This window comes from Bacillus sp. RB3, assembly GCF_030164735.1.
GTDB classification, from domain to species: Bacteria; Bacillota; Bacilli; order Bacillales; family Bacillaceae_G; genus Bacillus_A; species Bacillus_A cereus.
In genome coordinates, this window is the sequence record NZ_JASNGE010000015.1 from 57,672 (window position 1) to 115,342 (window position 57,671).

Below are 57,671 nucleotides of genomic sequence, written 5' to 3' on the forward strand. Positions count from 1 at the left end.
GCTCAGCAGAAATATAACGTTAAGCAAGTAAGTGGAAAAGTGCCGTACGGGGGAAATCTCACAAATTGCTTTAATTTAATAGATGAACAAAGTGTAAACTATATTGACGTTCCAGATAGTAATCCAGTTGTAATTGAAATGGATTTTACGAAAAAACCAATACAAATGTTAAATTGTTTTGGAATGTATTTTGGATGGGGAGAGAGCCCAAAGAAAATTAAAATTGAATATGCATTAAGTGCAACTGGAAGTTGGGTTATCGCGTTGGATGTTCCATTAAATGTTGGCGATACAATTATATCGAATATGAAGGCCAGTCAGTTATATAAAGTTAGAATTACATTAAGTGGTTATTCTCAAGATCATAAACGTTTTCGAATTAATCGTATCTTTGCAAGATCTTCTATGGAAAATGGGAGTGCTTGGTTAGCGACGACTGGCGGAAGAATGTTTGGAGATATTGAAATAGAGGCAAGTAAAGGTATAATCATGAAGACTGCTAGTGGAGTGAAATGGAAAGTTACTATTAATGAAGCTGGCCAACTTATTACGACTAAAATAACTTGAGATGGTGTTTAATCGTATATCCTTGGACGAGTTACAACGTAGTGGGATATAGGTAATGAAAAAGAGATTGTAATTTGGTTTCAACCAAACTACAATCTCTTTTTTGTTTCAATTACTTCCACCAAATCCAAGTCCAAAGGTAATTTCGTACATTTCGAGGAGTAATGCGAATGAAGCGTTCACCGTCAAAGAAGCAATTTAAATTTGGAAGTGCTTCATCTGGATTTTCTGGAACAAAGGTGACGATGTTTTCGTTACTTGTAACGGTTACTGTAATTGGTGGGTCGGTAGGCGAGACTTGAAGTTGTAACGAAATATTGGCCGTATTTTTAAAGGGATTATTAACAGGGGGGCTTATCACTTGTACTGTGAATAACACGATAATTGTTTCGTTTGGTTCCAAATTAGTAGCGACTAGGAAACCGATATTCGGATTCGCTAGTGGAGAGCGTTCACCGTTAATAAAGACAGTGCCATTTATAAATTGTAAACCTGCTGGAATAGTATCTTGTAACGAAATATTTGAGAGTGAAATTTCAGAAGTATTTGTAATGCGTACCGTGTAATCAAAATATTGATTTAAATAAGCTGAGCTGACGGAAGCATTTTTCGTGACTGTTGCAGTTATAAATTGAACTGGTATACGAACGATATTTGAATTAACAATGAAAGTAATAATTGGATCCTGTGATGTCAACTGAAAAGCAGCGGTAACTGTTGCAGAATTTATAATTGTACTGTTTGAAGGAATAGAAGTTGCGAGAACTTGAAATGTTATAGTTGCTACTGTACCTGCAGATAAAGAACCAATATTAATACCAGTGTCTGGACGAACATTTGGAACGGGAGTGCCGTTAATGGTTACGCTGTTTTCTATAAATGTTGTACCAGCTGGAATTGTGTCTATAACAGAAGTACTGATTGTAGGAATTGGGGAATGATTGAATACCGCTAATGTGAATGTAATGATATCTCCTATAACGACAATAGATTTGTCAGCTGTTTTTTCAATGCGAACCATCGGATCAATAACTGTCGTTGTAACGGTATTTGTTTGTTTTGTAATTGTAATAGGTGGTTTTGTTGGATCAATGATAACGGTATAGGAAACAGAAGCATCATTATTAATTGTAGATTGAAGAGTAGAAGAAGATATTGTCACTTGGAACGTAATAATAACAAATTCATTAGGAGCAAGATTTCCTAACGTAATACCATTTTCAGGATTCTCATTAGGCTGATTGATTCCGTTAATCGTAACACTACCAGCAACAAAAGTCGTATCTATTGGTACGGCGTCTATGGCAAGAAGGTCTTCAATCGTTACATTACCGCTATTCGTAATCGTAATTGTATACGTTAAAGTTTGACCAGGTAAGGCGTTTGTTACATCAGCAGACTTAAAAGCAATGACATTATCATTTTGGACAGTAGTTTTGACAGTATTTGTTGTAGTCGTATTTGTAACAGGTACGTTATTTGGGTTGACTATATAGTTAAAAGTAGTAATTGCGTTGTTGTTTAGTTCATTTGGTGTTGGAATAGAAGTCACAGTTACTTGGAATGAAACGATAGCATCTCCACCAATAGTTATAGTACCAATTGGTATGCCGCTTACTGGATTCACTCCTGGAAGAGTTTCTCCGTTTACAATGACGCTATTTTCTATAAACGTAGTACCTTGAGGAATAATATCTTGAATGATTACATCATTTACTGCAACATTACCGGTTTGATTTAGTGTAATCGTATACGTTAACGTATCACCAACCGTTGCAAATGCAAGGTCAACAGCTTTATTACTATTCAAATTCGCATGATTAATTTCTGTTAAAGCAGCTGATGAAATAATAGTTTCGGTAATAGGTGGTCGATTTGGTACCGTGTATTCATATTCAATTGTACTCGTGTTAGAGATTGGATTTGTTTGTGGAATCGAAGTAACCCGTACTTGGAATAGAATGGTTGCTGTCGTATTAGGCGGAATGTTATCAATTTGTATACCGTTAAGTGGATTGTCATTTGGCCGAGCGTTGCCATTCACGATAACACTATTCTCTATAAAGCTCGTATTTGCTGGGATGATATCTGTAACAATAATGTTTTCTACTTGTATATTCCCATTGTTTGTAATGGAAATAGTGTAAGGGATAATAGTTTGTAGGTCAGCATATTGGATAGGGGTTGTTTTTGTCGCAATTACATTAGCAGAAATAACTTCAGTGAAGGTAATATTGCTAGTGGATATTTGTTCTTCCACGTTTATTGTATAACGAGAAGTTGATTGATTTTGAACATGGCCGCTAGCAGGAAGAGCTACGACGGTAACAGAAAATGTGACTGGGATAGAAATATTAGGAGCAATCGTTCCTACAAGTATACCTGCACTTGGGTTGGCATTAAGCTGAGGAATGTTATTTACTAAAACGCTACCGTCAATAAAGGTTGTTCCATTAGGAATATTGTCTGTAAATACAACAGCAGTGGCATCCGTATTCCCTGTATTCGTTAAAGTTGTTGTATAAGTTAAAATGTCACCAATCGTTACAGAGGTTAAATCAACAGTTTTAAGTGAAACGATGTCAGCATCATTAATTTGAACAAAAGTAGTATTGGAAGTAGTAGATTTTTGAATTGGTGCAAAGTCAGGATTGAAAATAAAGTCGTAGACGACGTTTGCAGTATTAGGTGTTGGATTTACAGCAGGTAAATTCGTAACGGAAACTTGGAATGTTATTGTAGCCATTTGACCTGCTGCGACATTAGGAATGGAAAAGCCGATATTCGGATCTGCTGCAGGAAGTACAGTATTATTAACTACTACACTTCCTGGAATAAATACTGTTCCATCCGCTATAGTATCTGTAAAAAAGATGGAGTTAGTTGTAGCCGATCCATTATTTTGAATGAATACTGTATATTCAATGGTTTCATCAATGTTAGCTAATACAGTATTAGTGGACTTTGTAGCAATAAGAATAGCATCAATAAATTGTATGTTTGTAGCATTGGAAGAGGTCGTTTCTGAAATTGGTGGTGTGCTTGGGTCTGGTCGATACTCATAGTGAATGACGGCGATATTATTAATGTTATTTTGTGGCGGTATAGAGACTACGCTTACTTGGAACGTAACAATAATCGTATTATTTGGAAGAATTATATCAAGATTGATACCTGTAATTGGATTTTCGTTAAGTCTTGGTACGCCATCTACAAGAATGCTATTTGGAACGAATGTGGTGCCAGAAGCAATTGCGTCAAGTAGGAGAGTATTTGTAATAGGTATTGTACCAGCGTTTGTAACTGCGACTGTATATGTGATGATTTGACCGATACGTGTAATGGATCTGTTAGCGGATTTAATTGCACTAACATTTGCCGTCCGCACTTCAGTATTTACTGCATTTGATAACGATCTACGCTGAATAATTTGAGAACTAGGGTCAATTTGGTATTCGTACGAGGTGTCTGAAATATTAATGACTACATTGCCAACTGGTATATTTGTAAGTTGTACTTGGAATGAAATAGTGACTGTTTCATTTGGTTGTATCGTGCCGAGAGTTACTCCGTTTTCAGGATTAGCGCCAGGCTGAATTACATTATTTATTGCTAAGCTATCTTCAATAAATATAGTACCTTCTGGAATGTTATCAATGAACACGGTATTGTTAGCTGGAACGGTTCCTATATTTTGTAGTGTATTTGTGTAGGTAATAATTTGCCCGATTGATGCGAAAGTTATATCCGCGCTTTTAACAGAAATAATATTTGCGTTTTGAAGTGATGTTGTAACAATGTTAGAATTTGCAGAGCGATTCACTGGTGGGGCTGTAGGGATACTTACATATTGGTAAGTTGCTGAAGATTGATTTACAATTTCGGTTTCAGTAGGTGGATTATTTGTTTGCACTTGAAATAGTATCGTTTTGGAACTGTTAGCTGGAATTGTTCCAATCGGTATTCCGTTTTCAGGATTTACACCTGGCTGAAGGACACCGTTAATTGTGACACTATCGGGAACGAATGTAGTCCCAGCTGGGATAGAATCTGTGAAAACAATATTTATTGCGTCAACATTACCGATATTTTTCACTTCAGAAATATAAAGTATAGTTCCGCCAATATCTACAGTTGTTGGATTGGATGTTTTTGTAATTGTCAATTGAGCTTGCACGAAATTTGTAATGACGATATTACTAGTAGATGTTTCAGTAATAGGCGATTGCCCTGGGTCTGGTTGGATTGTATATGTTGTATTGGATTGATTTGTAATCGATTCTCGCGAGAATGAATCTTTAATAAGAATTTGGAACGAAATAAGGTGAGTAGCGTTTGCTGCTAAGGTAGGTAAAGTAACACCTACATTTGGATTGGCACCAAGTATAGCTGTTCCATTAAGTGTAAAACTATTTTCTACGAATGTAGTATCTTGGGGAATCGTATCTGAAAATATGAGATTCGTAGCTTGAATATTTCCGGTATTTTCTAGTGTTATTGTGTAAGTCAAAATATCACCTGTTGTTGTTTGAGGTGCATTGACTGCTTTTAAAGAAAGGATAGTTGCATCCGAAATTTGTGTGAAAGCAGGATTAGACGTAATTGTTCGAGAGATGATAGGAGCAGTTGGATCGGCGATAAAAGTATAGTCAATACGGGCTGTATTAGAAATTGGGTTCACGCTTGGTATAGATTGAACGATAACCTGGAATGTTACAGTGACGATTTCTGACGGTGTGATGGAGTTTAATGGTATTCCTACGTTAGGATCGGCACCTGGAACAGAAACACCATTAATGGTAACGCTATTCGGAATAAATGCAGTTCCTTCTGGGACCAAATCTGTTAAAGTAACTGTATTTGCAGTAGTATTTCCGTTATTTTGAACGACTACTGTGTAAGTGATTGTACCGTCAGTAGATTGTACGAGAGAATCTGTACTTTTAATTACGGATAACGATGCATCAACAACAGCTGTATTAACCGTATTAGACGAGGATGTTGCTGTAACAGGAGGTTGACTTGGATCGACAATATACGTGTAACTTGTAAGTGCTTGATTTATAATCGCTCCTTGCGGTGGAATAGAACTTGCAAGAAATTGGAACGTAATAGTAGCGGAATCACCTGGTGCGATAATACCAACTGGAATACCGAGAGTTGGACTTGCATCTGGAAGTGAAATCCCGTTGAGCGTAACACTATTTGGAACAAATAATGCTCCTTCAGGAACTCCGTTAATGAGTAATACAGAGTTTGCAGGGAAGTTTCCAGTATTCGTTAATGTTGCTGTATACGTAATTACATCCCCGATAGATACAATTGAACGATTTGCTTGTAAAACAGTTGTAACAGTCGCGTTATTAATTTGTGTTGAAGCGCTATTAGAATTTATCGTGCCTGTAACAGGAGGAGAGGCCGGATCAACGATGAATGCGTATTGAATAGATGCTACGTTTGTAATCGGATTTGAAGGTGGAGTAGATGTAACTATGACTTGGAAAGTAACGGTTAAGGAACTATCTGCGCTAACTGTTCCGATATTCACTCCGTTATTTGGATTTGCGCCTGGAATGGTACTTCCATTTACAGCAAAACTATTTTCAACAAAGGTCGTTCCAGTTGGAACTGGGTCTGAGAAATTTACATTCGTAGCGTTTGTGTTGCCGTTATTTTGAATCGAAACTGTATAAGTGATCGTATCTCCAATATTTGCAAAGGCTGTATTAGCAGTTTTTACAGCTGAAAGTATGGCTGTATTAATAGAAGTAACGAAGACATTCGTTTCCACATTGCCAGGCTGAGCCAGTAATGCATTGCCTACGTTATATTGGAAGTTAACAAATCCTAAGTTTTGGAGTTCAGGTGTGAACGTTGTTGGATTACTTACGATTTGTACTTGGAATATGATTGTAACAGTTTGATTTGGACTGATTGTATTTATGCCAACACCGTTAATAATCGAAGCGGATGGTAATGGAGTGCCATCAACAATAACTGATCCTGCAACAAATTGTGTCCACGATGGTAAAGGGTCTGAGAATATAGCGTTGTTAGCAGGAATATTGCCTGTGTTCGTAATAGTCGTTGTATACGTAATCGTATCACCAATCGTTGCAAAAGTTTTATCTCCTATTTTAATAGTATTTAAAATAGCACTTTCAATTTTTGTTGTAACGTTGTTAGAAATAATATTTTTTGAAACTGGAAGATTAGCTGGATTAACGATATGTTGAAAGCTAACGCTAGCTTGATTAGTAATTGGATTTATAGGCGGAATTTCATTGGCGATAATGTGAAATGCTACGATGACAGATTCGTTTGGCGCGATATCACCGATTGGAACGCCTGTAATGATATCTGCATTTGGGATGCTAGTTCCGTTCAGTGTAAAGCTATTCGGTTCAAAGGAAGTTCCGTCTGGAATAAGGTCGGTAAAAATAACATTCGTTGCACTCACATTTCCGCTATTTGTAATTGTAACGGTGTAGGTAATATCCTGCCCGATATCTACCGTAGATACATTTGAATTTTTTTGTGCAGTAAGGATAGCGCTATTAATTTGTGTTGTCGTTGTATTAGATTGATTGGAAGTTGTAATAGGTGGCTGGCTAGGATCAACGACATAATGATATGTGGTAGAAGCAGAGTTAGAAATGGGATTAAGTGTTGGAAGTGTAATAACAGTTGCTTGGAATGTAACGATTGCCGTATTACCACCATTAATGGAACCAATATTTACACCAGTTGATAAATCGGCGTTTGGAATGGTTTGCCCATTAGCTGTGAAACTATTTGGAACGAAACTTAAATTGCTATCAAGAATATCGATAATAGTTACATCAGTTGCGGTCACATTCCCGGTATTAGGAAGGTTAAGTGTAAATGTTATTGTATTACCAACATCCGCAAAAGTAAGATTTGCTGTTTTGGTGCTAATAATAGTTGCGTTGTTTATTTGAAGGAGTGTAGTGTTGGAAGTAGCTGCACTTGAAACGGGAGGATTAACAGGATCAACAGTAAATTCATACGTCGTTGATGCTGTATTTGGTGCTGGGTTACTAGGGGGAATATTGTTTACTGTAACTTGAAAGACGATGCTATATATTTCATTTGGTGGAAGTGTTGCAAGTAATACACCTGTATTTGGATCCGCGTTAGGTTGTAAAACGCCATCGACAGTTAATGTGTTAGGAACAAATGTGAGTCCACTTGGTAATGCATCTGTGAATACAATATTAGTTGCATCGGTATTGCCTACATTGGTAATAGAAGTAGTATAAAAAGCAGTTTGCCCGATATCTGCAAAGGATACACTTTCATTTTTGGTCATAGATAATATGGCTTCTTTAATTTGGGTTGAAACAGGATTGCTAATTGAAGTTTCTGCTTCAGGTGGTGAGACTAATTGATACGATGTTGATGAGAAATTTACAATTGGGTTTGCGGTTGGTAATGATGTTACAGTAACTTGGAACGAAACTGTTACTGTAGTCCCGGCTGTTATTGTCCCAATATTCACACCGTTCGATGGATCCGCCCCGCTTTGAGGAACTCCATTAATAGAAAATGTGTTTGCAATAAATGTAGTGACGCTTGGTACGGTATCTGTAAATATAACATTTTGTGCGGATGAGTTTCCATTGTTTGTTAAAACGACAGTATAAGTGAGTGTGTCTCCAATACGACTAAAGGATTTATCGACTTGTTTTAATGAAAGAATGTTAGCTGTATTAATCGTAGTAAACACTGTGTTTGAAGTAACGTTTCTTGAAACAATAGGTGCATTGGGATCAGCGATAAATGTGTAAGAAGCAGTAGCGGAATTGGCAATAGGATTTTGAACAGGGGTAGAAGTAGCGGTCACTTGAAATGCTATAGATATTGAGCTGTTAGGGGCAATTGATCCAATCGTTATGCCTGTATTAGGATTCAATCCAATTTGTGTGAGTCCATTTATTGTAACGCTATCAGTAATAAATGTTGTACCATTTGGTATAAGATCCGTGAAAGTAATATTAGTTGCATTTGTATTACCGTTATTCGTTAAAATTGTCGTATAGGTTATGGTATCGCCTAGTGTTACAAGGGTTTGATCGACCGATTTTACCATCGTTATCATAGCATCTAATACAGGATTTGTAGCAATATTCGTTGAAGTAGAGGTAGTAGCAGGAGCGCTGTTTGGATCAACAGTATAAGAATATAAAATTGTGTCATTACCCATAATTGAACTGGAAGGGGAAACGGAAATAACATTTACTTGGAAAGTAACAGTTACCGTTTCACCAGGAGCGATATTTGGTATATTTACTCCAAGTGCTGGTTGCGCACCAGACTGCTGAACGCTATTTATTGTGACTGAATTTGGTATAAAGGTAGTGTTAGCTGGAATAGCGCTTGTGAAAGTAATATTCGTTGCGGCTGTATTTCCGGTATTTCTAATAGTAGTTGTATACGTAATCGTATCTCCAACTGAAACTATAGATTTATCAGCACTCTTTTTTGTTGTTAAAATTGCACTATTAATAGTTGTCGAAACCGTATTAGATACATTCGTTTGCGATACGGCAGGTTGACTAGGATCGACCACATATGCAAATTGTACAGAGCTAGAATTAGAAATTGGATTTATACTTGGAATGTTTGTAACAAGTACGTTAAGAGTAATCACGGCCGTTCCATTTGGGTTTATATTTCCAATCTGAATTCCGTTAGCTGGATTTCCGATTTGCTGTGTACCAGAATCGTTTGTAAGAGTGCCAGATATGAATGTCGTTCCATCAGGTAAAGTATCCGTAAAAATTATATTTTGTGAAGTGACATTTCCAGGGTTACTTAATGTAATTGTATAAGAAATTGTATCGCCAATTGTTGCGAAAGTTTTATTTACAGATTTGATTGCCACAATTTCCCCAGAATTTATTTGTGTCGAAACCGGATTGGACGTCGTACTTCTTGAAACGAGTGGTAAGTTTGGACCTGTCATAAATTGACAATTAATGGAAGCGCTGTTTACAACCGGTGAGTTTGGTCCGCCTGGTCCAATTGTGAAAATTGGATTTGGAATGCTAACTACTTGCACACGGAAGGTAACGTTTATAAAATCTCCAGCAATAATATCCCCAATCGGTATCCCATTCGCTGGATTTACTCCAGGCAATAAAACTCCGCCTACTCGAACGCTATCTTCTATAAATACTGTGTTATTTGGAATCGGATCTGTAAAAATGATATTCGTAGCAGTTGCGTTTCCTATATTATCCAATAAAACAGTATACGTTAAAAATGAATTTCCAGGTGCTACGTCAGAAAATAGTCGATCTACACTTTTCGTTGCTTGAATAATCGCTTCGTTAATTTGAACTAAAGTTGGATTACTTGTAGCTGTTTCTATCACCGGCGGCTGGGTAGGATCAATAATGATCGAGTATGTTGTGCTAGATTGGTTCAAAGTTGGGTTTGTAGCTGGTATTGAGCCAACGATAGCTTGAAAGCTAATTGTTGTCGTTCCTCCAACTGGAATTGAGTCTAAAGAGATTCCGCTATCTGGTCTAAATCCAAGTTGTGGGATTGTATTAATTTGTACGCTATCAGGAACGAATGAAAGTTCAGGTGGTAATATATCGATAAAAACAGGTGTGTTTGCTGAAGTATTTCCGCTATTGGTGAGGATAGTTGTATACGTAATTGTATCTCCAACAGCAGCAAAAGCACTGCTTGCAGTTTTTGTTGCGATAACGGAAGCAGTATTTACTTGTGTAAAAGTTTTATTAGATTGAACTGTTCGTGAAACTGGCGGTTCATTTATATCTACAATAAAGCTATATTGAAGCGATGATTTGTTCGGGATTGGATTCGGGTTTGGAAGTGTTGTAATGTTTACTTGAAAACTGAGTGTAGCAGATGCATTTGAATTCAAGTTACCAATATTGATACCGTTTTGTGGATTTGCATTAGTAATAGTTGTTCCATTTACCGTAAAACTATTTGGAATAAACGTTGTACCATTTGGAATTACATCTGTAAAAATAACATTGTTTGCGGTAGTATTACCGGAATTAGTAATGGTAGAAGTGAAAGTAAGTGTATCTCCAATAGTAGCGAATGTTGAATTGACAGTTTTATTTATAGAAAGAGTAGCATCAATAATTGGAGTAACCGTTGTATTCGTAATTGTACTATTGACAGCAGGTGATTGGTTGGGATTCACGGTATATTCATAATTTACAAGAGCATTATTTGTTAATGTGCCACTAGGTGGTATCGCTAAAATTTGTGCTTGAAAAGTAATGAATACAGTATCTCCTGGCGAAATATCTGCCAAGTGAATACCAAGTGATGGATCTAATCCTGGTTGTGGGACATTATTGATCGTTACGGAGTTTTGGATAAATGAAGCTCCTGCACCAAGCCCATCCGTTAAAACAGTCGCACTAGCAGGAGTATTACCTGTATTTGTTACTGCAATCGTATAGGTAACGATATCGCCAATTGCAGCTGTCGGTGTATTCACAGACTTAGTAGCGACAATAGTAGCGTTATTAATTTGAGTTGTTATTACGTTACTTAACGTATTGGCGGATGCTGGAGGTAAGTTAGGATCTACGACGTACTGGTACGTTGTATTGCTTTGGTTCGGGAGTGGATTTGGATTCGGGATAGAATTTACTTGTACTTGGAACGAGATGAGCGTATTTGCATTCGGATTTATTGGATCAATGGCAATTCCACTTGCTGGATTTACATTAGGCAGTGTATTCCCGTTTACAGTAACACTATTAGCAATAAATGATGTCCCGTTTGGAATTACATCTGTAAATATTACATTTGATGCAAGTGTGTTCCCGTTATTCGTTAAAGTAGTCGTGTACGTAATAATATCATTTACGTTAGCAAACTGTTTATCTGCAGATTTAGTAGCGGCAATTGAGGCGTTATTAATAGTTGTCTGTACAGTGTTAGAAGCAACCATCTGCATCACAGCAGGTTTGGATGGATCATACGTATATTGGAATGTTGTGCCTGATTGATTTGTAATTGGATTTACAGCAGGGATAGTTGGTACAAAAACTTGGAATGCAACGGTGCGTGATGAATTCGCTCCTATTGTACCAATTGAAATGCCGGTAGCAGGATTTGCGTTAGCTACAGGGACATTATTAATCGTTACAGTATTAGGAATGAAGAGGGTACCCGCTGGAATGATATCTGTAAACGTTACATTAGCAGCAGGGATATTCCCGTTATTTGTTAAAATAGTCGCATATAGTATGACATCACCAACATCAGCGAAGTTTGTACTCGTTAGTTGTGTAGCAACGATATTAGCAGTATTAATTTGTGTAGTTACTATATTGCTAGCAGCGTTTCTAACAAGAGCAGGTAAATTTGGATCAGCGATAAAGCTATATTGAAGTGAAGCGCTGTTTTGAATTGGGTTTGGTGAAGGTAGCCCATTTGCACTTATTTGAAAAACAATCGTTGTAAAACCACCTGAAGGAATGGAGCCGACTTGAAGACCGGTACTAGGGTCTGCACCTAGTTGTAAAGCACCACCTATAAAAATACTATTTGGTACGATTGTGGTGCCATTAGGGATTATATCGGTAACAATAACATTATTTGCTATAGTATTTCCAAGATTAGCTAAATAAATTGTATATGTGATTGGTTGCCCGACATCGGCGATAGTTAAATCTACTTCTTTGACAATCACTACATTTGCTAAATTAATTTGTGTACTTACAGTGTTACTTACAGATGTTTCTACAGTTGGTGGATCGCCCGGATTTAGAATAAAACTATACTGTGTACTAGATGAATTTATCGTTGGGTTTTGTGTTGGTAAAGAGGTGACGGTTACTTGATAAGAGACGGTAAGTGAGCCGTTAGCAGCAATGGAAGGTAGTGGAACACCTATATTTGGATCTGCGTTATTTTGGAGTACACCATTAATAAGAAAAGTGTTTGGAATAAAGGTAGTACCGTCTGGATTCGTATCTACGAAAGTAGGACTATCAGCAGAAACACTTCCTGCATTCGTCAAAGTAACAGTATAAGTTAATATATCCCCTACGGTAGCGAACGCTCGATCCACTGTTTTGGCTGAAATGACATTTGCATCGTTTACTTGAGTAAATGTAGTGGTTGAAGTAGTGTTCTTACTTACAGGTGAAGCGTTTGGATCAACAATAAAGTTATAGGAGATGGAAGCGCTATTTGAAATAGGGTTTGGATTTGGAATGCTAGTTATTACTACTTGGAATGAAGCTGTAATTGTAGTATTAGCATTGATGCTACCAATATTGATGCTAGTTGGTGTAACGCCTGGTTGAGTAACACCGTTAACTATAACGCTATTTGGTACAAAGGCGGTTCCATTCGCAATTGAATCGGATAGTAATACATTGTTCGCTGCAACATTCCCATCGTTAGTAAGAGCGAAGGTGTAAGTTAATACATCGCCAACTTCCGCAAACGTTTTATCTACAGATTTATTAGCATGGAGATTTGCTAGTCTAATTGTTGATGTAACAGAATTAGAATTTGCTGTCTTTGAAGTCGGTGGCAAATTTGGATTTACAGTATATAGATAAGAAGCGAAGGCATTATTAATGATAGGATTTTGGGTCGTAATATTGATGACTGTTACTTGGAAAGAAAGGGTAAAAGTAGCCCCGCCAGGAATTGTGCCGATAGGTAAAGCGACGAGAGAATCTACATTTTGCAAAACTCCGTTTAGTGTTACAGTACCAGGAGTTAATATCGTTCCATTTGGAAGTGGGTCTGTTAGTTGAACGTTATTAGCGGCCGTATTTCCACTGTTTGTAATAAGGATTGTATAACTTATCGTTTCGCCAATTGTGGCAAATTGTTTGTTAGTTGATTTTGTTAATGTTACATTCGCATTGTTAATTTGAGTGGAAACGAGATTAGAAGAAATGTTTTTTGTAACGGGTGATTGGCTAGGGTTGACGGTATATTGATAAGAAGCACTTGATCCGTTAGATACGACATTTGACGCGGGTATTGTATTTACTACTACTTGAAATGCAACATTTTTTGTTGTGCCGCTTGGGATGGATCCAATATTCACGCCGTTAGCGGGATTTGCGCCCACTTGTGTCGTGCCATCTATTGTTAAACTGTTTAGAACGAAAGTTGTTCCAGTAGGGATGACATCTGTAAAAATAACATTGTTCGCATTTGTATTACCTGTAGCTGTAAAGGAAACGGTGTACGTTAGTGTATCACCAATATCTGCAAAATTTTTATCTACTGCTTTCGTCATTGTTACAGTAGCATTATTCACTTGAGTGGAGACAATATTTGTCTTATCAGTCCCACTTACTGCTGGTTGATTAGGTACAGGAATGTATTGATATGTTGTTGTTCCACTATTTAATATTGGGTTTGTTTGAGGGATAGAAGGAACGAGTACTTGGAATGAAATAGTAGTAGTGGAATTTGCGGCAATTGACCCAATTGATATACCATTAGCGGGATTTGCTCCAGCTTGAGTAACTCCGTTCACAGTTACACTCCCTGAAATGAAAGTAGTCCCGCTAGGAATCGGATCCGTATATATCACATTCGTTGCAGCGATATTTCCTATATTAGCTAAGGCAATACTGTAAGTTAATGTTTCACCAATATCGGTAAAAAGTTTGTTAACTGATTTTGTTCCATTAATATCTGCGAGGTTAATTTGTGTTCCAGCAGAGTTGCTTGTTGCAAGACCATTAAAAGTTGTTCCTCCGGCGATTGGTGTATATTGAAATGTAATATTAGCAGTGTTAGAGATAGGATTTTGACTTGGAAGAGAAACGACAGTAGCTTGGAAAGTTACTGTACGAGAAGCACCATTATTAATTGTTCCAAGAGATATACCAGCCGCAGGATTTGCATTTGTTTGTGGTACGTTATCTACTGTTACAGTGCCGGGTATAAAAGAAGTACCGCTAGGGAGACTATCTATAAAAATAGCGTTATTGGCAGGAAGAAGCCCGGTGTTAGGGATAGTAACTGTATAAGTGAGAATATCTCCAATTGCAGCAACACTTTTATTCACGCTTTTCGTCGCTTGTATATTTGGTGAGTTTATATTAATTTGTAAGCCTACTGTATTTAACATATATGCGTCTCCGTTAGTAGTTAAACGGATTGCGGCGGATACTTGTGAGTTTGTTAAATAAGGAGAAATATCAATGGAAGTAATGTCCCAGCCCTGTCTTCCTGCGGAGATGTTTGTACTTGTAGAAGCACTTTGATTTCGCGTTCCAAATGTCCCTGTTGTATCTAAGTTTCCTGCAGCATTATTAACTTGAGAACCGAAGAAATTATTTATAGCATTGTTTGGTCCAGATAAAGCATTTAATGAACTGAAATTTGGTCCAAATAAAGCTTGATCCCCGGTTAAATCTGCATCTCCTTCGGTAGAACTTAAAAATAATCTCCCGCTTACTGGTCCTCCTGAAGGTGTTAAAAATCCAGAAACAGATACATCGGCACTACCAGTTTCTGCAGAAACACGGTTACCAGCTACATAAATGGTTAAGTTTCTTGCTGGCAATGTCCCGTTTTGATAAGCGACGATAAGTGTCCATCCAGCCGAATTAATTGTTCCATTAGAAGCATCTATAGGATCTACAAGTCCAGGAACCGCTCCTGTAGTATAGGAACCAGCACCTCCCGCTTGAATAAGAGTTGTTACGTCTGCTGAACGAGTGTAAAAGCCAAATGTAATAGAGTTTGAAACGAAAGTTTGATTTGAAGCCGTAACAGCTGAAGGAGTAATCGAGTATGTTGAAACAGGTGTTGTAAAAGAAACTGGGTTTCCTAATACACTTGTAATGTTTTGATCACGAGATAAATAGTTTCCACCCCAAACGAGTTCTGCGTAAAGAATAGTACTACCAGCAGGGATATTTAAAATAGCGGTAGAACTATTTTGTGTATAGTTTAACGTTGTACCAGCAGGAAAAGTAGGTACTTGTAAAGCAGTATTTGTAGTTGCAAATGCACCAATTGCCCCGATTGTACCAGCACGGTTTTGATTGCTGATCTTACTTAAGCCTAAAGTATTACCTGTAATAGCGAGTGCGCCGTTAGTGGTGGTAGAAAATCGATTCGTAATGGGCATGTTGTCACCTCATTTCCAATATAGTCTTGGTCAAAATAGGATATGTGTGTGATAAATAAATGGAAACATGTACAAGTTGATTTGATAATAATGATTTAAATGTCTAGATAAGGGGATGGAGTATGATTGAATTGGAAATTAGAGTGGAGCGTCTTAGGGAAGAAAAAACAGGTAATATTGTATCATTATCTTCTTATATTGGGTGGGATTATAACAGAGAAGAAATTGAGACTATTTTTAACGCAGGGATTGTATACGGTGTTTGGAATGAGAGAGAGGAACTAATTGCTAGCGCGGCAATAATATTATATGGGGAGAAATTAGCGTCTATCGGAATGGTGATTGTACATCCAGATTATAAGGGGAGAGGGATTGGAAAGATAATAACGGAAGCGTGCGTTAAAAGCGTATCAGCTCATACTCCAATTATGCTTATTGCTACGGATGAAGGGAAACCTTTATATGAAAAGTTAGGATTTAGGGCAGTAAGTTATGTTTCTAAATACATATGTAACTCATACAATGCGAAAGATTATTGTGTAAGAAATGAAGATTATGTGATGAATTATGAAGAGGGTGATTTAGAAAAAATAATAAAAATAGATGAATATGCGTTTGGAACAAATAGAAAAGAGTTTTTAAAGAAAAGAATTATGCAAAGTGAACAGTGTATCGTTGTAAGGGACAAGGAACAAAATGTATTAGGTTACGGTTTAAGCATACAAACACCAGAAAATAAGATAATAGGGCCGGTTGTTGCTAAAAATGATGAGATGGCAATGAGAATAGTACATGATTTAGCAAGAGAGCATCATGGTAAATTAAGAATGGATGTACCAGAAGGAAAGAATGGTTTCATGAAAGAATTAGAGATTACTGGTTTTCAAAAGGTTAATACACCATCAATTATGATGAAAAATAGCGATAAATTATTAAAAAGGAGTAATGAACTGTATAGCATTGCAGCACAAGTTTTTGGGTGAAAAAAGAATCCTTTCGTGAAAAGGATTCTTTTTTATAGCCAATTTAATCACGATATTGGTCATGAGTAGGTTGAAAGAGGTCTTCCTCGATATCTCTAACAACTGAAAAATGATCAACGTTATAATGGCCGTGTAAAGTTTTATTGTGATGACCAATAATTTGCTCTGCAGACAATACGTTAGAATCAGTTGTTGAATGACCGTTTTTAATTAATGTAACGTCAAATCCTTGTACAGTTGCTGTCCTAACGGCAGTGTCGATGCAATGTTCTGTTTTACATCCGCCTATAACAATATGATTAATGTTTTCTTCTTTTAAAAGTTCAAGTAAAGAAGTGCCGTAGAATGAATTGGTTGCTGCTTTATTAATAAGGATTGCAGACTGGGGTACTTGAATTTGATTATGTACTTCAAATCCTTCGCCGCTGCCAGAAGCAACATCGATATCTCTTACGAAAACAATAAGAGCATTTGAATCTATTGCTTTCTGCATTGCTGTATTTAGTGTAGATAATAGCTCGGTCTTGCGAAAAACTTCATTTTCTTGCTCATTTCCATCAATTAATTCTTGTTGAGCGTCGATAATTAATAGTGCTTGTTTCATCGTGTCTCCCCTTTAATATGAAATAAGTTCCACTTTACATATTCCTTCAGGTTGTTAGGAAATCCTCCATTGTAAGCGAAGTAGAAGATTGATTTACAAAGTTGTCAAAGAAATTTCATTCTCATAGCGTGTAAAAACATGTATGATAGGAGATGGAGAATTTTTGAGTAGGTGGGAATAACATGCAAACAGTAGAAGATTATCTTTCATTCTTACATACGAAAGGATTTAAATTATCAGAGGAAGCACAAGGGTTTATTATGTTCGGACAAGGATATACTGGTGCGTCTGATGGGATTGTGAACGCAGCAATAGAAGCGACAATTAAACATCAATTGCAGTTTGATGGTAGTTATTTCGTTGCGTTATTAGAACGATTGAAAGAGGAAGAAATTACAGATAAAAAAAGCGCTAAGGCTTTTATGCGGAAGTTACAAGCGTAACTTCACGCAGCCTGCGCTTCTTTTTTTGTTTTGGAAGGTAATTCAACAAAAATCATGCCTAGGAAAATACAGAGGCATCCGATAATAGCAGAAATAGAAAGTTGTTCGTTTGCAACGAGAACGCCTGTTAAGGCAGCAAAAACGGGTTCCATTGCGAAAATGATTGCTACTCTCGTTGGAGACGTATGTTTTTGTGCTGATGTTTGAATGAAAAAAGCAATGGATGTCGCAAATAGGGAAGTTAAAAATAGAGCGAATAAAAAGGAAGAATTCGTCCATAGTACTACTGAAAATAATTTTTCCCAATCTTCAAACAAAAAGGCGCAAATAGAAGAAAACATACCGACAGCTAATACTTGCGACGTGCTTAACAATAAAGGTGATATTTTCTTAGAGAAGAGGCCGTTAATAAGAATATGGGCAGCGAAAGCGACTGCACAACCGAGAACGAGTATGTCTCCAATGTTTAATTGAAAAGAATTAGCAGCTGTTAATAAGTATAAACCCGTTGTAGCTACAGCAATACCAAGTACGATGAAAATGGTAGCTTTTTGTTTTAAAAAGATAAATGATAAGATTGGGACCATAACAATGCTTAGCCCAGTTAAGAAACCTGCTTTTGAAGATGTTGTATAGAGTAAGCCAAATGTTTGCAATAAATAACCGACAAATAAGAAAAAACCAACGATTATCCCTGCCGTGCTACTATGTTTTATATCTTGTTTTGAAGTTTTCTGTGAGAAAATAATTTGAACGAATAATAAAATAATTCCAGCGAATAAAAAGCGAATACCATTAAACGTAAATGGACCAACGAAAGACATAGCGTTTTGAACGACAACAAACGTAGCTCCCCAAATAAAAGAGACAAATAATAAAGCAAGAGGAGCAATCCACTCTTTTTTCACACTCATACCCCCGTTAATTTTGTAAGATAGCTTTTCTAGCTAATTCATCAGCTACTTTATTTTGACTACTTGGAATCCACTTAATAAAAAAGAGATCGAATTTTTTTATGTACTGCAGCGCTTCATCTAAAAGAGGTGCAAATATTTTATTTTTTGCGTATTCCTTTTCAACAGCCCGTTCGACAAGCTGGGAATCTGTACGAAAAGAGACAGTGCTATAATTATGCTCGATGCAATATTTTAATGCTAGAAGTAAAGCGCGGTATTCTGCTTCATGATTGGACATTGTTCCAAGTGGTAATGATAATTGTACAGGTGGCTGAACGCCTTTAATAAACACTCCTGCACCAGAAGGACCAGGATTTCCTTTTGATGCACCATCAATATATACTTCAATCAAAATGAGAAACCTCCAAATTATAAGATTATCCCCTACTTAAATGCTTTTTGAAGTAGGGGATAGAGTAGTTATCCGATTGTGATGCTATAACGACATGTAAATGTTTCATTCGCTTGTAAAGATTGAATTCCCTTTTTGTCCTTGAAATCTTTTGCTGGATTTATTTCATCAGCGATTCCATACCAAGGTTCAATACATAAGAAAGGTGCGTTATCCCCTGGTGTCCATACGCCGACAAATGGGAAGCCATCAAATTCTACTTTTACAAATTTATTATGTTTATGAGAACGAATCGAAATTTCATTCGTATTCATATTTTCAAAAATAAGCGCATCATTTTTGAATAAATCATATGTAAGTGGCAATTCAGTTGTATTTTCAGCGATTAATTGCTTTTTGTTGGAAAGATAAGGTCCTTCTAATACGCTTGTTTCTAAGCGTTCCGAACCATTAAACGATAAATGATAATCTGTAAATGATTCACCGTCCAATAAAGGGAAGTTGAAGCCAGGATGTGCTCCGATTGAGAAGAACATCTCTTTTGAAGTAGGATTGTTTACTTCATATGTTACATGAACGATTTGTCCATCTAGCTCATAAGAAACGAGTAGTTCGAATTCGTATGGGTATTTTTTTAATGTTTCTTCATTACTAGTAACGATATAAGTGATTTTTGTTTCGCTTTGTTCTTTCACAGAGAAAGTAAGATCACGAGCAAAACCGTGTTGTGTTAATGAATATGATTTACCGTCTACGTAGTATGTATTATCTACTAATCGGCCGACAATTGGGAACAAAATTGGTGCACGGCGTCCCCAATAAGTAGAATCACCTTGCCATAAATATTCTGTGTTGTCTTCTTTTAAGCGAACGCTCTGTAATTCTGCACCTTTGTCAGAAATGGAAACGATCACTTTTTCATTTTGAATTGTTGCTGTCATGAAGTGAAACCTCCTAAATCTTTCATATGTTTCATTATACGTTGTCTAAAAGGAAAAAGGTAGTTTATGATAGGAATCTATTGACGAAAGAGGGGCTACCACGTAAAATATAATCTTGTTGCTTAAAAAACGAATAACGTGGTTCGAAACCATCCCACGTAAAAAAACTAAGGAGATTTTGTCATGAATATTAGAACTTTAGTCGGTAATGGTATTTTAGCGGCATTATATATTGCTGTTTCTATGCTTATTCAGCCATTTGGCTTTACGAATGTACAATTTCGTATTTCAGAGATGTTTAATCATCTCGTTGTATTTAACAAGAAAGCAATTTACGGAATTGTATTAGGTGTATTTTTAACGAATCTCTTTTTCTCACCTATGATCGCTTACGATTTAGTATTTGGAGTAGGGCAATCTATTCTTGCGTTAGTTGCAACGATTATTTCTATGCGATTTATTAAAGGTGTTTGGGCTCGTATGATTTTTAATACAGTTATCTTTACGATTACAATGTTTATGATTGCAATTGAACTTCATCTTGCATTGGGTTTACCATTTATGTTGTCTTGGTTAACATGTGCAATCGGTGAATTTGTTGTCATGGCGATTGGTATGCCTGTAATGTACTGGATTAATAAGCGAGTACAATTTGAAAGATTTATGTAATAGATGAAAGAGCTATTCCTATAGGGATAGCTCTTTTTGCATGTGATAATATTGAATATAATTCTTTGACTCTTGATAAAATATAATAAAATAAAGTGAGGCTTTTATTAGCTGGCTACATATAAGAAGTCTTACATAAGGGGAATGTAGTATGAAATATAAAATTCATTGGTTGTATAAAACGAAGCGCGGATTGCAGACGGAATTAACAACAGAGTATATGAACATAGAAGAAATACTTCAATTTGCAGAGGATTTTGAGAAAACAGGAAGAGTAAAAGAATTTTCATTTTATGATGAAATGGACGCAGAATGGTCATTAAAAGAGATGAAAAAGTTAAGTAAGCAAGTAGAGGAAGAGCCCCAAGAAATACTCGTTTATTTTGATGGGGGGTATGATGTGCAAACGAAAGAAGCTGGCGTTGGTATATGTGTGTATTATAAAAAAGGAAATACAAACTACCGCATTCGCCGCAATGCATATATAGAAGGTATAGATGATAATAATGAAGCGGAGTATGCATCACTATTATACGGTATGAATATACTCGAGGAATTAGGGATTAAATATGAAGCAGTTACACTTCGCGGCGATTCTCAAGTTGTATTGCAGCAATTAGCCGGAGAATGGCCTTGTTATGATGAGCATTTAAACCATTATTTAGATCAAATTGAACAAAAGGCGAAGCAAATGAAATTAAAACTTGTATGTGAACCGATATCTAGAAAACAAAATAAAGAAGCACATCAATTAGCAACGCAAGCATTAGAAGGGACAGTCATTGATAGTCATAAAGAAATAACCGAATAGAGAGGTGCAAAGGTGGATAAAAAGCAACTCATTACAGAGGTAAATGACTTATTAGAAACATACTGTGAAGGATGTTTCTTGCGAGAACATAATCGAAAGACAAATAGTAAGTATTATGCTCATTCATTTTGTATAAGACAATGTACAGTTGGAGAAACATTGAAAAAGTATGGAGAACAGTTGTCATAAAAAAACATCCAGAGAAAATTCTCTGGATGTTTTTTAGTGCTTTGCTTCGTTTAATTGCTGCTCGCATTTGCTTAGTTTCTTTTCCTCGTTCATTAAAAATGGTTCATCTAAATCTACTGCAACAGATTTCATAATTTCAAGCTGTGAGCGAGCTGCTTCTACTGCAGTAGTGGCATGCTCTAATGTGTCTGGATCCATTGAAATTGTTGCAGAACCTACCATCTTTTGTGCTGTTTCTACACGGAATTTTACTTCTTCAAAATCATTTACTTCTGATCCCATTGTTACTGCCTCCTTTGTATATTGCGCATTTCACATAGTTTTTGCTCTGTAAAACGGAAATATACAAAGGAATAATAAAGGAGGTTACCAAGTAAGGTAACCTCCTGTTATATGTTGGATTAAAGTTTTACTACGTTAGCAGCTTGAGGTCCACGGTTACCTTCAGTAATGTCGAAAGATACTTCTTGACCTTCTTCTAAAGCTTTGTAGCCATCTCCTTGAATAGCAGAGAAATGTACGAATACATCGTCAGCGCCTTCCATTTCGATAAATCCAAAACCTTTTTCGTTGTTAAACCATTTTACTTTTCCTTGCATGTTATAATTCCTCCTAAAAGCGTTTACTATTTTCATTTAGTGAAATTCATTTGAAAAATAATATAAACTAAAAATGCTATATTCTTGAATATTCTGCTAAATGATTAATTTAAATATACACGAATTGGGAGAATTTAGTCAAGTAAGCGATTTTATTTTTTGTATTTTTAAATAATTTTTCAGTCGAATTTTTAAATAGGTATAGGACAGGCCGAGTATGTAATATTCTTAATTGAATGCTATACATAATGAGGTGAAAGAATGAATAAGTCTTACTTATTAGATAATGAAGAAATGAGAACGAGAACCGACATACCGGATTGGGTTGCAAAAGAATTTGAGATTTTTTCAAGTGTCGTGTTAGAACCAACTTTTCCATGTTATTTCGGTTTAACAGCTTTGAAAAAGAATGAACTTCGCTATTCATTTCTTTCTCATAATGATTGGAGTCATTTGCCACATACAATGTTATCTTTTTTAGAGTTAATGAAAGAGAGGCCGATTGTAAGAAGGGGCTTTTTCCTTTTTGTAGAACCGGAATGTGAAGAACAATCACTCGAATATTACCGTGATTCCTTTTGGAAAGTGCTACAGTATTTACATGAAAACGATAATCAAGCATGGCCAAAGCAAATTCCTGAAGATCCAGATCATTATTTATGGGAATTTTCATTTGGTGGTGAGCCAATATTTGCATTTGGAAATGCGCCAGCTTATAAACAACGAAAAACTAGACATTTAGGGAATTCTCTCGTTATTGGGTTTCAGCCACGCACTATTTTTGATGGATTAGAGGGAGATCGTCCTAAAGGAGCATATTCAAGACAAATGGTCCGTGAGCGAGTTGAAAAGTGGGATCAATTGCCGAAACATCCTAACATTAGTCATTACGGTGACCCAGAGCATCGTGAATGGAAACAATATTTCATAGGAGACGATGTAGAGCTAATAAAAGGGAAATGTCCTTTTCTTCATAGGATAGAAAAATAAGAGCCATCATCTGGATGGCTCTTTTGTATATTTTGGATAAAAAAGGGTATTTTATTACGAAAGCTAGTCTATTTTTTCAAATTATATCATTAACTAGTAATAAAGAGAGTAGAAAGGATAGAGCGATGTTTGGAGCAATTATACAGCAAATCGTATTAGGTATATCATTAGCTGCGCCAGTAGGGCCGATTAATATTGAAATGTTAAAACGAGGAATTGAACGTGGTTTTTGGCACGCTTGGGTTGTTGGAATTGGTGGAATGACTGCAGATGTTTTATTTATGCTTCTCATTTATTTCGGTTTATCTTCTGTGTTTATGTATACATATGTACAAGCCTTCATGTATTGCACGGGTTTTTTCTTGTTATTTTATTTAGGATTTCAAAGTGTAAAACAAGGAATTTTCGAATCGAATATGGAATATAAAAAAGAAGAGGTAGGTGGCCTTAAGCAATCGTTTATGGCAGGATTTTTAATTGCGATATCCAATCCATTAAATCTTGTTTTTTGGTTTGGTATATACGGAAGTACACTTAGCTCATTACTTACGAAGGTAACGAAACAAGAAGCTTTTTTGTACAGTCTTTGCATTATTGTTGGTATTATTTTATGGAATTTAAATATTGCTTTTTCTGTACATTTTGGAAGAACTTTATTAAAACCAAAAGCGCTTGGCTACATAACAGCCGGAGCAGGTATTATTTTAGTAGGTTACTCTATACATTTTGCATACAAAGCTTTACAGTTGTTCACATAAGATTGAAGGGGAGATTTTTATGTATCGAACCACTATTGACGGAAAAGAAATTATAATTACGTTAGCGCCAAAAATCCGAAAAGAAATTACTGATAGAAATCCACTATATGAAGCGGTATTTCATAATGCTGCAAGATTGTTACAAACAAAGCAACCGACGTTTGCAGTAAATCATGAAATATTTGGGCTCATTATTGGAGAAGTGCAAAGAGGAGAAGTAACAGTGTTTGCAGTGGAACATATTATTCCGAAGCAAAATATATTTGGATCAAACAATTTTTTCTCGGCAATAGAACAGCAGGCAAATTTGTAAAGTGAATAGAATAAGAATAGAAAAGAAATAGTCGTAACGATATGTTGCGGCTGTTTTTTTGAAAAAGGGGGAAACAAGATGAAGAAAGTGGGGAAAGAGTTCTTTTTACAACATGATATTGTTATTATGTATAGCATTCTATTTATTTGCATTATTATTTTAAAAATGCAATTTTTTACGTGGTTTGGCATGTTAGCATGTATGTTTGGGATTGTTTTCTATACACTTAATGAATATATGACACATCGTTTTTTATTCCATATAAAGCCACCTAAAAACACATTTCTATTAAAAATGTTAAGAAGATTGCATTATGATCACCACGTATATCCAGATGATTTAAAACTTTTGTTTTTACCTGTATGGTTTAGTATACCTAGTTTTACTATATATTTACTTATAGCATATGGTATTACAAAAAGTGTTACTATTGCACTTTCATTTGGAATCGGAATGATTATTATGCTGCTCGTTTACGAATGGAAACATTATATTGCTCATAGACCGATTCGTCCCGTCACTAAGTTTGGAAGATGGCTAAAAAAACAACATATATTACATCATTATAAAAACGAAAAGTTTTGGTTTGGTGTTTCAAATCCAGTATTCGATTTTATATTTGGAACACTTAAAGATGGAAAAGATGTTGAGTTAAGCGAAACGGCTCGTAATTTAGAAAAGGAAAAAAAGACAAAAGTAGTGCGTTAAGCACTGCTTTTGTCTTAATGAGGATAAATAAGTAAGGTGTCACTTTATTTTGAAAAAGTATATTAAAAATTTAGGGGAAATTGCCGAAAAATGTCTATCAAAAAATCTTTGCATGAATGCATGGATTGTCTAAAATGAATATAAGTTTCTGAATATTTATAAAATTTAGTCTTTAGGTATGCAAGGGGGAAGTGTATTTTAAGTAAGAGAGGGGATCGGTTAATGAAACGAGACGATACGTCAGCACGTAAGTTGCAAAATGAGGTGAATTATACAGAGGTCGTTCAGTCGGAAGAATTTCAATTGTTATTAAATACGAAAAAGAAGTTTATCATTCCAATGAGTATTTTCTTTTTTAGTTTTTTTATCGCATTACCTATTCTAACATCGTATTCAAAGGTGCTTAATACACCTGCATTTGGAGACGTTACATGGGCGTGGGTATTTGCTTTTTCCCAATTTATTATGACATGGGCACTATGTATGATTTATAGCAAAAAAGCAGAATCATTTGATGAAATCTCCCGAAAAATTTTGCAAGATATGCAAAAAGGGAGGGGCTGAACTTGAATACTACTGCATTTGCACTATTTTTAATTATTGTTCTTGGTACGCTCGTCATAACCTATTTTGCATCGAAAAAAACGAAAAATGCGAGTGAATTTTATACGGCTGGAGGGGGATTAACTGGTTGGCAAAATGGTTTGGCCATTGCTGGAGATTACATGTCTGCTGCTTCATTTCTCGGTATAGCTGGAGCAATCGCATTAACTGGGTTTGATGGATTCTTTTATAGTATCGGTTTTTTAGTTGCTTATTTAGTTGTACTATATCTTGTTGCAGAACCGCTTAGAAATTTAGGAAAGTACACTTTGGCGGATATGATTGCAGCACGCTTTGACGCGAAAAAAGTTCGCGGAGTTGCAGCTCTTAATACGATGACGATTTCTATCTTTTATATGATTGCACAATTAGTTGGCGCGGGTGCACTTATTAAATTATTATTAGGGATTGAATATACGACATCTGTATTAATCGTTGGAACACTTATGACGGTGTATGTTATTTTTGGTGGTATGACAGCAACGAGCTGGGTACAAATTGTAAAGGCTGTATTACTTATGGCCGGTACGTTTATTATTTCTGTTATCGTTTTCGCAAAATTCAACTTCAGCGTGACTGAAATGTTTGCCCAAATGAAAACAGCTACACCATTAAAAGATTCATTTTTAAATCCAGGTGTAAAGTATAAGGATGGCCTTGATACACTTTCTTTAAATTTAGGACTAGTACTTGGTACAGCTGGATTACCACATATACTTGTCCGCTTTTTTACAGTACGTGATGCAAAAACTGCACGTCAATCTGTCGTATATGCGACATGGTTAATTGGTGCATTTTATATTATGACGATTTTCTTAGGATTTGGTGCGGCAGCGTTTGTAGGAAATGAAGCGATTATTAAAGCGAACCCAGCGGGTAATATGGCAGCACCTTTATTAGCCAAAGCGTTAGGTGGAGACTTCTTATTTGCTTTCGTATCAGCAATTGCTTTTGCAACAATTTTGGCTGTAGTGGCAGGTCTCGTATTAACGGCAGCATCAGCATTCGCTCATGATTTTTATAATGAGATCATTCGCAAAGGGAAATCATCGGAAAAAGAGCAAGTATCTATGGCTCGGTATGCATCTATTGGAGTAGCGATATTATCTATCATACTTGCATTATTTGCCCAAACATTAAACGTAGCATTTTTAGTATCATTAGCATTTGCAGTTGCAGCGAGTGCAAATCTACCAGTGATTTTATTTACAATATATTGGAAGCGTTTTAATACAACGGGTGCTATTTCCGGTATGATCGTAGGGCTCGTATCAGCAATTGTTCTCGTAGCGTTGAGTCCGAATGTTTGGAACCCTGTAGCTGGAAAAGCTATTTTTGTTGGGGAAGCGATATTCCCATATACGACACCAGGAATTATTTCAATTCCGCTCGGATTTCTTGCAGCATATTTAGGAACTGTTTTATCTAGTAAGAAAGAAGATGCAGCGAAATTTGATGAAATTCTTGTGAAATCTAATACTGGTCACGGTATTAGTGATGCGTCTTCACATTAAATAAAAGAGGAGCTTTTCGATAGATAAGAAAAGCTCTTTTTTCTTTTGTCATTTTCTTGTAAATATTACTGATTTGTAAGTAGGATTTGTCTTAATTTTGTGGAATGAAAATAGCAGGGAGAAATTTAAGTCATCATGGCACCAGCGCAGCTTTTGTGAAAAATAAGTTGTTATGGAAGGTGGAAGTAATGATGAAAACGAAGCAAACTGATGAATTATTAGCAAAAGATGAGCAATATGTTTGGCACGGAATGCGTCCCTTTAGTCCAAATAGTACAATGGTAGGGGCAAAAGCTGAAGGGTGCTGGGTTGAAGATATACAAGGAAAAAGATATTTAGATGGTATGAGTGGTCTTTGGTGTGTGAATAGTGGATATGGAAGAAAGGAGCTCGCAGAAGCGGCTTATAAGCAATTACAAACATTATCATACTTTCCAATGTCACAATCTCATGAACCAGCTATAAAGCTTGCTGAAAAATTAAATGAGTGGCTTGGGGGAGAGTATGTTATTTTCTTCTCAAATAGTGGTTCAGAAGCGAACGAAACAGCTTTTAAAATAGCAAGGCAATATTATGCGCAAAAAGGTGAACCACATCGTTATAAATTTATGTCACGTTATCGTGGGTATCACGGGAATACAATGGCGACAATGGCAGCGACGGGACAAGCGCAGCGTAGATATCAATATGAACCGTTTGCTTCAGGCTTTTTACACGTAACACCACCGGATTGTTACCGTATGCCTGAAATTGAAGGGCAGCATATTTATGATGTAGAATGTGTGAAAGAAGTCGATCGTGTTATGACGTGGGAATTAAGTGAAACAATTGCCGCTTTTATTATGGAACCAATTATTACAGGCGGGGGCATATTAATGCCACCACAAGACTATATGAAAGCTGTTCATGAGACGTGTCAAAAACACGGTGCCTTGCTTATTAGTGATGAAGTAATTTGCGGTTTCGGACGTACAGGAAAAGCATTTGGATTTATGAATTATGATGTGAAGCCAGATATTATTACGATGGCAAAAGGGATTACGAGCGCATATTTACCATTATCTGCAACAGCTGTGAAAAAAGAAATATATGAAGCATTTAAAGGGAAGGGAGAGTATGAATTCTTCCGACATATTAATACATTTGGTGGAAATCCAGCAGCTTGTGCATTAGCCCTTAAAAACTTAGAGATTATGGAAAATGAAAATTTAATTGAGCGATCTGCGCAAATGGGTTCCCTTTTATTAGAGCAACTAAAAGATGAAATTGGGGAACATCCGCTTGTTGGGGATATTAGAGGAAAAGGTCTATTAGTTGGAATTGAATTAGTAAATGATAAAGAGACGAAAGAGCCAATTGATAACGACAAAATCGCAAGTGTCGTAAATGCTTGTAAAGAAAAAGGGCTTATTATAGGACGAAACGGTATGACGACAGCAGGATATAATAACGTTTTAACATTAGCGCCGCCGCTTATTATTTCAAGTGAAGAAATTGCCTTTGTTGTTGGAACTTTGAAGACGGCGATGGAACGTATTTAATAAATAGAGAGAGGAGCGAGCTGTAATATAAGGCTCGCTTTTGTTTTTTAGTAGGAGGGGACTTTTAATGGAGAAATATGATCCTAACAAACATTATCACATCGGATATTATGAAGACGGATATGATTTAGAAGTGACGGCGTACAAAAGAATAAATGAACCAGTTTGGGATGCTTATCTTCCGCACTATGAGGTAGACGATTTTTACAAAAAGTGGAGAAAATGAAGCTAGGTGAATATATAGATGACTATGGTATTAAAGTATATTCATTTAGTAATGACATCGATGATGAAGAAGCACGAACTATTTTTGAAAACTGGTTAAAAACGAATGGAATTGTTTAAAGATAAAATGAAAAAGGAGATTACTATCTTGTAAGATAGTAATCTCCTTTTCTTATTCTTATAGTAAATTTACTTACTTACTTACTTACTTACTTACTTACTTGCTTTCATTGCTTTATCTTTTGCACCAAAAGTGTATTTTAACATTGGTGGTGTAATCATTGTAGTTAAAATAACGACAATAACGATTGCTGTAAAGTAATCTTGTGCCAATAGACCTGAAGAAAGTCCTGTTCCTGCAATGATAAGTGCAACTTCACCACGAGAAACCATACCAGAACCGATAATTGCAGAAGACTTAGCATCAAATCCAGTCATGCGTGCACCAACACCACAACCAATTAGTTTCGTTAATACAGCGATTACTGTTAATGCTAAGATGAACCAAATTTGATTGCCAATACCGTCAAATGTAATATTCATACCGATACTAACGAAGAATACTGGAACGAACATAGCGTAAGCAATTGGTTCTACTTTCTTTTCTACTTCATGTTTGTAGTTTGTTTGAGAAATTGCAATACCAGCAGCGAAAGCACCGATAATACCAGCAATTCCTAATAGTTCGCCGAAATATGCGAATGAGAAACAGATGATAAGAGCTGCGCTCACGATAGACTCAGATACGCGCAGTGGTGACAACCAACGCATAATTGCTGGAACACCTTTCCATCCAATTAAAATAATAGAAGCGAAGAATACTACTTTCTTCAAGATAATCATTGTTAAGTTAACATCATCAGTGCCTAAGAAGCTCATTGCGAATGCTAATAAAATAACAACAAGAATATCATCAAATACAGCGGCTCCAAGCATCGTCGTACTTTCACGTGTTTTCATTTTACCTAAATCACGAAGTGTTTGTACGGAAATACTAACACTTGTCGCACATAGAAGTAATCCTAAGAATACAGCGTTTCCTTGTTCCATTCCCATAACAAGGCCGGAAACGTAACCACCTACGAATGGAAGAATAATACCTCCGAGTGCAACTGCTAAAGAAGAATTACGATTGGCGTTTAATTCTTCTAAGTCTGTTTCAAGTCCAGCCATAAACATTAGAAGAATAACCCCGACATTACTTAATTGAGTTAGAAGCTCTGAATTTTCAATCCAACCTAATACAGCTGGACCGATAACGATACCGACAATTAATTTACCTAGTACAGAAGGTTGACCTAATCTAACACTAAGATCACCAGCAAGCTTTGTACTTAATAAAATAAGTGCAATTTGAAAGAAAAATTCGAATTCCATCTGATCCTCTCCTCATCATTTTTAGTTTTATCATACGATTTCTCGGAATTTGCCTAATGAAAATATGTAAAACCCATTAAACAAAAGGGTCTGATTACGAGTTCTTTTGAACTTGTAATTTGAACCTGTAATTAATATATAATATATTTTGCAAAAAATCAATGAAAAAATGGGAGCTTTTTTAGAGAGAGACGGTGTTATTAGAGATATACATATAAGAATAGTGTGTGAATTTTTATATGTATGAAATAGTATGAAGTCCTTTTTCATTACAAATAATAAAGCCTAAATGCTATTTCACGAATTATAAATGTGAAAAGGAGGTTTTATCATTTGAATTCATTAAAAAATAACTTGTCTATTGTTGCTTTAGGTGGAGTAAATGAAATAGGAAAAAATATGTATGCTATCCAATATGAAAATGATATTGTCGTCATTGATTGTGGATCTAAATTTCCAGATGAAAGTTTATTAGGGATTGATTTAATAATTCCAGACGTCACATATTTGCAAGAAAATAAAGAAAAAATTCGCGGTTTAGTAGTAACGCACGGGCATGAGGACCATATTGGCGGAATACCATATTTTTTAAAACAACTAAATGTACCAATCTATGCAACAAAGTTAACGTTAGGTTTAATTGAAATTAAATTAAAGGAACACAATCTTCAAAATGATACGGAATTAATCGTTATTCATTCAGAATCAGAAATTGATTGTGGTTCTATTAAGGCAACCTTTTTTAAAACGAACCACAGTATTCCGGATTGTCTCGGTATTGTTTTTCATACACCAGAAGGTACTGTAGTACATACAGGTGATTTTAAATTTGATTTAACACCAGTAAATAATCAACATCCTGATATTCATAAAATGGCTAAAATAGGAAGTGAAGGTGTACTAGCTTTATTATCTGAAAGCACAAATGCAGAACGCCCAGGTTTTACTCCATCAGAAAGGTCAGTAGGAGAACGGGTAGAGGAAATATTTATGAAAGCAAATAGAAAAGTAATTATTTCTACATTTGCTTCTAATGTGAATCGTGTTCAGCAAATAGTTGAAGCTTGCATAAAAACAAATCGAAAATTGGCTTTGCTCGGGAGAAGTATGGTAAATGTAGTAGAAGTTGCTCTAGAGAAAGGGTATTTACATATTCCAGACGGCATGTTGATTGAAGCGAGTGAGATAAATCGTTTAGATCCAAAGCAGGTAGCGATACTTTGTACAGGAAGTCAAGGAGAACCGATGGCAGCTTTAGCGCGTTTAGCGAGTGGAAACTATAGACAAGTTGATGTTTTACCAGAAGATACGGTTATTATAGCTGCGACTCCGATTCCAGGAAATGAACGTAACGTTTCAAGAATTATAGATAATCTATTTGCTTTAGGAGCAAAAGTAATTTATGGATCAGGTAGTTCTACTGGAGTCCATGTATCTGGTCATGCGTATCAAGAAGAATTGAAATTAATGCTCACTTTAATGAAACCTAAATATTTTATCCCAATTCATGGAGAGTTTAGAATGCTACATCACCATAGTTTGTTAGCAGAATCAATTGGTATTGAAAAGGAAAATATCTTTATCGTACGTAATGGAGATGTTGTAGATATTAGTAATGAAGTGGCAATTCAATCTAGAAGAATACAGGCAGGAAATATATATGTAGATGGATTAGGAATTGGAGATGTTGGAAATGCATTATTACGTGATCGTAAACAACTTTCAGAAGATGGAATGCTCGTTATAGTTATTACTTTTAATAAAGTGGATGGAGAAATAATTTCAGGTCCTGATATTATTTCTCGTGGATTTGTCTATGTTCGTGATTCAGAAGAATTTTTAAGAGAATTAAATAAATTAGCTGTTATTACAATTAATAATTTAAAGAAAGAGAATGTGAATAGCTGGGGTATTTTGAAAAGGGAGGTAAGAGAAGCGTTAGGGAAGTATATATATACAAATACAAAACGAAAGCCGATGATTCTTCCTATAATAATAGAGGTTTAATAGTAAAAAAAGAATTCTCGTATGGGAATTCTTTTTTGTTTTGAAGACAAAATGAACATATAATGAAATAAATAGAAATGGAAGGAAATAAAAGATGTTATTAAATAAACGTTTTACAATTGGAGAAATGGCAAAAATGCATAATATCGCAGAATCTACATTAAGGTATTATGATGAAAAAGGAATTTTTCATCCGTCCATTGTTGATCCTCAAACGAATTATCGTTATTATACAATCGATCAATTTTCACTATTAGATACGATTAAGTTTTTACGCCAATTAAACATTCCATTAAAGGAAATTAAAAAATATATTGATGAAAGAAATCCAGCATACGCACTCAATTTACTGGAAAAACAACAAGAGATGATGCTGAAGAAACAAAGAGAAATTGAGTATGCTTTAGCGAAAATGGAGCATAGAATTCATTTAATTAAGGAAGCAACAAAAGCAAAAGCTGAACAAATGGTAATAAAAGAGATCCCGCAGCGAAAAATAACAGCTATTGCGGTTGCCCCGAATACGACGGATGATATGTTTGAGTACTACATTCATTCGTTGCAAAAAAATATGAGGCAAATGGATGATAGCTTATTTTCTGGAGATATTGGTGTAACTGTTGCGAAAAAAGGGTTAATGCAAAATGAGTTTCAAGCATATAGCAGTGTATTTATTCTTTTGGATTATATGCCTTTTGAAGTACAGAGTTCAGATGAAATTAAAGAAGGTATGTTTGCCTGTGTATATCATCATGGGCCATATGAAGAAACTGATGAAACATATAAGAAGCTAATGAAATATATTGATCAAGAAGGATACGAAATAAGTGGAGATGCAATTGAGATTGCATTAATTGATTGGTCTGTAACAGAAGATCCTGAGGAGCAAGTAACAGAAATTCAAATTCCTATAATGAAAAAACAAAGCAATAAGTTATAGGACTCGTATAATTACAAATGAGCATCAAACGCGATAATTAAGTCACCTATTTTTTAATTCTCTATTGACCTTAAAGTTACTTGAAGGTTTAAACTAAGAAAAGAGAGTTGAAAAAAAGGAGCATATTAGAGTATGGAAGCAACAGAAAAATTAAGAGAAAAACCAATTAAAAGCTTATTTATTTCTTATTTAATACCAGCAGTTCTTGGAATGGTATTAATGTCAGTGAATATTGTAATTGACGCGGTTATGATTAGTAGAGGAGTTGGGGCGAACGGTTTAGCAGGAGTGAACGTGGCTATTCCAGCCTTTTCGATTTTCTTCTCTATTTCATTATGGATCGGAATGGGCGGGGCAACGTTATACTCCATTGCATTAGGTGAAAATAAACGAGAAAGAGCAAGGTCTATTTTTACTCAATCAATGACGGTAGCAGTTGTTATCGTAGGGATTTTAGCAGCGATTTGCTTATGGAGAATAGAAGATTTAGCATACTTATTTGGTGTAAACGAAGTGATTCTACCATATGCGTTAGACTATTTACACGTATTATTAACATTTGGAATGATATACGTTTTAGAAAATATTTTAAGTACATTTATACGAAATGATGGAAATCCTAATTTAGCAATGGCTGGTCTTGTTGTAACGGCTGTATTAAATATAGTGTTTGACTATATCTTTATTTTTATCTTTGGATGGGGCGTAACAGGTGCTGCCTCAGCGACTATTCTTTCGGCAGCGATTGGTTTCCTTGTATTATTAACCCATTTCTTTAGAAAAAGTAGTATTTTAAAGTGGACGAAATTTCATTTTGAATGGGATACTGTCAAACAAATTATGGTGATTGGTTTCCCAAGTTTTACAGCAGAAAGTACGGTTGCAATCGTAACGATTGGTTTTAATATCGCATTTGTCCAATATGCAGGAGAAGTAGGAGTAGCTTCCTATGCGATGGTGAATAGTATTCATGCAATGACATTACTATTATTCTTTGGTGTTGGAGCAGCATTACAGCCAATTGCTAGTTTCCATTACGGGGCAAATTTATCAGAGAGACTTCGTGAAGGATTGAAGTTTGCTGTGAAAATTGCAGTTGTCCTTGGAGGCGTTGCGATAATTGTCGGATTATTCTTCGGGAAATATATCATTGGTTTATTTGATGTTCAATCTCCAGAATTATTGGAGTTAACCTTAACAGGTATTAGTTTATTCTTTATCCAATACGTATTTTTAGGTTATAACATTGTGTATGGAGAGTACTTCCAATCAGTGCGACAAACGAAGAAATCAGTACTTATTATAATGAGCCGAGGATTACTATTTATTATTCCATTGTTATGGATTATGCCGAAACTATTTGGTATAAATGGAATTTGGCTCGTTATGCCAGTTGCAGAAGTAATGACAGCGATTATCGTATTTACGATGAATCGTATGAAACATCCTGTTCCATTAAATATGGCAGGAGAGAAAGAAGCGATATGATAAAAAATCCCCTTAAGCAATTAAGGGGATTTTCTTATTCCTTTAAACTAATAGCAAAAGATCCATCCGTTTCTTGAACAGAAGCAAAGGCAACGTTTTTAATATTTGTAATTCCTTTTTCTTTTAATTCTTTATATAACCATTTTTCATCTTTATGTATTAACTTTAAGTTATCATATTGAATTTGTGAATCGACGATAAGTGCAATTGGTAATCCAGCATACTTAACATCTATGTTTAAATCTTTTGGAGTTAATGGTACAAGTTCTCTTTTTGGTAAAATACTAATAGCGCCGTTCGCTTCTAAAATAGCGTATTCAATTTCATGAACACTTGGATATCCTGCAACGCGAAGATTAGAAAGCAGTTCTGCAATGGGGTATCTACTTTTTTGTAAGTTCTCAAAAATAATATCACCATGTTTAATTAAAATGATAGGGTGTCCGAGAATAAAACGATTTAGTTTGTTGAATAGGCTTAATTTTGTAAGGAGTAAATGTAAACATGTGATAACAACCATACCGAGAAATGCTTGTAAAGCACCAGAGACGGGTATGGCCTGGAAAGCTAAATAAGATAAAAAAATTATAGCCCCAAAATCATGAGGAGTTAGTTGCGCTAACGCGGATTTACCGAGTAACTTAAGCGATAGCAAAAATAAGATGAAAAAGAACGACACGTTACATAAAAAGAGAAGCAATAGAGACACTCCTTCGTGTAAAGTTGTACTTACTATTCCCGAAAGTAATATAAATATTACCTTTCAGAGGATAAATTAGGGTTTATTGGAATTTGTCTGTATACAAACAAATAAATGGATATTATCATGAAGGAAGTAAAAGAAAATAGGAGTATATGAATATGAGAAAGAAGAAAATAATGAAGGGCATTTTAGTTGTTATAATGATTTGCGCCGTGTATGCGGGGTTTTTACAATATCACATTTATAAGCATGGGCATATGAATGCAACATACGATGCTGATTACATAATTGTACTAGGATCGAAAGTAAATGGGACGAAACCATCTTATTCATTGCAATATCGTATTGATAAAGCAGCTGAATATTTAAAATCACATGAGAAAACAATCGCTATCGTATCTGGAGGACAAGGAAAAGGCGAAGACATTTCAGAAGCATTAGCAATGAAACAAGGACTAATAAAACAAAATATCGCAGAAGACCGCATTATAATGGAGGACAAATCTACGAGTACAGATGAGAATATTACATTCTCAAAACCGTTAATTCCAGCCGATATGAAAAAAGGTATGATCGTAACAAACGATTTTCACATGTTTAGAGCGAAAAAAATAGCGGCCAAACAAGGTTTACAATTAGAAGGTCTTCCGGCAAAAACACCGAAACCAATCATCATTCCATCGAATGTACGAGAATATTTAGCAATTACACAGTATTGGTTTATGAATCGAATATAGTGAAAGTGATCCCGTCTGAAACTCAGGCGGGATTTAGTTTGAGGAAAATCTTACAAATATGTCACGTTCGTGAAAGGTAAAGCGATAGTTTCTAGAATGATTTCCTGACATAATGAAGGTAACAAAAACTATTTAGAGGTGAATCGGATGAAAGGAAATAATATTTTATCTTCGTTATGTTACTTTAGTATCTTTTTTGCACCATTTTTACTACCAATTATCGTGTACTTTGTTGCAGAAGATGAAGTGAAGTATCACGCGAAAAAAGCATTTTGGTCACATGTTTTCCCATACGCAATCTTATTTGGAGGACTAGCAGTATCAGGCATGTACGGTTTAGGTTTCAATCAATCTGACGGTGCTGGAATTGGAATGGCTATCACATATGCAGTGTTCATTCTTGTAGGAATTTACTACTTCATTTGGAATATCGTAAAAGGTATTAAAGTTTTGAAAACGGCGTAATAAGATAATTATAATTTCATTTACCGTATCGATAAACGTTTTAAAAAAGGGCAATTCAAAAAGAATTGCTCTTTTTGTGCTTATAAGTTGTGAAAATTGAAAAAGATATGTTAATTTTTCATTATGAAGAGAAAAAAGGAGTGATTTTCATGAATGAGATCATACATAAGATGGAGCAACATGTTTCAGTTCGTAAATATAAAGAAGAATCAATTCCGAAAGATGTAGTAGAAAAGATGGTGCATGCTGCGCAACATGCAGCTTCATCACATTTTGTACAGGCGTATTCTGTTATATATGTAACAGATCAGGAATTAAAGGCTAAACTAGCAGAGCTATCCGGAAATCGCCATGTGAAGGACTGTGCAGCATTTTTTGTTTGTTGTGCAGATTTAAAACGACTTGAAATTGCATGTGAAAAACATAGTACAGAGATAAAGCATGAGGGAGTAGAAGACTTTATCGTTGCGACGGTAGATGCTTCACTTTTTGCGCAAAACTTAGCACTAGCAGCAGAATCGTTAGGATACGGTATTTGTTATATTGGTGGTATTCGTAATAATCCGAGAGAAGTGAGTGAACTGCTTCATTTACCGGATAAAGTATATCCTGTATTCGGAATGACAGTCGGTGTACCAGATGAAGAACATGGAGTTAAACCACGTTTACCAGTAGCAGCAGTTCTTCATGAAAATGGATATGATGAACAAAAATATGATGAATTACTAAACGAATATGATGAAACGATGAACGCGTATTATAAAGAAAGATCATCAAACAAGAAAAACGTAACATGGACGGAATCAATGAGTTCGTTTATGTCTAAAGAAAAAAGAATGCATATGAAAGAGTTTTTAAGTGAAAAAGGATTAAATAAGAAGTGAGTAAAGAGGCAAACCTGTGATGCAGGTTTGCCTTTTTGAGAAGGAGAAATACCTAAGGCCAGAAAGTTGTTTATTCTTTCTGAACTTAGGTATTTTGTTTGTTATCATGTACATAGAAATAAAAATTAATAATTTTTTACAAAAGTGATAGAAAATGAGAATGAAATGCCAATAGTAAGTAAAAGCGGCATAATAGCCGCTTTTTATCGTTTTATTTAGTATTTGATTTGAAATATTTTCCTTATGAAAGAAAGATTATTGCTAATTGTAAACTGTCAATAAAGTTATTTAAGTTTTGATATGGAATACCCCGCCGGAAAATACAGCAATAATTTCGTTTGAACATATCTGTTATTGCACGATCTAAAGCATCTTCTATAACAAGTTCAAACTTTCAATAAGAAGATAACCCCCTGTACAACTTAAAAGAATGTACGTAAATATTTTAAAAATCCGTTGATTAAGCCATTTAAAAATAATTTGACCTATAAACAAACCTAAAAATACAATTGGAATGGCATAAAAACTTGATTCCCAAATGGTTTTGTTTGTGCCAGTAAAGAGTATTTGAGTTACTAGACTAATGAAATATATAAACAGATAAAAAGCTAATGTAGTTGCTCTTAACTTCTCTTTTTCAGTATTAGTTCCTGTAAAATAAAGTAACAGGGGTGGACCTGGCATACCGATACTTGTCGTTAAAAGACCAGATAATCCGCCAGCTATGAAATCTCTAGATTGTGTTGATTTAACCTTAACGTTGCATATTAGCAACAATGTTAATAGTAAGAGTAGGATGCTAACTGCTAATTTAAAAGTGTTTATGTTAACGGAAATGAAAATTAAAATGCCAAAAGGAACACCAACTATACTTCCAAAAATAAACCTTTTCAGTAGAACAAAATCAACGTCCATTCTTATTTTCCAAATGAGTGAAATGGAGATAATTAAAGATAAAATAATGTTTATTTGTATAGCTTCTTGTGGTAGAAATAACATAAGTAAGAAAGGGGTTGCCATTATGGAAAAGCCAAAACCTGTACTTGCTTGCAGAATAGAAGCCACTAATATAATACATATGAAAAAGAATGTGATACCCAAAACAGCCCTCCTATTTAATCAAGTTTAACTAGTTAAAGTCTATTATTTAAGTGCAATGTTTCACAAACTTATTTGTATTTTAACATAAATATCTAGTTTTTTCTCAAATAGTGTTGCCATATAAGGCTCTTTAACTAAAAAATCTGACTTGTATTTTTAAACAATTTTATTATGGGGAAACAAATAATGAATGGGATCAAAATGTATTGATTATCATTAAATTATTCACTGAGATCCCCGCGATAAAACAAGAACAGCCATATAAAACTTACAAAAATACAGCATGTAGCTAATAAACAGCCAATCATTTGAGGAGAAAGAATTTCTAACAGCCCTCCTGTAAAAAACATCGATAACTGAATAAGAGATCCGTAAATGGAATAATGGAATGAAAAAACTTTACCTATCATATTTTCGTGTGTGTAAGTTTGAAGTAATGTCGTATCAAGTGGAACGATGATTCCTCCTGCTATGCGCATACAGAATAAAGTAATGATACCGATAATAAGTTGATCGGATAGAATGAATCCGAGAAAGAAAATTCCTTGTAATAAGTAGGCCCAACCGAATACTTTTTTCATTTTTTCTTTATTATGGGATATATAAAGATTAACGAGAAGGCTTCCTATCATAAGCCCAGCCCCTTGAACCGTATATAAAATCCCAATGTTCGTATGGAAAATTTTTTCGGCATAGATCGTTAGAAGTAGTTGATAAGCACCTCCAATAATCCCCCATGAAATGCCGACAAGAATTAATGTTAAAATGATTTTTGTTTGTAATATGTATGTATAACCACCTTTTATATCAGTGAAAAATGCTTTCTTCTTGTTACAAGTATCATGAGCAGGAATACTCATGTTATAAATAAAATAGGCTGAAATAAAGTATGATAGGCTATTTACTAAAAAAGCGAACTCAATATGTAAAGATTGTGCAATTACTCCGCCCAAAGAAGCCCCCATAATAGACATAAAACCATTAATTGTACTAGAAAGAGAGTTAGCAGTTACGAAATGATTTTGGTGTACGATATTTTTTAGGGTTGCTTGTTTAGCCGGTTCAAATAAACAAGAAAGTACAGATAAACATATATTAGCAATGAAAATAATCTCAATTTTATAGCCTGCGAGTAAGTATGTAAGGACTAGAATTCCCCGTGTAATATCGGTAAAAATCATAATATTCTTTTTAGAGAAACGATCTACAATTCCGCCTATGAATGGACTAAGAAGAAGCTGTGGTAAACTTTTACTTATAAAAGTAAGTGCGATCATAAACGGCGATTCCGTTATGCTGTAGACAAATGTTAATAAAGCTACCGTATGGAACCAATCCCCAAGTACACTTAATGTTTGCCCATAAAATAGTTTATTGAAGTTTTTATTTGTTTTAAGAAGTGTGGAATAAGAAACTGACATAAATAGATTAATCCTTATGTAATGACGATGTTTGAATTTGTTCTTTCCACTCACTTAAATACACTTTTTCCGCTGTGGGAAGTCCAACAGGTAATTGTGCAATCAATTCTAAACTATTTCCATCAGGGTCGTTAAAGTATACGGCTGCATGTGCTAATTCCGGAAAAACAATCGGTTCAATTGGTTCCATTCCAAAGTCTTTTCGTGCTGAAATTCCTTTTTGATTTAGCCAATGAATCGCATTTTCTAAATCATGTAAACTTACTTGAAAGGCGATATGTCGTAAAGAGGGGTGATAATTCACTTTGTATTCTGTGCCTTCCCAAAGGCCGAGCCAACTCTCATTTTCTTTAATCCAAAAGAAAGCAATATTATCTCCTCTTTTATATAATTTTAGCCCTAGTGATTCATAAAAAGGTATTGATACTTTTAAGTTGCGGACAGGTAAATGTGCTTCGTAAAGACCTCTAATCATTGTAATCCCCCTTAGTAAAAATGTTTCTTATTCCATAGTAAACAATATGTTGCTAGTTGAAATCGCAAATAAGAGGGATATAAATTCATACGAAAGTATGAAAAAAACAGCTCATATTTGAGCTGTTTTTCTATAGTTTTTAGTTCATTTTTCAAGGATAGGATATATTAATATCCGTATCCGCCGCCACCCCAACAGCTACATCCGATGATGATTAGAAGGATGAATAGTACGATAAGCAAAGCAAATCCACCGCCGAAACCAGCGCAACTTCCACCATAACTCATATGTTTTCCTCCTTTTTAGTAAGTTAATCTATATGGTTCATGGACTACTATATACAGTATGTTTTTTGTATAGAAAACGAGCCAGTCTCATTTATAATTAGACAAATGCCTGTAGATTCATTAGGATTGCATGTTAGTGATTTGTAAATAAACCTTTACGTAATTCATAATTTAGGCATAAAAAATAAAAAATTGTAAAAAAAACCATTTTCTTATTTTTTTATGAGAGAATATGTACTATAATTTTACAAGTAATATTATGGGAAAAGGGAGTTTTAGTATAGAGATGGAGATGGGACAATTAAAAAATAAAATAGAAAACAAAAAGAAAGAGTTAATTCAACTTGTTGCGAGACACGGATTGGATCATGATAAAGTTTTGTTATTTAGTCGTGATTTAGATATACTTATTAATAAGTTTATGAATATAAAAGACAAAGTGCATAAATAAAAAATTTATAGTTTTTTATATTAAGATGTTTCACAGAAAGGAGAGGACAGTAATTGGAACATTTACAGGAAGAATTGTATAAACAAATAAAAGAAGAAAAAGGTACAGTTACAATTTTCTTAAAGAGTGGCGTTAGAATAATAGGAGAAGTTGTTGGAGTGGATAAATTTACAGTTTTAATCTTAGTGGATGGAAAACAACAGCTTATTTATAAGCAGGCTATATCAACAATAATGAAATAAGACACTCTTGTTGAGTGTCTTATTTCATTATTGCTTGCATGCCTCAACATCAATGCCGGCAGCAATTAACTTCTTTTCTCCATCTTGTTCAATAATTTTTTGTAATTTAGATAAGAAAGAATCAAAGTTTGTATGCTTTGCTACTTGGAACGTCATTTTATGTTCAATTGGTAGCCACGTATCAATATCAGCTTCGTTATGCTGAATTTTTACCTCAAGTTTATCGAGTGCATTAGCAACTTTTGCTTCGTACGTTTCTTTCGCTTCAAACTCCATCCATAAGTCATATAATTCCTCGCCGAGAGAACCTGTTAACGTTTGTTTAATATTTAAAATAGCCTCCAGTTCATTTTTTTGTTTTTGTAGCTGTAATTCGTGACTATTCATTGTATCAAAAGCAGGAATATCACCAGCTTCGGCTTCGACTAGGTCGTGAATAATAACCATTTTAAGTAATTTCTCAATACTTACTTTTTGATCCAAATAAGGTTCAACTAAAATGGCCATTAGAGACATCCGCCATGTATGTTCGGCAACACTTTCTTGACGTCCGTTGGAAAGCCAGCTATGTCGCATTTCATATTTTAGTTTTTCTGCTAATGCAATGACTTGTAAAATGTTGTGTTCCATCGTGATCCTCCTCATTTATTCATACCATAATTCTAATATAGAAATGAAATGTGTCAATTTTATGAGTATATTGCGATAAACAGATGATAAGCGTATAATACATGTTATATGTGAAAACGTATTATTAAAATAAAAAAATGTTATATAAAAATGGAAAGGAAAGGGCAGAAATATGGGAGAGAAAAATCAAGTATTAGCTAGACCACAAAGAAGAAAAAGGAAGTTTGATATTTCTAGCCCAGTGGGCATTATAGTAGGTTTCATTATAGTGATAGCGGCAATTATGCTTGGTGGCGGTGGAATAAAAGCTTTCAAAAACTTTTTAGATATTTCATCTATTTTAATTGTCATAGGGGGAACAACAGCGACAATTGTTGTGGCATATCGATTTGGAGAAATAAAAAAATATACGAAAAGCATTTTTACTGTTTTACATAGAAGAGAAGAAGATTTAGAACAGTTAACGGATTTGTTTGTCGATTTTTCGAAAAAGTCTAAAAAGAACGGCTTGCTTTCTTTAGAGGTAGATGGAGAGCAAGTAGACAATCCTTTTATTCAAAAAGGAATTCGATTAATGTTAAGCGGTTACGATGAAGATGAATTAAAAGAAGTGTTATTGAAAGATATTGAAACGGAAGTGTATGAGTTAAGAAAAGGAGCAGCATTATTAGATAAAATTGGTGATTTTGCTCCAGCTTGGGGAATGATTGGTACGTTAATCGGTCTTATCATTATGCTCCAAAACTTACAAGATACATCGCAAATTGGTACAGGAATGGCAGTTGCGATGTTAACGACATTATATGGGTCTGTACTTGCGAATATGATTGCAATCCCTCTTGCGGAAAAAGTATATCGTGGTATTGAAGATTTATATACAGAGAAGAAGTTTGTAATAGAAGCAATTTCAGAATTGTATCGTGGACAAATCCCTTCTAAATTAAAGTTGAAACTGGATACATACGTATACGAAACAAAGGTAAAAAAGGTAAAAGGAGCAGCCTAATATTTCAAGGAGTGGTATGATGAGTAAAGGACCGCAAAAGGGATCGCCTCGTTGGATGACGACTTTTACAGATTTAACGATGTTATTATTAACTTTCTTTGTATTACTAGTTGCTACATCAAAGCAAGATGCAGTAAAATTGTCAAAGATGCTTGAAAAGTTTAGTGATACGGGGCAAGTAGATGCAAAAGTAATGGAAAATACAATACCGGATATTTCACATGAAAAAAATGATGAAAAAATGATTTCAAAAAAGAGAATGGATGAATTATATAAGAAGTTAAAAGCATATGTAGATAATAATGGTATTAGTCAAGTGAATGTATATCGAGAGGATACAGGGGTAAGCGTCGTTATAGTAGATAATTTAATATTTGATACAGGCGATGCGAACGTTAAGCCCGAAGCGAAAGGGATAATAAGTCAATTAGTTGGATTTTTTCAATCCGTACCTAACCCAATTGTTGTAGAGGGACATACAGATAGTAGACCTATTCATAACGAGAAATTCCCTTCTAATTGGGAGTTATCTTCAGCACGAGCGGCAAATATGATTCACCATTTAATTGAAGTGTATAATGTGGACGATAAAAGGCTAGCTGCGGTAGGATATGCAGACACAAAGCCAATTGTACCAAATGATTCACCGCAAAACTGGGAAAAAAACCGTCGCGTTGTTATTTATATAAAAGAGTAGTATATTATTATTTTAATAATAAAATAATAAAAACACGAAAATTCTTTTAAAAAAATATTAAATTTTATCATTTTATTTTGTATAATGAGTGAGAATGATAAGGTGAAATATTAAGATATATTTATACATAGAAGGAGAGAATTAAAAAGAATGGCACATAAAATTTTAGTAGTAGACGATGCGATGTTTATGCGAACGATGATTAAAAACTTATTAAAAAGTAATGCTGAATTTGAAGTTATTGGCGAAGCAGAGAATGGGGTAGAAGCAATTCAAAAGTATAAAGAACTTCAACCTGATATTGTAACATTAGATATTACTATGCCAGAAATGGACGGGCTTGAAGCATTAAAAGAAATTATTAAAATTGATTCAAGTGCAAAGGTTGTTATTTGTTCTGCAATGGGACAACAAGGTATGGTATTAGATGCAATTAAGGGCGGGGCAAAAGACTTTATTGTAAAGCCATTCCAAGCGGATCGTGTAATTGAAGCTTTAACAAAAGTAGCAAATAGTTAATATAGAAGGGGTGCCACAAGGAATCAAAACAGTGATAGCGGATCGACGTGTGGCCCCCTTTTTTCTCATTGTAAAACACTAAATTGTTATACATAAATGAAATGTTTGTTAGACAGGTAGGGGATAAAAATGCAAACAGATCTATTAAATATATTTTTCGAAGAGTCAGAAGAACATTTACAGTCGCTAAATGAAAATGTGCTAGTGTTAGAACAAAATCCTGCTGATATGGATGTTGTAGGAGAAATATTCCGATCCGCTCATACATTCAAAGGTATGTCTGCGAGCATGGAATTTACGGAAATGGCTGATTTAACGCATAAGATGGAAAATGTGTTAGATGAAATTCGTCATGGAAATATAGTTGTAAATGCGGATATTATTGATGTGATTTTTGAGTGCATTGATAATTTGGAGAAGATGGTTGCAGATGTGCAACAAGGTGGAATGGGCAATATTGATGTAGCCTCAACTAAACAGAAATTAGAAGCATTATTGAACGGCAATGTAGAAACTCCTACGGAACATATAGAGCAAAATCATATAGACACCGATGATGCAGTTTCGCATGAAGTGCATATAACAGTTGAACAGCAAGCAATTTTAAAAGCGGTACGTGCTATTATGTGTATTGAAGCATTGCAAAATGTAGGGAATATACAAAAAACAGCTCCGAGTATTGAAGAAATTGAAGCAGATGCTTTCGGATTTGAATTTACAGTATTTATGGATACTGATTGTAGTATAGAAGAATTGAAACAAGTAGTACTTCATGTTTCTGAAATTGAGAAAGTGGAAGTAAAGCAAGGAGAACCTATATCGAAGGAAGTAGCTTCTAAAAAAGTCGTTACACAAGAAGTTGTGCAAGTAGAAGGAAAGCTACAACCAGCTGTGGCTACGCAGGTAGAATCACCAATAGAGGCAACGAATCAACCTTCAAGTGCTATGCCAGCTAAAAGTACTACAAAAACGAAAAATGCTAAAGTGGAGAATCGTTCAATTCGTGTTCAATTAGAGAAAATCGAAAGATTAATGAATATGTTTGAAGAAAGTGTAATTGAACGTGGGCGCATTGATGAATTGGCTCAAACGATTCAAAACAAGGAGCTAATTGAACATTTAAATCGATTAGGCGATATTTCAAAAGATATTCAAAATGTACTATTAAATATGCGTATGGTGCCGATTGAAACTGTGTTCAATCGTTTCCCGCGTATGGTACGTATGTTAGCGAAAGATTTAGGGAAAAAAATCGATTTACAAATTACAGGTGAAGATACTGAAGTAGATAAAATTGTTATTGATGAAATCGGTGATCCGCTCGTTCATTTAATTCGAAATGCAATCGATCACGGTGTTGAAACTGTTGAAAAACGACGTGATGCAGGTAAAAATGAGACAGGTACGATTAAATTAGAAGCCTTTCATAGTGGAAATCATGTCGTTATTCAAATTACGGATGATGGAAACGGTATTAATAAAGGGAAAGTATTAGAAAAAGCGATTAAAAATGGCGTTGTAACTGAAGCAGATGCGAATAGATTAACAGATCGTGAAGTGTTTGATCTTATTTTCCAACCGGGATTTAGTACAGCTGAAGTTGTATCAGATCTTTCAGGACGCGGTGTCGGATTAGATGTTGTAAAACATACGATTCATAGTTTAGGTGGACATTTAATTATTGATTCTGAGGAAGGAAAGGGAAGTACATTTAGAATTGAACTTCCATTAACGTTATCTATTATTCAATCTATGCTTGTTCAAACGAATGATAAGCGTTATGCTTTACCTCTTGGAAATATCGTTGAAGCAATTCGAATTAAGAGAGAAGACATCCAATCCTTACAAGGAAAAGATGTATTAAATTATCGTAATCAAATTATTGAAGTGAAACATTTAAGTACTGTATTTGGTGAAAAAACAGTAGATGAGGCGTTTGCGTCATATGATGGTCAAATGGTTCCTGTGTTAATTGTTCGTAACACACATCGCAGCTATGGACTTATTGTAAACACAATTATCGGTCAAAGAGAAATAGTCTTAAAGTCATTAGGTGACTTCTTTGCAGAGAGTTCTAACTATTTCTCTGGTGCGACGATTCTCGGTGATGGACGAGTGGTCCTCATTTTAAACCCAGAAGGTTTATAATAGGAATGAAGGAAAGCTCCCCACTTGTATACAATTGGGGAGCTTTTTGGCTAATCGTTACGAATCTAATAATGGGATACATAGTAACGTTTTATACTAATGAGTTTGCTAAAATAAAATAAGAGTTTATATTATTTGATAGAAAAACAGAAATGAGGAGGCAGGGAAAATGCCTGAGCAACACACAAAAGGGGATACGAGCACGATTGTGCTAGAAAAAGAAAATGAGCATTTAACGCCCCAAGAATGCGATATTCTTGGCGAAATTGCAAATATATCATTTGGTTCAGCTTCGACTGTATTATCAACAATTTTAAATAGGCAAGTAAGCATTACTGCTCCTCGTATAGAGTTGGTAGATTTATATGATTCAAGAGATGTCGAAGTTCCACATGTTGTATTAAACATTCATTTTACAAAAGGATTAGATATGGAAAACCTTCTTGTTCTTAAGCAAGATGTTGCATTGTCCATTGCTGATTTAATGATGATGGGAACAGGTGAAGTCGAGGACGGAAAAGAACTTGGTGAATTAGAGCTAAGTGCTGTACAAGAAGCGATGAATCAAATGATGGGATTCGCAGCTACATCTATGTCGGAATTCTTCCAAGATACAGTAGATATGTCTCCGCCGACGATTAAAGTTGTAAAGTTATCAGAAGAAATGGAGAAAATCTCTGAAATCGATGGGAATCATACGATTGTTAAAGTATCGTTTGATTTAAAGATAGATAATCTTGTAAACTCTAAACTTGTACAAATTGTTTCAGTTGAGCATGCGAAACAAATGGTAAATAAATTAATGCAATTATCTGGTGGAGTAGAAGAAACAGACGAACCAGCAGAAGTAGTGGAAACTGAGATTGTAGAAGAAAAAATTGAAAAAGAGCATTTAACACAAGAAGAGAAAGATGTTCTTGGTGAAATTGCAAATATTTCAATTGGTTCCGCTTCAACAGTATTGTCAACACTTTTAAATCAGCCAGTTTCAATTAGTACACCAAATGTAGAAGCAATCAATGTTCGTCATTATGATGGAGTACCAGTACCATTTGTTATTTTAAATGTCGACTTTGTTGAAGGGCTAAAGAATGAGAATGTATTTGTATTTACGAAAGATGTTGCCTTAACAATGGTAGATTTAATGATGATGGGAACAGGGGAAGTTGACCCAGAAAAAGAGCTTACTGAATTAGAACTGAGCGGTATTAAAGAAATTATGAACCAAATGATGGGTCATGCTGCTACGGCGATGTCAGAAATGTTTCAAGAAAAAATGGACATGACGCCGCCAAATGTTAAATTTGTAACGTTAAAAGAAGAAATGGAATATTTGGGAGAGTCAATGGAAGTGGACGAACTCGTTCAAATTACGTTCAATCTTGAAATTGGCGATTTGCTTCAATCGAAGATGTATCAAATTTTGCCAATTTCCGAAGCGAAAGAAATGGTAAGGCGACTTCTGTATCCGATGGTGGAAGAAGAAGAGATTGCCACAGAAGAAATTGAAGAAGAAAAAATTGTAGAACCAGTTGTGCAACCTATTGAATTTAAAGAAGTAAAACAAATGGAACCAGTATATATGGACACGTCCATTCTACAAAATGTAGAAATGAACGTGAAATTTGTATTTGGAAGTACAGTGAAAACGATTCAAGATATATTAAGTTTACAAGAAAATGAAGCAGTTGTACTAGATGAGGATATTGATGAACCGATTCGTATTTATGTAAATGATGTATTAGTGGCGTATGGTGAACTTGTAAATGTAGATGGATTTTTTGGAGTAAAAGTGACGAAATCACTATAAGGCATTGAAATAGGAGTTTGAACTAGTAGATGAAAAACGTAAAGTTTTTTCTAATGAGTTGGCTATGCATACATGTGTGCTTGTTCTTCCCCTTGCAAAGTCAGGCTGAGGAACAAATTGAGTCAGATCAAAAAATAAATGAAGTGAATGTACAAGAAGAAAATAAGGAATCTCAAGAATCGTCAGAACAAGTGGAAACGAAGCAAGATGAAGAGAAACAAAAAGAAGCAGAGCAACAAGAAGTAGTAAATAAACAATTGAATGAAAGAAAGATAGAAACAGAACAAGGAATTATTACAGTAAATAAGCCGGAGCTTAAAGTTGGCGAAGAAGTGCGAATTGCTGTAGAACCAAATGTGAAAAACATTCAAAGCATGAAAGGTATATTGCAGTTACAAAAAAATGGCGAGCAATATGCGCAAGAAAGAATACTATCTTTTGAGTATGATGAAGAAACGAAGATCTGGGTTGCTAACTATAAAGCAGGGGATTTTGATTTGCAAGGTGATTGGAATCTTCAGCTCGTTCAAAGTTACAAAGAGAATGAGAAAGAAGAGCTCATAAAAAATGAAGTGAAAGTCCCGCTCATTCGTATTAAAAATGAAACGCCAACTATAGATAAAGAATTGCCAAAGTTACAGAAAGTTACTATTGATGAAGTAAAAGAGAACTTAGTTGAACGAAAACAGGGAGATTCTATACATATACGAGTAAAAGCGTCAGATATAGAATCGGTTGTAAAAGAAGTGCGCGTTACATTAAAAGGGAAAGAAAATAAAGAGCTTTCGTTTTTATTAGACTACAACAAGCATGATATGGATTGGCAAAAAGTATTTGAAATAACAGAAGCATTGCCGGCTGGATCATACGAATTACTTGTAGAGATAATAGATGCAGCAGGTAATAAACTTGTTGAAGAAAGTGAATATACCATTTCTGTTTTGGCGCCAAAAAACGAAGATGATAAAAAGATAGAAGAGAAAGAAGATAAATTAGATAATAAACTAGAAAATGAATTAGAAGATAAGAAAGAAAATGAGAAGCAAGAAGATTTGAAAATCAAAAACCCGCTTCCAGAAGAAAAATTGCCAGTTGTTCAAATTCCGAAGCAAGATGAGAAAGTAAATAAGTTTATAAAAGAACCGTTGAAAGAGAAAGAGGAATTTACTTACGTTATAAAAGAGCCGTTCGAAGACAACAAGGAAGTACATAAGGCGAAGGACCAAAAAGAGAAAAATAACAAACAAGTTGTCTCTAAAAAGAAAGAACAAAAAGAAGAAACGAAAGACAAGGAAGAAGAAAAAGGTGAACAGGGAGTACAAGCTTCGGATGTATTTACTATCATGTCAGGTTTATTCGTACTGTTTTTAGTTTTAAAGAGTAATAAAGAATGGGGCTAATTATTTCATAGTAGTGGAGGCGCTTAAATGGAGATTAAACGTACGACAATTGAAGATAAGACGCTACAACCATTAAAACAGCCTGCAGCTATTTCGGAACATGAAATCCAGAAAGAACGAAAGCGTAGCAATTTAGTGTTTACTGGACAGTCTAAAATTATTTCGAAAAATAATGAAATAGGTATTTTACTTGCAAGTTTAAGTGATGGAAAGATTATGAAGGAAATACTTTCTAAAGAGATGGATACGGTGTTACAACTTTTTAAAAAGTTACATACATTATCTCAAGAAGGAAAGCAATCAGAAAAAGTGTTTGAACAAGTAATTAGAAGCCTACAAGGACTTATTAAGCAGGCGCACATAAAAGAACTTCCTTTGTTAGATGGAACATATGATTTCGCTGAAGTACAACTATCATTTGGTAGAAAAGTACATATTCCTTTACTAGATGTAAGTGCACTCATCTCTAGAGTGGAAAGTGATTCCTCAGAAGGAAATATAAATTTGATGGTAACGGTTATTACTGCTTATATAACGAAATTGTCTAACGAAACGATTTTAATTAGCGTTACAGACCGCATTGCTAAAGATCGGGATGTAAGTGTATGGAGAGCGCTTGCGGAAATGAACATGACACAATTATCACAGGCATTGAAACAAACGATGCAAGAACATAAATGGTCTATGACGTTTCTTTTTCTCTTCATATGGATTGTCGGTATTATTTTAATTCGAGTTATGTAAAAGAGGTCGTCACTCCATTGTGACGACCTCTTTTATATTTTTTCGTAGAAGAATGTATCAAATCGCTGAAGATTGTAACGTTCGGGTGTTAAAATTTGTTCCGTACTACCAACAAATAGTACACCGCCTTTTCGTAAAGAACGACTAAATTTTTCGTAAAGTTTTATTCTTGCTTCTTCTGTGAAATATATCATTACATTACGACAAATAATCAAATCATAATTTGTATCGAATGACTGCATTAAAAGGTCGTGTTGTTTAAACGAGACGTTTTGTTTAATGTTTTGATGCAATGAATATAGATCATTCTCTTTTGTGAAATGACGTTCTTTCAAATCAGTAGGTAATTCCTTTAACGAACGTTCTGTATATTGAGCGCGTTTTGCGGTTTCTAAAATATGAAAATCAAGATCTGTTGCTTGAATTTCAAAACGAAATGGAGCTAGATGTTTTGATAAAATTAAAGAGAGTGTATATGGTTCTTCACCAGCAGCGCAAGCGGCACTCCATACCTTTAATTTTCCGCTATTTTGTTCGAGTAATTTTGGTAGTGCTTTCGACTCTAAAGTTTGCCATCGTTCTTTATTTCTAAAAAACTCTGAAACGTTAATTGTAATATAGTCAATAAAATTTAAAAATAAATTTTGATCAGCGCGTAATTTGTTTAAAAAATTAGTGTAGTTTTCGAAGCCTTTTCTCGAAATGAAAGCATCGATTCTACGGCGCATTCTATCTTGTTTATATGAAGCGATGTCCATATTGAATTGTTGTTTAAAACTCGCTATAAAATGATCGTAATCTTGTTCAATTATCATATTTACAATGGGCACAATAATGATATTGTGCCTCCCCCTTTACATCATACGAATTTTTTGTTCAAAGCTTTTTTTCGTTTGCTTTTCATGTAATCCTGGTAAATCATAAATGACAGCATCAATACCTGCTTCTTTTGCAACATCGACAGGGATGACAGATGTATGTTTGTCACCATTATAAAAACAAAGAACTAAATCAGTGTCTTCAATAATTTGTTTAACAAAAAACATATAATCTGATCGGTAAATGGAGTCAGAAGGATGATCAAAAGCAACATATTCGGCTCCGTGTTTTTTTAAGTAATCAACGACTTCTTGAAATTCATCTGTTATTGCTTGCAATGGTTGCAGCGTGTAAAGGCATAAATTTTGAGCGAGTCTTTCATTCTCAACGAAAAAACGAAGAACCTCATTTTCAATAGATTTATAACATAATATGTAAATTTTATGTTTGTGAGCATAGTCAGTTAAAAATTTTTTAATTTCTTCTTGATCTAATGCTGTTAATTGATTTGAACCACAAAGGAAAATATTCATAGAATTGTGCCACCTCATGCTAAATTGTAACATATCTTTTATAAAAAATAACTGCAAAATATTACTGTTCAGAGTATAATTATAAATAACTGGATTTTACGATTAAGTTTAGGAAGAAATAAAAAAAATAAATAGGTGATATATATGCTACGTTCTATCTCGCATAATCCAATTTTATCGCATATACCGCCTGCTACTCAAATGCCGAAAGAAGCAAATGTCAGGACAGGACTTGCATTTTCGGATAATTTGCATGCAGATCCGAAAAAAGATAAATTACTAGAACAAATGGAAGCGTTTGTCGATAATATTGGAGAAATTAAAGAGAAAATTGAAATGGAATTAACGCTTGATAATGTAATGGAATACAAAAATACAGTAAAATCATTTTTGAATTTTTACGTGGATAATGTATTGCAGTATAAAGATGTCATGTCTCGTCACCCGCGTTACGGATATTCACAGAAAATGACGATTGTGAAACAGGCAGAAATGGGATTGAATGAATTAGAAGATGTTATGAATTTAATTAATACGAAAACAGGACATTTAGAAATGTTAAATCAAATTGGAGAAATCCATGGTTTAATTGTGAATTTAGTCTTGTAAAAGGAAGGAAGCTATATGTACATACAATTATATGAAAAACTCGTTATTATTCAAAAAGCGTATGAAAATATTCAAGCGCTTGGAGAGCAAATATATGAGAATTTAAAAAATAAAAATGTAAATGCAGTTCAAAAGTTGCAAGTAGAGCAATTACAGTACATTGATGGTTTAAAAGGGTTATCAAGCTCATTTGAAGAAATGGTTGTTCAGTTCTGCAAAGAACAAGGGGTTGAATCGTTTCGTGTAAGTGCGTTATTTTCGTATTTTTCTCAAGAAGAAATTGAAAAAATGGAAGAATTACAAAAAAACGTAACTGAATTAGAAGAGAATGTAAAAATGATTCTTTTGAAAAATCAATATTACTTAAACGTACTATTAAAAACTACAGAAAGTATTGTGGATTCTGTTTCTGAATATAACTTAGAGCGAAACAATAATTCGCAAATCTTTATGAATGAACTATTGTAAAGGAGAAGTGAAGCTTTATGAGATTATCTGATTATAATACACCGCTATCGGGTATGTTAGCGGCTCAAATGGGGTTACAAACAACGAAACAAAACTTGTCTAACATTCATACACCGGGTTATGTTCGTCAAATGGTGAATTACGGATCTGCTGGAGGAAGTAAAGGGTATGCACCAGAACAAAGAATAGGGTATGGTGTACAAACGTTAGGTGTTGATCGTATTACAGATGAAGTGAAGACAAAGCAATATAATGATCAAATGTCACAGTTCTCTTACTATGCATATATGAATTCTACTTTGTCGCGAGTAGAGTCTATGGTAGGAACGACAGGTAAAAATTCATTATCTAGTTTAATGGATGGGTTTTTCAATGCTTTTCGTGAAGTTGCAAAAAATCCGGAGCAATCAAATTACTACGATACATTAATTGCTGAAACGGGGAAGTTCACAAGTCAAGTAAGTCGTCTTGCGAAAAACTTAGATACAGTGGAAGCACAGACGACAGAAGATATTGAAGCGCATGTTAATGAATTTAATCGACTTGCTGCTAGTTTAGCAGAAGCGAATCATAAAATTGGGCAAGCAGGTACACAAGTACCAAATCAACTATTAGATGAACGTGATCGTATTATGACAGAAATGTCTAAGTATGCAGATATAGAAGTATCGTATGAAGCTACAAATCCTAATATTGCAAGTGTTAGGATGAATGGTGTTTTAACTGTAAATGGTCAAGATACATACCCACTTCAATTACAGAAGGATAAAAAGCCAATGTCTGTACAAATATCTGGAACAGATATCCCATTAAGTGGTGGAACAATTTTATCGGCAATTGATACGAAAGCAAAGATTACAAATTATAAAGATAATCTGAATGAGTTTGTAAATTCGTTAAAAAAACAAGTGAATAATACTATGAAGAAAGAGTTTTTTGTAGGAGAAGATGCGAAGAAGCTTGAATTGAATCCTGATTTTATAAAAGATATTTCAAAAATGAAAATTTCGGCTGAAACTGCCAACAACCTTGCGGCTATTACAGATAAAGGCTATAAGGATGGACTTACATATAAGCAAGCCTTAGATCAATTTTTAGTTGGTGTAGCCTCTGATAAAAGTTCAGTAAATGCATATCAAAATATTCATAAGGATTTATTAGAAGGTATCCAGCAAGAAAAGATGAGCATCGAGGGCGTAAATATGGAAGAAGAAATGGTTAATTTAATGGCCTTCCAGAAGTACTTCGTGGCGAATTCTAAAGCTATAACTACTATGAATGAAGTGTTTGATAGTTTGTTTTCGATTATTAGATAAGGAGTAGTCATGTATAGTTGGTAATTGGAAATATTTAAGGAGGAGATAGAAATGAGAGTATCTACATTTCAAAATGCAAACTGGGCAAAGAATCAGTTGATGGATTTAAATGTGCAACAGCAATACCACCGAAATCAAGTAACCTCAGGGAAGAAAAACCTTCTTATGAGTGAAGATCCACTTGCAGCAAGTAAATCATTTGCGATTCAACATTCATTGGCAAATATGGAGCAAATGCAGAAAGATATAGCGGATTCAAAAAATGTATTAACACAAACTGAAAATACTTTACAAGGTGTTTTGAAATCTTTAACAAGAGCAGACCAATTAACAGTACAAGCATTAAATGGGACAAATAGTGAAAAAGAATTGCAGGCTATTGGTGTAGAGATTGATCAAATTTTAAAACAGGTCGTCTATTTAGCGAATACAAAAGAACAAGGTCGTTATATTTTCGGTGGTGATAGTGCAAAAAATCCGCCATTTACAGAAGATGGTACGTACCAAGGTGGAAAAAATGATGTGAACTGGCAATTAAATGACGGTTATGAATTCAAAGCGTTCCGTAACGGAGAAGCATTATTATCCCCGGTTATAAAAACGTTAAAACAGATGAGTGAAGCGATGAAAAACGGTGACCAAAAAGCATTAAAACCGTTATTGGAAGGAAATAAGCAAAACTTAGATGGCATCATTAACCGTACAACTGAAGTTGGTTCGACAATGAACACAATGGAGACGTTTAAAACAATTTTAAACGAGCAAAATGTAGCACTTCAAGAAAACCGTAAAGAAATTGAGGATGTTGATTTAGCTGTCGCAATTTCTGATTTAGCTTATATAAACGCAACATACGAAGCAACATTAAAAGCTGTTAGTACGATGAGTAAAACGAGTATTTTAGATTACATGTAAATGATAAGGAGTGAAAAATATGGCAGGGACAATATCTAATTATGGTGACAGACAGCAAATATGGAATTTAGGAAATAACATAATAGATACAAAGAAGTTAGTAGATTTAGAGTTACAAGCATTGGAAATGAAAAAATCACCATACACTACACAAAAACAAACGTTAACAAATGAAAACAAAGTTTATGCGAGCATGAAAAAAGAGTTTGCAAATTTTGTGCAAGTATTCAAAGATTTAAACACATTTAAAGGTGATGAAAAGAAAACAACTTTATCCAAAGATGGTTTTATGACAGCACAGGCGGATGCTGCTGCAATTCCTGGAACATATACAATTACAGTAGAGCGAGTAGCAGAAAGGCATCAAATAACTACAGCTCCACTTACTCCCCCAAAAACTCCTGAAGGTACGGAGCAAAAGTTTAGTTTAGATTTAAAACTTGGAGTAGATGATGTATTTCAGATAAATGGAAAAGAAGTTAAAATCTCAAAAGATATGACGTATAAAGATCTTGTCAATAAGATAAATAATGGGAATTATGGTGCATCAGTATACACATTAGGGGATCAACTATTTTTCACATCGACTACTGCAGGAGAAACTGGAGAGCTGAAATTAACGGATGGCGCCAATGGTTTTTTACAAAATATAGGGTTAGTTACTTCTGCGAAAAATCCGGATGGAACGAATGTTGTTGCACATCAAGTGACAGGAGCGATAAATGCTGAGTATACAATAAACGGAATTAAAGGAACTAGTAAAACAAATAAGATTGATACAATTCCAGGATTAACTATTAACTTAGAAAAGGTAACTACAGAGCCAATTAAATTAACTATCGAAGATTCAGATATAAAAAATTCGATAGATTTAATCAAAAAAATGAAAGATGAGTATAATAACGCTGTTAAAAGTTTAGATTTATTTTCTGGTGAAAATGGAGTAATGCAAGGGAATAATGTTTCATTTGCTATCAGTAATGCAATGACAAGCATTTTTAAATTTTCACAAGATGATAAGTATTTATTTTCTTTTGGAATTCAAATTGATAAAACAGGAAATATGACTCTTGATGAAGAAAAATTGAAAATAGCTTTTAAAGAGAATCCAGAATCTACAAAACAATTTTTCTTTGGCTTTAATGGTATTGGTCATGATATAGATAAAAAGCTTGAGGGAATCTTTGGAGATGAAGGGATTATCGGAAAACGCTCTAAAAGTATTGAAAAGCAAGTGACTGATTTAGAGAGAAAAATTCAAGATATTGATACAATTAATAAGAAAAAACAAGAATCAATTATTGATAAATATGCAAAGTTGGAAAGCCAGCTAGCATTGCTTGATAGTCAGCTGCAGACAATCAAAGCAATGACAAAAACCAAAAGTGATGATTAATGAAAGTTGAGGAAGTGATTATATGCAAGCATGGCAACGTTATATGCAAAATGATATTATGACGAGTAATCCGATTAAAAATACAATATTTATTTATGAAAGATGTATCGTAGAGTTTCGTAAATTAGAAGAACTTTTAAATACATTTAAACTTCAAGAAGGAGACGACCTTCTTGAAAAGTTAGAACGTATATTTGAAGAGTTGAAGCTTCAATTAAATCCTGATATTTCAAAAGATTTATATGACGGTCTATTTGGTTTATACGATTGGATTAGCATTCAAATTCAAACGATGAAAGTAACGCGTGAAGCAAAAGACATTGATGCGATTGTACAAGTGTTACAAGATTTAATAGACGGTTACCGTGGAGCACTTGAAAATGAACAATGATATTTATCGAACGTTTGTCAGCTGTTTTAATGAAATCGGTGAATTACAAGTGTCAGATGAAGAGTTTGCTGAGAAGAGTGAGATGTTAAATCGTTGGATGATGACACTAGATGAAGAAAGACGTGCACAAGTTGCAGCAGAAGTAAGCCCATTCATTATTAAGGCAGCGCAGCATATTCGAGATAAGCAAAAGATTTTGGAAGAAATGATTATGGAAAATGATGGGCGAATGAAGGCTAATTCATTTTACGGTAAATATTAATAATAACGTCTGGAAACAGATTCCCCTTTTAAAAGGGGGTCTATTCCTTCGTTTACATAAAGAACTCCGCTGATTGAGGTTTCATTTTATGACTGTGATGAAATAATAATTGTAATCTAAATAATAGAAAAATGGACTTTAGTTTGTAGTTTATATATTGAAATGTTCTATAGATTACTATGTGTATACAGTTTTTTGCATTCTTTTTTTATATTTTTGTATTTTTCTAAAGACAACAATGAAAAAATGGAATAAAATATGTAAGGGTACATAATAGTAAATATTTTAATAAACGCATATAAGAAAATAAATAATGAAGTGAAACTTCTATCAGTGGATCATTACGTTAGAAAAGGAAGGGTGTGGAATATGCCAGATTTAGTGAGTGATGTAAGCCATTATATGAATTATTTAGTGACGAAACGAAATACTGTTTCTAGTAATATTGCAAATGCGAATACACCTGGCTATAAAGCACAAGATGTAACATTTGCTGAGCAGATGAATAAAAGTAGTGCG

The 57,671-nt window shown here is 34.7% G+C and carries 52 protein-coding genes, 1 pseudogene and 1 riboswitch (2 of these 54 cut by a window edge); of the genes and pseudogenes, 37 read left to right on the forward strand and 16 right to left on the reverse strand.

Translation table 11 applies throughout. The features are described 5' to 3' along the window. Positions 1-567: the end of a glycoside hydrolase family protein gene (locus tag QO049_RS19200; RefSeq protein ID WP_000006054.1), read on the forward strand. It extends 981 nt beyond the left edge of the window; the window shows 567 of its 1,548 coding nt (coding positions 982-1,548); its start codon lies off the left edge, out of view; its stop codon occupies positions 565-567. Positions 568-679: 112 nt separating this feature from the next. Here QO049_RS19200 and QO049_RS19205 read toward each other — a convergent pair whose 3' ends face one another. Then, entirely contained in the window at positions 680-15,712 is a 15,033-nt protein-coding gene (locus QO049_RS19205) for a cell surface protein (protein WP_284489405.1), read from the reverse strand. 122 nt (positions 15,713-15,834) lie between these two features. Here QO049_RS19205 and QO049_RS19210 point away from each other — a divergent pair, with 122 nt between their 5' ends. Beyond that, positions 15,835-16,695, forward strand: a complete 861-nt coding sequence (locus tag QO049_RS19210) for a GNAT family N-acetyltransferase (RefSeq protein WP_246962448.1) — start codon at positions 15,835-15,837, stop codon at positions 16,693-16,695. Positions 16,696-16,738: 43 nt separating this feature from the next. Here the strand turns inward: QO049_RS19210 and QO049_RS19215 are convergent, their stop codons facing one another. Continuing rightward, entirely contained in the window at positions 16,739-17,299 is a 561-nt protein-coding gene (locus tag QO049_RS19215) for a cysteine hydrolase family protein (RefSeq protein WP_246962450.1), read from the reverse strand. Between the two features lie 182 nt (positions 17,300-17,481). Here QO049_RS19215 and QO049_RS19220 point away from each other — a divergent pair, with 182 nt between their 5' ends. Further along, entirely contained in the window at positions 17,482-17,742 is a 261-nt protein-coding gene (locus tag QO049_RS19220; protein WP_001195212.1) for a DUF6123 family protein, read from the forward strand. A 2-nt stretch (positions 17,743-17,744) separates the two neighbouring features. Here QO049_RS19220 and QO049_RS19225 read toward each other — a convergent pair whose 3' ends face one another. From QO049_RS19225 to QO049_RS19235, 3 genes are all read right to left on the reverse strand, one after another. Continuing rightward, the gene (locus tag QO049_RS19225; protein WP_246962453.1) at positions 17,745-18,650 is read right to left on the reverse strand and encodes a DMT family transporter; all 906 of its coding nucleotides are present in this window, start codon (positions 18,648-18,650) and stop codon (positions 17,745-17,747) included. A gap of 13 nt (positions 18,651-18,663) precedes the next feature. Then, positions 18,664-19,050, reverse strand: coding sequence for a reverse transcriptase-like protein (locus tag QO049_RS19230; protein WP_246962456.1), 387 nt, complete (start codon positions 19,048-19,050; stop codon positions 18,664-18,666). Positions 19,051-19,118: 68 nt separating this feature from the next. After that, positions 19,119-19,991 (reverse strand): aldose 1-epimerase family protein, encoded by an 873-nt coding sequence (locus QO049_RS19235; protein WP_053564860.1) that lies wholly within the window; start codon positions 19,989-19,991, stop codon positions 19,119-19,121. Between the two features lie 132 nt (positions 19,992-20,123). Further along, a riboswitch (PreQ1 riboswitch) is annotated at positions 20,124-20,168 on the forward strand. A gap of 6 nt (positions 20,169-20,174) precedes the next feature. Here QO049_RS19235 and QO049_RS19240 point away from each other — a divergent pair. The 3 genes from QO049_RS19240 (at position 20,175) to QO049_RS19250 (ending at position 21,660) form a co-directional block, all read left to right on the forward strand. Further along, positions 20,175-20,660, forward strand: a complete 486-nt coding sequence (locus QO049_RS19240) for a QueT transporter family protein (RefSeq protein WP_001026474.1) — start codon at positions 20,175-20,177, stop codon at positions 20,658-20,660. A 151-nt stretch (positions 20,661-20,811) separates the two neighbouring features. Then, positions 20,812-21,471 (forward strand): ribonuclease H family protein, encoded by a 660-nt coding sequence (locus QO049_RS19245; RefSeq protein ID WP_000875544.1) that lies wholly within the window; start codon positions 20,812-20,814, stop codon positions 21,469-21,471. 12 nt (positions 21,472-21,483) lie between these two features. Continuing rightward, complete coding sequence (locus QO049_RS19250; RefSeq protein WP_000358801.1) at positions 21,484-21,660, forward strand: zinc-finger domain-containing protein; 177 nt, start codon at positions 21,484-21,486, stop codon at positions 21,658-21,660. A gap of 33 nt (positions 21,661-21,693) precedes the next feature. Here the strand turns inward: QO049_RS19250 and QO049_RS19255 are convergent, their stop codons facing one another. Together QO049_RS19255 and cspB are read right to left on the reverse strand one after the other, a co-directional pair. Beyond that, the gene (locus tag QO049_RS19255; protein WP_000534400.1) at positions 21,694-21,942 is read right to left on the reverse strand and encodes a DUF2564 family protein; all 249 of its coding nucleotides are present in this window, start codon (positions 21,940-21,942) and stop codon (positions 21,694-21,696) included. Positions 21,943-22,061: 119 nt separating this feature from the next. Further along, positions 22,062-22,259, reverse strand: a complete 198-nt coding sequence (gene cspB, locus QO049_RS19260) for a cold shock-like protein CspB (protein ID WP_001161731.1) — start codon at positions 22,257-22,259, stop codon at positions 22,062-22,064. A 261-nt stretch (positions 22,260-22,520) separates the two neighbouring features. Between cspB and QO049_RS19265 the strand changes: the two genes are divergently transcribed. The 8 genes and pseudogenes from QO049_RS19265 to QO049_RS19300 all read left to right on the forward strand — a co-directional run bounded on the left by QO049_RS19265 (position 22,521) and on the right by QO049_RS19300 (position 29,031). Continuing rightward, positions 22,521-23,249 carry a YqcI/YcgG family protein gene (locus QO049_RS19265; RefSeq protein ID WP_001043750.1) on the forward strand — a complete coding sequence of 243 codons (729 nt, stop codon included), beginning with the start codon at positions 22,521-22,523 and terminating at the stop codon, positions 23,247-23,249. A gap of 14 nt (positions 23,250-23,263) precedes the next feature. Beyond that, complete coding sequence (locus QO049_RS19270; RefSeq protein WP_001196846.1) at positions 23,264-24,007, forward strand: LysE family transporter; 744 nt, start codon at positions 23,264-23,266, stop codon at positions 24,005-24,007. A 19-nt stretch (positions 24,008-24,026) separates the two neighbouring features. Continuing rightward, positions 24,027-24,320, forward strand: coding sequence for a hypothetical protein (locus QO049_RS19275; RefSeq protein WP_000286362.1), 294 nt, complete (start codon positions 24,027-24,029; stop codon positions 24,318-24,320). 78 nt (positions 24,321-24,398) lie between these two features. Next, complete coding sequence (locus QO049_RS19280) at positions 24,399-25,028, forward strand: sterol desaturase family protein (RefSeq protein ID WP_000755391.1); 630 nt, start codon at positions 24,399-24,401, stop codon at positions 25,026-25,028. A 222-nt stretch (positions 25,029-25,250) separates the two neighbouring features. Further along, complete coding sequence (locus QO049_RS19285; RefSeq protein ID WP_000817366.1) at positions 25,251-25,592, forward strand: DUF485 domain-containing protein; 342 nt, start codon at positions 25,251-25,253, stop codon at positions 25,590-25,592. 2 nt (positions 25,593-25,594) lie between these two features. Then, positions 25,595-27,145: a solute symporter family protein gene (locus QO049_RS19290; RefSeq protein ID WP_001098233.1), complete on the forward strand. Its 1,551-nt coding sequence runs from the start codon at positions 25,595-25,597 to the stop codon at positions 27,143-27,145. Between the two features lie 191 nt (positions 27,146-27,336). Continuing rightward, positions 27,337-28,686 (forward strand): aspartate aminotransferase family protein, encoded by a 1,350-nt coding sequence (locus QO049_RS19295; RefSeq protein WP_000850959.1) that lies wholly within the window; start codon positions 27,337-27,339, stop codon positions 28,684-28,686. A gap of 67 nt (positions 28,687-28,753) precedes the next feature. Continuing rightward, positions 28,754-29,031, forward strand: a pseudogene (locus QO049_RS19300) (DUF3986 family protein). 93 nt (positions 29,032-29,124) lie between these two features. Here the strand turns inward: QO049_RS19300 and QO049_RS19305 are convergent. After that, positions 29,125-30,288, reverse strand: coding sequence for a cation:proton antiporter (locus QO049_RS19305; protein ID WP_000393892.1), 1,164 nt, complete (start codon positions 30,286-30,288; stop codon positions 29,125-29,127). Between the two features lie 333 nt (positions 30,289-30,621). On the opposite strand from QO049_RS19305, the gene QO049_RS19310 reads away from it, so the two are divergent. The 3 genes from QO049_RS19310 to QO049_RS19320 all read left to right on the forward strand — a co-directional run bounded on the left by QO049_RS19310 (position 30,622) and on the right by QO049_RS19320 (position 34,723). After that, positions 30,622-32,295 carry a ribonuclease J gene (locus QO049_RS19310; protein ID WP_001086703.1) on the forward strand — a complete coding sequence of 558 codons (1,674 nt, stop codon included), beginning with the start codon at positions 30,622-30,624 and terminating at the stop codon, positions 32,293-32,295. 94 nt (positions 32,296-32,389) lie between these two features. Further along, complete coding sequence (locus QO049_RS19315; RefSeq protein ID WP_000925910.1) at positions 32,390-33,235, forward strand: MerR family transcriptional regulator; 846 nt, start codon at positions 32,390-32,392, stop codon at positions 33,233-33,235. A 132-nt stretch (positions 33,236-33,367) separates the two neighbouring features. Continuing rightward, the gene (locus QO049_RS19320) at positions 33,368-34,723 is read left to right on the forward strand and encodes an MATE family efflux transporter (RefSeq protein WP_284489406.1); all 1,356 of its coding nucleotides are present in this window, start codon (positions 33,368-33,370) and stop codon (positions 34,721-34,723) included. A gap of 34 nt (positions 34,724-34,757) precedes the next feature. Here the strand turns inward: QO049_RS19320 and QO049_RS19325 are convergent, their stop codons facing one another. Continuing rightward, entirely contained in the window at positions 34,758-35,423 is a 666-nt protein-coding gene (locus QO049_RS19325; RefSeq protein ID WP_000923922.1) for a DUF421 domain-containing protein, read from the reverse strand. A 161-nt stretch (positions 35,424-35,584) separates the two neighbouring features. Here QO049_RS19325 and QO049_RS19330 point away from each other — a divergent pair, with 161 nt between their 5' ends. From QO049_RS19330 to nfsA, 3 genes are all read left to right on the forward strand, one after another. Continuing rightward, complete coding sequence (locus QO049_RS19330) at positions 35,585-36,163, forward strand: YdcF family protein (protein ID WP_001227676.1); 579 nt, start codon at positions 35,585-35,587, stop codon at positions 36,161-36,163. A 147-nt stretch (positions 36,164-36,310) separates the two neighbouring features. Continuing rightward, entirely contained in the window at positions 36,311-36,628 is a 318-nt protein-coding gene (locus QO049_RS19335; protein ID WP_000678055.1) for a magnetosome magnetite crystal formation protein family, read from the forward strand. A 149-nt stretch (positions 36,629-36,777) separates the two neighbouring features. Then, complete coding sequence (gene nfsA / locus QO049_RS19340) at positions 36,778-37,512, forward strand: oxygen-insensitive NADPH nitroreductase (RefSeq protein WP_001002392.1); 735 nt, start codon at positions 36,778-36,780, stop codon at positions 37,510-37,512. A 375-nt stretch (positions 37,513-37,887) separates the two neighbouring features. Here nfsA and QO049_RS19345 read toward each other — a convergent pair whose 3' ends face one another. From QO049_RS19345 to QO049_RS19360, 4 genes are all read right to left on the reverse strand, one after another. After that, complete coding sequence (locus QO049_RS19345; protein ID WP_000513079.1) at positions 37,888-38,613, reverse strand: sulfite exporter TauE/SafE family protein; 726 nt, start codon at positions 38,611-38,613, stop codon at positions 37,888-37,890. A 221-nt stretch (positions 38,614-38,834) separates the two neighbouring features. Next, positions 38,835-40,034: an MFS transporter gene (locus QO049_RS19350; protein ID WP_000117062.1), complete on the reverse strand. Its 1,200-nt coding sequence runs from the start codon at positions 40,032-40,034 to the stop codon at positions 38,835-38,837. A gap of 7 nt (positions 40,035-40,041) precedes the next feature. Next, a complete protein-coding gene (locus tag QO049_RS19355; protein ID WP_000617953.1) occupies positions 40,042-40,509 on the reverse strand; it encodes a VOC family protein in 468 nt (155 codons plus the stop codon). A 167-nt stretch (positions 40,510-40,676) separates the two neighbouring features. Next, on the reverse strand, positions 40,677-40,796 hold the full coding sequence (locus QO049_RS19360) for a YjcZ family sporulation protein (RefSeq protein ID WP_000120179.1): 120 nt from the start codon (positions 40,794-40,796) through the stop codon (positions 40,677-40,679). A gap of 232 nt (positions 40,797-41,028) precedes the next feature. Here QO049_RS19360 and QO049_RS19365 point away from each other — a divergent pair, with 232 nt between their 5' ends. Both QO049_RS19365 and hfq read left to right on the forward strand, forming a co-directional pair. Next, on the forward strand, positions 41,029-41,247 hold the full coding sequence (locus tag QO049_RS19365; RefSeq protein ID WP_000291688.1) for an aspartyl-phosphate phosphatase Spo0E family protein: 219 nt from the start codon (positions 41,029-41,031) through the stop codon (positions 41,245-41,247). Between the two features lie 53 nt (positions 41,248-41,300). After that, positions 41,301-41,489 carry an RNA chaperone Hfq gene (gene hfq / locus QO049_RS19370; protein WP_000400664.1) on the forward strand — a complete coding sequence of 63 codons (189 nt, stop codon included), beginning with the start codon at positions 41,301-41,303 and terminating at the stop codon, positions 41,487-41,489. A 27-nt stretch (positions 41,490-41,516) separates the two neighbouring features. Here hfq and QO049_RS19375 read toward each other — a convergent pair whose 3' ends face one another. Continuing rightward, on the reverse strand, positions 41,517-42,119 hold the full coding sequence (locus QO049_RS19375) for an HD domain-containing protein (RefSeq protein WP_000400780.1): 603 nt from the start codon (positions 42,117-42,119) through the stop codon (positions 41,517-41,519). Between the two features lie 172 nt (positions 42,120-42,291). Between QO049_RS19375 and QO049_RS19380 the strand changes: the two genes are divergently transcribed. The 7 genes from QO049_RS19380 to QO049_RS19410 all read left to right on the forward strand — a co-directional run bounded on the left by QO049_RS19380 (position 42,292) and on the right by QO049_RS19410 (position 50,443). After that, the gene (locus QO049_RS19380; protein WP_000504185.1) at positions 42,292-43,125 is read left to right on the forward strand and encodes a flagellar motor protein MotP; all 834 of its coding nucleotides are present in this window, start codon (positions 42,292-42,294) and stop codon (positions 43,123-43,125) included. Between the two features lie 19 nt (positions 43,126-43,144). After that, on the forward strand, positions 43,145-43,822 hold the full coding sequence (locus QO049_RS19385; protein ID WP_000033627.1) for an OmpA family protein: 678 nt from the start codon (positions 43,145-43,147) through the stop codon (positions 43,820-43,822). Positions 43,823-43,972: 150 nt separating this feature from the next. Next, complete coding sequence (locus QO049_RS19390; RefSeq protein WP_000940568.1) at positions 43,973-44,341, forward strand: response regulator; 369 nt, start codon at positions 43,973-43,975, stop codon at positions 44,339-44,341. A 129-nt stretch (positions 44,342-44,470) separates the two neighbouring features. After that, positions 44,471-46,489, forward strand: coding sequence for a chemotaxis protein CheA (locus QO049_RS19395; RefSeq protein WP_001192611.1), 2,019 nt, complete (start codon positions 44,471-44,473; stop codon positions 46,487-46,489). Between the two features lie 169 nt (positions 46,490-46,658). Beyond that, a complete protein-coding gene (locus QO049_RS19400) occupies positions 46,659-48,299 on the forward strand; it encodes a flagellar motor switch protein (RefSeq protein ID WP_001115009.1) in 1,641 nt (546 codons plus the stop codon). Positions 48,300-48,328: 29 nt separating this feature from the next. Continuing rightward, positions 48,329-49,699 (forward strand): hypothetical protein, encoded by a 1,371-nt coding sequence (locus QO049_RS19405; RefSeq protein ID WP_000800082.1) that lies wholly within the window; start codon positions 48,329-48,331, stop codon positions 49,697-49,699. A 27-nt stretch (positions 49,700-49,726) separates the two neighbouring features. Beyond that, entirely contained in the window at positions 49,727-50,443 is a 717-nt protein-coding gene (locus QO049_RS19410) for a hypothetical protein (RefSeq protein WP_000403960.1), read from the forward strand. A gap of 32 nt (positions 50,444-50,475) precedes the next feature. Here QO049_RS19410 and QO049_RS19415 read toward each other — a convergent pair whose 3' ends face one another. Beyond that, positions 50,476-51,258 carry a CheR family methyltransferase gene (locus QO049_RS19415; RefSeq protein WP_000582872.1) on the reverse strand — a complete coding sequence of 261 codons (783 nt, stop codon included), beginning with the start codon at positions 51,256-51,258 and terminating at the stop codon, positions 50,476-50,478. Between the two features lie 39 nt (positions 51,259-51,297). Then, on the reverse strand, positions 51,298-51,795 hold the full coding sequence (locus QO049_RS19420) for a hypothetical protein (protein WP_001020111.1): 498 nt from the start codon (positions 51,793-51,795) through the stop codon (positions 51,298-51,300). A gap of 144 nt (positions 51,796-51,939) precedes the next feature. Here QO049_RS19420 and QO049_RS19425 point away from each other — a divergent pair, with 144 nt between their 5' ends. The 8 genes from QO049_RS19425 to flgB form a co-directional block, all read left to right on the forward strand. Continuing rightward, on the forward strand, positions 51,940-52,404 hold the full coding sequence (locus QO049_RS19425) for a YaaR family protein (protein WP_000946323.1): 465 nt from the start codon (positions 51,940-51,942) through the stop codon (positions 52,402-52,404). 15 nt (positions 52,405-52,419) lie between these two features. Beyond that, positions 52,420-52,872: a hypothetical protein gene (locus QO049_RS19430; RefSeq protein ID WP_000275878.1), complete on the forward strand. Its 453-nt coding sequence runs from the start codon at positions 52,420-52,422 to the stop codon at positions 52,870-52,872. A 17-nt stretch (positions 52,873-52,889) separates the two neighbouring features. After that, positions 52,890-54,188 carry a flagellar hook-associated protein FlgK gene (gene flgK, locus QO049_RS19435; protein ID WP_001239698.1) on the forward strand — a complete coding sequence of 433 codons (1,299 nt, stop codon included), beginning with the start codon at positions 52,890-52,892 and terminating at the stop codon, positions 54,186-54,188. Between the two features lie 51 nt (positions 54,189-54,239). Further along, on the forward strand, positions 54,240-55,103 hold the full coding sequence (locus QO049_RS19440) for a flagellar hook-associated protein 3 (protein WP_001266411.1): 864 nt from the start codon (positions 54,240-54,242) through the stop codon (positions 55,101-55,103). Positions 55,104-55,122: 19 nt separating this feature from the next. Next, the gene (locus QO049_RS19445) at positions 55,123-56,499 is read left to right on the forward strand and encodes a flagellar hook-associated protein 2 (protein WP_000929224.1); all 1,377 of its coding nucleotides are present in this window, start codon (positions 55,123-55,125) and stop codon (positions 56,497-56,499) included. A 22-nt stretch (positions 56,500-56,521) separates the two neighbouring features. Beyond that, a complete protein-coding gene (locus QO049_RS19450) occupies positions 56,522-56,890 on the forward strand; it encodes a flagellar export chaperone FliS (RefSeq protein WP_001149505.1) in 369 nt (122 codons plus the stop codon). Next, entirely contained in the window at positions 56,880-57,152 is a 273-nt protein-coding gene (locus QO049_RS19455) for a hypothetical protein (RefSeq protein WP_001058085.1), read from the forward strand. Before QO049_RS19450 ends, QO049_RS19455 begins: the two co-directional genes overlap by 11 nt. A 318-nt stretch (positions 57,153-57,470) precedes the next feature. Beyond that, a protein-coding gene (flgB, locus tag QO049_RS19460; protein WP_370445031.1) for a flagellar basal body rod protein FlgB crosses the window boundary here: on the forward strand, positions 57,471-57,671 show its 5' portion. It continues 258 nt past the right edge of the window; the window shows 201 of its 459 coding nt (coding positions 1-201); it begins with the start codon at positions 57,471-57,473; its stop codon lies beyond the right edge, outside the window.

What these genes read in the sequence shown, in the direction of transcription:
- QO049_RS19405 (WP_000800082.1), top strand. Translation starts at nt 48,329, where the DNA reads ATGAAAAACGTAAAGTTTTTTCTAATGAGTTGGCTATGCATACATGTG.
- QO049_RS19210 (WP_246962448.1), top strand. Translation starts at nt 15,835, where the DNA reads ATGATTGAATTGGAAATTAGAGTGGAGCGTCTTAGGGAAGAAAAAACA.
- QO049_RS19295 (WP_000850959.1), top strand. Translation starts at nt 27,337, where the DNA reads ATGAAAACGAAGCAAACTGATGAATTATTAGCAAAAGATGAGCAATAT.
- QO049_RS19235 (WP_053564860.1), bottom strand. Translation starts at nt 19,991, where the DNA reads ATGACAGCAACAATTCAAAATGAAAAAGTGATCGTTTCCATTTCTGAC.
- flgK (WP_001239698.1), top strand. Translation starts at nt 52,890, where the DNA reads ATGAGATTATCTGATTATAATACACCGCTATCGGGTATGTTAGCGGCT.
- QO049_RS19420 (WP_001020111.1), bottom strand. Translation starts at nt 51,795, where the DNA reads ATGAATATTTTCCTTTGTGGTTCAAATCAATTAACAGCATTAGATCAA.
- QO049_RS19215 (WP_246962450.1), bottom strand. Translation starts at nt 17,299, where the DNA reads ATGAAACAAGCACTATTAATTATCGACGCTCAACAAGAATTAATTGAT.
- QO049_RS19320 (WP_284489406.1), top strand. Translation starts at nt 33,368, where the DNA reads ATGGAAGCAACAGAAAAATTAAGAGAAAAACCAATTAAAAGCTTATTT.
- QO049_RS19305 (WP_000393892.1), bottom strand. Translation starts at nt 30,288, where the DNA reads ATGGAATTCGAATTTTTCTTTCAAATTGCACTTATTTTATTAAGTACA.
- QO049_RS19360 (WP_000120179.1), bottom strand. Translation starts at nt 40,796, where the DNA reads ATGAGTTATGGTGGAAGTTGCGCTGGTTTCGGCGGTGGATTTGCTTTG.
- QO049_RS19395 (WP_001192611.1), top strand. Translation starts at nt 44,471, where the DNA reads ATGCAAACAGATCTATTAAATATATTTTTCGAAGAGTCAGAAGAACAT.
- QO049_RS19385 (WP_000033627.1), top strand. Translation starts at nt 43,145, where the DNA reads ATGAGTAAAGGACCGCAAAAGGGATCGCCTCGTTGGATGACGACTTTT.
- QO049_RS19440 (WP_001266411.1), top strand. Translation starts at nt 54,240, where the DNA reads ATGAGAGTATCTACATTTCAAAATGCAAACTGGGCAAAGAATCAGTTG.
- QO049_RS19240 (WP_001026474.1), top strand. Translation starts at nt 20,175, where the DNA reads ATGAATATTAGAACTTTAGTCGGTAATGGTATTTTAGCGGCATTATAT.
- QO049_RS19255 (WP_000534400.1), bottom strand. Translation starts at nt 21,942, where the DNA reads ATGGGATCAGAAGTAAATGATTTTGAAGAAGTAAAATTCCGTGTAGAA.
- QO049_RS19285 (WP_000817366.1), top strand. Translation starts at nt 25,251, where the DNA reads ATGAAACGAGACGATACGTCAGCACGTAAGTTGCAAAATGAGGTGAAT.
- QO049_RS19330 (WP_001227676.1), top strand. Translation starts at nt 35,585, where the DNA reads ATGAGAAAGAAGAAAATAATGAAGGGCATTTTAGTTGTTATAATGATT.
- QO049_RS19410 (WP_000403960.1), top strand. Translation starts at nt 49,727, where the DNA reads ATGGAGATTAAACGTACGACAATTGAAGATAAGACGCTACAACCATTA.
- QO049_RS19445 (WP_000929224.1), top strand. Translation starts at nt 55,123, where the DNA reads ATGGCAGGGACAATATCTAATTATGGTGACAGACAGCAAATATGGAAT.
- nfsA (WP_001002392.1), top strand. Translation starts at nt 36,778, where the DNA reads ATGAATGAGATCATACATAAGATGGAGCAACATGTTTCAGTTCGTAAA.
- QO049_RS19400 (WP_001115009.1), top strand. Translation starts at nt 46,659, where the DNA reads ATGCCTGAGCAACACACAAAAGGGGATACGAGCACGATTGTGCTAGAA.
- QO049_RS19390 (WP_000940568.1), top strand. Translation starts at nt 43,973, where the DNA reads ATGGCACATAAAATTTTAGTAGTAGACGATGCGATGTTTATGCGAACG.
- QO049_RS19425 (WP_000946323.1), top strand. Translation starts at nt 51,940, where the DNA reads ATGCTACGTTCTATCTCGCATAATCCAATTTTATCGCATATACCGCCT.
- QO049_RS19450 (WP_001149505.1), top strand. Translation starts at nt 56,522, where the DNA reads ATGCAAGCATGGCAACGTTATATGCAAAATGATATTATGACGAGTAAT.
- QO049_RS19380 (WP_000504185.1), top strand. Translation starts at nt 42,292, where the DNA reads ATGGGAGAGAAAAATCAAGTATTAGCTAGACCACAAAGAAGAAAAAGG.
- QO049_RS19265 (WP_001043750.1), top strand. Translation starts at nt 22,521, where the DNA reads ATGAATAAGTCTTACTTATTAGATAATGAAGAAATGAGAACGAGAACC.
- QO049_RS19270 (WP_001196846.1), top strand. Translation starts at nt 23,264, where the DNA reads ATGGCTCTTTTGTATATTTTGGATAAAAAAGGGTATTTTATTACGAAA.
- QO049_RS19375 (WP_000400780.1), bottom strand. Translation starts at nt 42,119, where the DNA reads ATGGAACACAACATTTTACAAGTCATTGCATTAGCAGAAAAACTAAAA.
- QO049_RS19205 (WP_284489405.1), bottom strand. Translation starts at nt 15,712, where the DNA reads ATGCCCATTACGAATCGATTTTCTACCACCACTAACGGCGCACTCGCT.
- QO049_RS19275 (WP_000286362.1), top strand. Translation starts at nt 24,027, where the DNA reads ATGTATCGAACCACTATTGACGGAAAAGAAATTATAATTACGTTAGCG.
- QO049_RS19365 (WP_000291688.1), top strand. Translation starts at nt 41,029, where the DNA reads ATGTACTATAATTTTACAAGTAATATTATGGGAAAAGGGAGTTTTAGT.
- QO049_RS19355 (WP_000617953.1), bottom strand. Translation starts at nt 40,509, where the DNA reads ATGATTAGAGGTCTTTACGAAGCACATTTACCTGTCCGCAACTTAAAA.
- QO049_RS19315 (WP_000925910.1), top strand. Translation starts at nt 32,390, where the DNA reads ATGTTATTAAATAAACGTTTTACAATTGGAGAAATGGCAAAAATGCAT.
- QO049_RS19245 (WP_000875544.1), top strand. Translation starts at nt 20,812, where the DNA reads ATGAAATATAAAATTCATTGGTTGTATAAAACGAAGCGCGGATTGCAG.
- QO049_RS19335 (WP_000678055.1), top strand. Translation starts at nt 36,311, where the DNA reads ATGAAAGGAAATAATATTTTATCTTCGTTATGTTACTTTAGTATCTTT.
- QO049_RS19350 (WP_000117062.1), bottom strand. Translation starts at nt 40,034, where the DNA reads ATGTCAGTTTCTTATTCCACACTTCTTAAAACAAATAAAAACTTCAAT.
- cspB (WP_001161731.1), bottom strand. Translation starts at nt 22,259, where the DNA reads ATGCAAGGAAAAGTAAAATGGTTTAACAACGAAAAAGGTTTTGGATTT.
- QO049_RS19415 (WP_000582872.1), bottom strand. Translation starts at nt 51,258, where the DNA reads ATGATAATTGAACAAGATTACGATCATTTTATAGCGAGTTTTAAACAA.
- QO049_RS19455 (WP_001058085.1), top strand. Translation starts at nt 56,880, where the DNA reads ATGAACAATGATATTTATCGAACGTTTGTCAGCTGTTTTAATGAAATC.
- QO049_RS19430 (WP_000275878.1), top strand. Translation starts at nt 52,420, where the DNA reads ATGTACATACAATTATATGAAAAACTCGTTATTATTCAAAAAGCGTAT.
- QO049_RS19280 (WP_000755391.1), top strand. Translation starts at nt 24,399, where the DNA reads ATGAAGAAAGTGGGGAAAGAGTTCTTTTTACAACATGATATTGTTATT.
- QO049_RS19220 (WP_001195212.1), top strand. Translation starts at nt 17,482, where the DNA reads ATGCAAACAGTAGAAGATTATCTTTCATTCTTACATACGAAAGGATTT.